A 56,524-nucleotide genomic window follows, 5' to 3' on the forward strand; every position below is an offset into this window, starting at 1 on the left:
CGTTAAGTCACTGATACCTGAAACCAGCGCGTCTACCAATTCCGCCACCTGGGCAAAGCTTTGCATCGTCTGGTGAAGGCGACTTTCGTCTGCTTTCACACAGTAGTAACAGATCCTTGGTCATCTGTTACTTGAAAATTTTTGGTGCCCAGGAGAAGACTCGAACTTCCACGACCGTTAAGTCACTGATACCTGAAACCAGCGCGTCTACCAATTCCGCCACCTGGGCACACATTCGAGATTAAAAGATGCTTTACAGCGTCGTTCATCTCTACTACAACTTCGGGGTTGTCCGTCGTTGTGGTGCGCACTATACGGACGCTCCTGATGGCTGTAAAGCCCCTGATCGAAAAAAAATTCAAAAAATTCAACCCGTTGATTCCACGCGCCTATTTCCGTTCGGCGGATACCGCGCCGGGGCTGTCCAAGGCTGACATTTCCGGTTTCAATACGCCTATGCCAGAATTCATATCTATATACCCCAAGGTGAACCCCTTCTGATGGCCGATTGGCAATCCCTCGATCCCGAGGCCGCTCGCGAAGCGGAAAAATACGACAACCCTATCCCCAGCCGTGAGCTGATCCTGCAGCGCCTCGCCGACCGTGGCGAGCCGGCTGCCCGCGAACAGCTGGCCGAAGAGTTCGGTCTTTACGAAGAAGACCAGATCGAAGCCCTGCGCCGCCGCCTGCGTGCCATGGAGCGCGACGGTCAGCTTATCTATACCCGGCGCGGCACCTATGCCCCGGTGGACAAGCTCGACCTTATCTGTGGCCGCGTGTCCGGCCACCGCGACGGTTTCGGCTTCCTGATTCCCGACGATGGTAGCGAAGACCTGTTCCTCAGCCCGTCGCAGATGCGCCTGGTGTTCGACGGCGACCGCGGCCTGGCCCGGGTTTCCGGGGTGGACCGCCGTGGCCGCCGCGAAGGTGTGCTGGTGGAAGTCATCTCCCGCGCCCACGAAAGCGTGGTCGGCCGTTACTTCGAAGAGGGCGGCATCGGCTATGTGACCCCCGACAACCCAAAGATCCAGCAGGAAGTGCTGGTCACCGCCGGGCGCAACGGCGGCGCCAAGATCGGCCAGTTCGTGTCGATCAAGATCACCCACTGGCCAACCCCGCGCTTCCAGCCGCAGGGTGATGTGGTCGAGGTGATCGGCAACTACATGGCGCCGGGCATGGAGATCGACATCGCCCTGCGCAGCTATGACATCCCGCATGTCTGGCCGCAGGACGTGATCAAGGAAGCGCGCAAGTTCCGCTCCGAAGTCGAGGAGAAAGATAAAGAGAAGCGCATCGACCTGCGCCATCTGCCTTTCGTCACCATCGACGGCGAAGACGCCCGCGACTTCGACGATGCGGTGTATTGCGAACCGTTGGGCAAGCTGCGCATGTTCTCCGGCGGCTGGCGCCTGTACGTGGCGATCGCCGACGTTTCCAGCTACGTGCGCCTGGGCTCGGCCCTGGATACCGAAGCGCAGCAACGGGGTAACTCGGTGTACTTCCCCGAGCGCGTCGTGCCGATGCTGCCCGAAGAGCTGTCCAACGGCCTGTGCTCGCTGAACCCGCACGTCGATCGCCTGGCCATGGTCTGCGAAATGACCATCAACAAGGCCGGCCAGATGGTCGACTACCAGTTCTACGAGGGTGTCATCCACTCCCACGCGCGCCTGACCTACAACAAGGTCAGCAGCATGCTCGAGCATTCCCGCACCCGCGAAGGCAAGGCCCTGCGCGAGGAATACAGCGCGGTGCTGCCGGACCTGAAGAGCCTGTACGCCCTGTACAAGGTGCTCCTGGCGGCCCGTCACACCCGCGGCGCGATTGACTTCGAAACCCAGGAAACCCGGATCATCTTCGGCGATGACCGCAAGATCGACGAAATTCGTCCGACCGTGCGCAACGACGCCCACAAGCTGATCGAAGAGTGCATGCTGGCGGCCAACGTCGCGACGGCCGAGTTCCTGCAGAAGCACAACGTGCCTGCGCTGTACCGCGTGCACGACGGCCCGCCGCCCGAGCGCCTGGAGAAGTTGCGCGCATTCCTCGGTGAGCTGGGCCTGAGCCTGCACAAGGGCAAGGACCCTTCGCCGAAGGACTACCAGGCACTGCTGGCGAGCATCGCCGGGCGCCCGGACTTCCACCTGATCCAGACCGTCATGCTGCGCTCGCTGAGCCAGGCGGTGTACAGCGTCGAGAACAACGGCCACTTCGGCCTGAACTACGAGGCCTACACCCACTTCACCTCGCCGATCCGTCGTTACCCGGACCTGCTGGTGCACCGCGCCATCCGCAGCGTGATCCGCTCCAAGGTCGACACCCCGCACGTCAAGCGTGCCGGTGCCATGAGTATTCCCAAGGCGCGCATCTACCCGTACGACGAGAACAGCCTCGAGCAGATGGGCGAGCAGTGCTCGATGACCGAGCGCCGCGCCGACGAAGCTACCCGCGACGTGGTCAACTGGCTCAAGTGCGAGTACATGCGTGATCGCGTCGGCGAGACCTTCCCGGGTGTGATCACCGCGGTGACCGGCTTTGGCCTGTTCATCGAGCTGACCGACATCTATGTCGAAGGCCTGGTGCATGTTAGCGCCCTGCCGGGTGACTACTACCACTTCGATCCTGTGCATCACCGCCTGTCCGGTGAGCGCAGCGGCCGCAGCTTCCGCCTGGGCGACACGGTCGAGGTGAAGGTCATGCGTGTCGACCTCGAACAGCGCAAGATCGACTTCGAAATGTCGGAGAAGACCGTCACCGCACCGGTCGGCCGCAAGCCACGCGCTGCCGCGCAACCGGTGGCCGAGCAGGCGCCTGCCGTCGAAGCGAAGATTTCGCCCAAGCCGCGCAGCCGCAAGAGCGAGGCCTCCGAGGCGTACTTCCCGAAAGACGCGGTGCAGCGCAATGCCGAGGTGCGCAAGAGCCGTGAAATGAAGAAGGCGCTGATGGGCGAGGCGCGTGCCAGCGGCCATGCCGGCGGCAAGTCGGAAAAAGGTGGCAAGTCATCCGGCAAGCCGACCAAGCATCGCAAGGGGCCGCCCAAGTCCGGCGCGCCACGCAAGGGCAAGAACAAGTCATGAGTCAGCTGGAAAAGATCTACGGCGTGCATGCCGTGCAGGCACTGCTGCAACACCACCCCAAGCGGGTAAAGCAGATCTGGCTGTCCGAAGGGCGCAGTGAGCCACGCATCCAGGCCTTGTTGGAACTGGCTGCGCAGAACCGCGTCCAGGTCGGCCAGGCCGAGCGCCGTGAACTCGACGCCTGGGTCGAAGGTGTGCACCAGGGGGTGGTCGCCGAGGTGAGCCCGAGCCAGGTTTGGGGCGAGGCGATGCTCGACGAGCTGCTCGAGCGCACCGAGACGCCGCCGTTGATCCTGGTGCTCGATGGCGTTACCGATCCGCACAACCTCGGCGCCTGCCTGCGCACCGCCGATGCGGCCGGGGCGACCGCCGTGGTGATCCCCAAGGACAAGTCGGCGACCCTGACCGGCGTGGTGCGCAAGGTGGCCTGCGGCGCCGCCGAGGTGATGCCGCTGGTGGCCGTGACCAACCTGGCGCGTACCCTGGAGAAACTCCAGCAGCGTGGACTGTGGGTGGTCGGTACCGCTGGCGAGGCCGAGCAGGAAATCTACCAGCAGGACCTGACCGGTCCGCTGGTGATGATCATGGGGGCCGAAGGCAAGGGCATGCGCCGCCTGACCCGTGAGCACTGTGATTTCCTGGTGAAGTTGCCGATGGGCGGCAGCGTCAGCAGCCTTAACGTTTCGGTGGCCACCGGGGTGTGCCTGTTCGAGGCCGTGAGGCAGCGTCAGGTCAAGCGCTGATCTGACCGTGTGTGGGAGCGGCGTATCGCCGCTCCCACGTTGTTTCTCAGGCTGCGGCCTGTTGGGCGAATATGTTTCCGGCTGTTCAAATATTCGCCAACCTCCTTGCTTGTCCTTCCCGGCTTCTCTACAATTGCGCCCCTTGCCGAGCTGGCAGGCGCGCATGTGCCTTCTCTCTAGGGCAAGACATACAGTGTCATTCACTCCTTGTCTGACCAGGTTGCTGGCAGACTACTAACCCGTAAGGAGCATTCATGCGTCATTACGAAATCATCTTCCTGGTTCACCCGGACCAGAGCGAGCAAGTCGGCGGCATGGTTGAGCGTTACACCAAGCTGATCGAAGAAGATGGTGGCAAGATCCACCGCCTGGAAGACTGGGGCCGTCGTCAACTGGCCTACGCAATCAACAATGTTCACAAGGCTCACTACGTGATGCTGAACGTTGAGTGCTCCGGCAAGGCCCTGGCCGAGCTGGAAGACAACTTCCGCTACAACGATGCCGTGATCCGTAACCTGGTCATCCGTCGCGACGAAGCCGTCACCGGCCCGTCCGAGATGCTCAAGGCAGAAGAGAACCGCAGCGAGCGCCGTGAGCGTCGCGAACGTCCTGAGCATGCTGATGGCGCCGAAGGCGACGACAGCAATGACAGCGACAACAGCGATAACGCTGACGAGTAATCCACGGACCTTTTGAGGAGCCTATTACATGGCACGTTTCTTCCGTCGTCGTAAATTCTGCCGCTTCACTGCTGAAGACGTGAAAGAGATCGACTTCAAAGATCTCAACACCCTGAAAGCTTACGTATCCGAAACCGGCAAGATCGTTCCAAGCCGCATCACCGGTACCAAAGCTCGTTATCAGCGTCAGCTGGCCACCGCTATCAAGCGCGCCCGCTTCCTGGCCCTGCTGCCCTACACCGACAGCCACGGCCGCTGAGACCGGGTCGTCGACTAAGTAGCAAGGGATAAGCATGCGAGCGTTGGCAAGTTTCATCATGCGCGGTCGTGTGCAGGCCACCCTCGTGGTGGTCATCAGCGCGGTACTGCCGCTGCTGTTCTGGTTGAGTGCCGCCGCCGGGAGCCTTGTGCTCCTGCGGCGCGGGTTCAAGGACGCTTCATCGGTCATCGCCTGGGGCCTTTTGCCAGCGTTGATCATGGGCTTCTTCGGCGAACCAAGCACCTTGCTGGTGCTTTTGGGAACGCTGGGTCTGGCCGCCTCGTTGCGCGCCGGGCACTCCTGGACCCGGGTACTGCTGTCCAGTGTCGCATTAGGCTTGCTGTACAGCCTGATCCTGGATGCGGTGATGCGCGAAACCTTCGAGGTGCTGGCCAAGGCGCTTGAAAAAGCCCTGCCGCAGTTCGAGGGCCAACCAGTACTACCTGGTGAGCTGATCGGCCCTTTGCTGGTCGCTTCCAGTGCGGTAATGCTGCAGCTGTTCAGCCTGCTGGCCTTGATGCTGGCGCGCTATTGGCAGGCTGCGTTGTACAACCCCGGTGGTTTCGGGCGCGAGTTTCGCGAACTGAGGCTGCCGCTGGTACCCATGCTGGTGCTGGTGTCATTGATGGTGTTGGGCCCGTTCATCGGGTCGCAGTTCATCGTCCTGGCCAGTGCGTCCAGCCTGGTGCTGCTGCTCGCTGGCATCGCCCTGATTCACGGGCTGGTGGCACAAGGGCGACTGGCCGGTTTCTGGCTGGTGGGGATGTACGTGACGTTGCCGCTGCTCATGCAGCTGATGTATCCGTTGCTCGTGGTTCTGGCCATTGTCGACAGCCTGATTGATTTTCGCGGTCGCAAGTCCCCTTCACAGGGTGACGACTCCGCGAACGGTGAAGGTTAAAAGTTAAGAGGTTTTACCAAATGGAACTGATCCTGCTGGAAAAAGTCGCCAACCTGGGCAACCTGGGCGACAAAGTAAACGTTAAGGCTGGTTACGGCCGTAACTTCCTGCTGCCATTCGGCAAGGCCACCGTTGCCAACGCCGCCAACCTGGCCGCGTTCGAAGAACGCCGCGCCGAGCTGGAAAAAGCCGCTGCAGAGAAAAAAGCTTCGGCTGAAAGCCGCGCTGCCCAACTGGCCGAGCTGGAAGTGACCATCACTGCCACCGCTGGCGACGAAGGCAAGCTGTTCGGTTCGATCGGCACCCACGACATCGCTGATGCCCTGACCGCCTCTGGCGTTGAAGTGGCCAAGGCTGAAGTTCGTCTGCCGAACGGCACCATCCGTCAGGTTGGCGAATACGACGTAGCCGTGCACCTGCACAGCGACGTTGAAGCCACCGTACGTGTGGTTGTCGTAGCTGCCTAAGCTGCGTAATCGGCTGGTCCCTCGCGGGCCAGGCGGTTAACATCGGGCACGGTCCTGTTTTGCGCAGGCCGTGCCCTTTGTCTTTTTCATCTTCCAGAATTCTTTCGTGGCCATGAACGAGATCACCACCCCCGAACAACTCGACCTGCAAACCGCTGCCCTGAAGGTGCCGCCGCATTCCATCGAGGCCGAACAGGCCGTGCTCGGTGGCCTGATGCTGGACAACAACGCTTGGGAACGGGTGCTGGATCAGGTGTCGGACGGCGATTTCTACCGGCATGATCACCGCCTGATCTTCCGCGCCATCCACAAGCTGGTGGATGCCAACCAGCCGTTCGACGTGGTCACCCTGCACGAGCAGCTGGACAAGGAGGGTGTGTCCACCCAGGTCGGTGGCCTGGCGTATCTGGCCGAGCTGGCCAAGAACACCCCGTCGGTGGCCAACATCAAGGCCTACGCCGCGATCATCCGTGAGCGGGCCACGCTGCGACAGCTGATCAGCATCAGTACCGATATCGCCGACAACGCCTTCAACCCGCAGGGGCGTAACGCCGAGGAGATCCTCGACGACGCCGAACGGCAGATCTTCCAGATCGCCGAGGCGCGGCCGAAGACCGGCGGGCCGGTGGGGGTCAACGAGCTGTTGACCATGGCCATCGACCGCATCGACACACTGTTCAACTCCGACAGCGATATCACGGGCGTGTCCACTGGTTTCACTGACCTGGATGAAAAAACCAGCGGCTTGCAGGCGGCCGACCTGATCATCGTCGCGGGCCGTCCGTCGATGGGCAAGACCACCTTCGCCATGAACCTGGTGGAAAACGCCGTGTTGCGCAGCGACAAGGTGGTGCTGGTGTTCTCCCTGGAGATGCCCGGTGAATCGCTGATCATGCGTATGCTGTCGTCGCTCGGGCGCATCGACCAGACCAAGGTGCGTTCCGGCCAGCTGGACGACGACGACTGGCCGCGGCTGACCTCGGCGGTCAACCTGCTCAACGACCGCAAGCTGTTCATCGACGATACCGCCGGCATCAGCCCATCGGAAATGCGTGCGCGCACCCGCCGCCTGGCCCGCGAGCACGGCGAGATCGCCATGATCATGGTCGACTACCTGCAGTTGATGCAGATCCCGGGCTCTGCCGGTGACAACCGGACCAACGAGATTTCCGAGATCTCCCGCTCGCTCAAGGCGCTGGCCAAGGAATTCAACTGCCCGGTAATCGCCCTGTCACAGCTCAACCGCTCCCTCGAGCAGCGCCCCAACAAGCGCCCGGTCAACTCCGACCTTCGTGAATCGGGTGCGATCGAGCAGGACGCCGACGTGATCATGTTCGTCTACCGTGACGAGGTGTATCACCCCGAGACCGAGCACAAGGGCGTGGCCGAGATCATCATCGGCAAGCAGCGTAACGGCCCCATCGGCTTTATTCGCCTGGCGTTCATCGGCAAGTACACCCGCTTCGAGAACCTCGCGCCGGGCATGTACAACTTCGACGACGACGAGTAATCACCGAGCCTATCCCCGGCAGCAGCGCTCCTGTGGGAGCCGGCTTGCCGGCGATAGGGCCAGTGGAAGCTACAGATGAATCCGACCACCACCGTCGGATTTGGTCAAAATTTGTGCTATATTCCGCGCCCGCGATTTTCCTGCACATTAGAACCGGTCACTGACATGCAAGCAGCCAAACCACTCTACGACTATCCCAAGTACTGGGCCGAATGCTTCGGGCCAGCGCCGTTCCTGCCGATGAGCAGGGAGGAGATGGATCAGCTCGGCTGGGATTCCTGCGACATCATCATCGTGACCGGTGACGCCTACGTCGACCACGCCTCGTTCGGCATGGCCATCATCGGCCGCCTGCTCGAGGCCCAGGGCTTCCGAGTTGGCATCATCGCCCAGCCGAACTGGCAGTCGAAGGACGACTTCATGAAGCTCGGCGAGCCGAACCTGTTCTTCGGGGTCGCGGCGGGCAACATGGACTCGATGATCAACCGCTACACCGCGGACAAGAAAATCCGTTCCGACGACGCCTACACGCCTGGCGGCATGGCCGGCAAGCGTCCGGACCGCGCCAGCCTGGTGTACAGCCAGCGCTGCAAGGAGGCCTACAAGCACGTGCCGATCGTGCTCGGCGGCATCGAGGCCTCGCTGCGCCGCATCGCCCATTACGACTACTGGCAGGACAAGGTCCGCCACTCGATCCTGGTCGACGCCAGCGCCGACATCCTGCTGTACGGCAACGCCGAACGCGCTATCGTCGAGGTTGCCCAGCGCCTGTCCCAGGGTGAAAGCATCGAGCACATCACCGATGTGCGCGGCACCGCGTTCATTCGTCGCGACACCCCGCAGGGCTGGTTCGAGATCGACTCCACCCGTATCGACCGCCCGGGCCGCGTCGACAAGATCATCAACCCGTACGTGAACACCCAGGACACCCAGGCCTGTGCCATCGAGCAGGCCAAGGGCGACCAGGAAGACCCGAACGAAGCCAAGGTCTTGCAGATCCTCGACAGCCCGAGCGTCACCCGCGAGAAGTCGGTGATCCGCCTGCCGTCGTTCGAGAAGGTGCGCAACGACCCGGTGCTCTATGCCCACGCCAACCGCGTGCTGCACCTGGAGACCAACCCGGGCAACGCCCGCGCCCTGGTGCAGAAGCACGGCGAGGTGGATGTGTGGTTCAACCCGCCACCCATTCCCATGACCACCGAAGAGATGGACTACGTGTTCGGCATGCCCTATGCGCGCATCCCGCACCCGGCGTATGGCAAGGAGCGCATCCCGGCCTACGAGATGATTCGCTTCTCGGTGAACATCATGCGTGGCTGCTTCGGTGGCTGCACCTTCTGCTCGATCACCGAGCACGAAGGCCGGATCATCCAGAACCGCTCGCACGAATCGATCCTGCACGAGATCGAAGAAATGCGCGACAAGGTACCGGGCTTCACTGGCGTGGTCTCCGACCTCGGCGGGCCGACTGCCAACATGTACCGCATCGCCTGCAAGAGCCATGACATCGAGAAGCACTGCCGCAAGCCGTCGTGCGTGTTCCCGGGCATCTGCGAGAACCTCAACACCGACCACAGCTCGCTGATCGAGCTGTATCGCAAGGCCCGTGCCCTGCCGGGGGTGAAGAAGATCCTGATCGCCTCGGGCCTGCGCTACGACCTGGCGGTGGAGTCGCCGGAGTACGTGCGTGAGCTGGTCACCCACCACGTCGGCGGTTACCTGAAGATTGCCCCGGAGCACACCGAGCGTGGCCCGCTGGACAAGATGATGAAGCCGGGCATCGGCACCTACGACCGCTTCAAGCGCATGTTCGAGAAGTTTTCGAAGGAAGCGGGCAAGGAGCAGTACCTGATTCCGTACTTCATCGCTGCCCACCCGGGCACCACCGACGAAGACATGATGAACCTGGCCCTGTGGCTCAAGGGCAACGGCTTCCGTGCCGACCAGGTGCAGGCGTTCTATCCGTCGCCGATGGCTTCGGCCACGGCCATGTACCATTCGGGCAAGAACCCGCTGCGCAAGGTCACCTACAAGAGCGAAGGGGTGGAGATCGTCAAGAGCGAGGAGCAGCGCCGCTTGCACAAGGCGTTCCTGCGTTATCACGATCCGAAGGGCTGGCCGATGCTGCGCGAAGCGCTGCAGCGCATGGGCCGCGCCGACCTGATCGGGCCGGGCAAGCACCAGCTGATCCCGCTGCACCAGCCGGCGACCGACACTTACCAGAGTGCGCGGCGCAAGAACTCGACCCCGGCCGGCAGCCACAAGGTGGGCAAGGACCAGAAGATCCTCACCCAGCACACCGGCCTGCCGCCGCGCGCCAGCGATGGCAGCAAGCCGTGGGACAAGCGCGAGAAGGCCAAGGCCGAAGCGTTCGCCCGCAACCAGCAGGCGGCCAAGGAGCGCAAGGAAGCGGCCAAGGGTGGTGGCGGCAAGGGTAAGAAGCCGCGCCAGCCGGTGCTTCCGCGCTGATCATCAAAGGGGCTGCAAAGCAGCCCCTTCCTGATCAATCAGGCTGCTTGTCGACCCACTTCGGCACCACGGGTGCAACGAAGCTGTCCATCCCGTCCAGCAACTCATCCGGCTGCTCCCCGAGCAACAGCATCGCCCGGTGCTGCTTCCGCACGAAGCCTTCCTCGACAATATGGTCGAGGAACCCGCCCAGCTTCGCGTAGAAACCATTCACATCCAGCAGCCCCAGCGGCTTGGCGTGATAGCCCAGCTGCCCCCAGGTCCATACCTCGAACAGCTCCTCCAGCGTGCCCAGGCCACCCGGCAGGGCGATGAAGGCGTCGCTGAGTTCGGCCATGCGCGCCTTGCGCGCATGCATGCCGTCCACCACTTCCAGGCGGGTCAGGCCCTTGTGGCCGATTTCGGCGTTCATCAGGCTTTGCGGGATGATGCCGACGACTTCACCTCCGGCAGCCATGGCGGCATCGGCCACGGTGCCCATCAGGCCGACCGCGCCGCCGCCATAGACCAGCGTCAGGCCACGGCGGGCGATGGCCTGGCCGAGGGCGACGGCGGCTTCACGGTAGGCAGGGTTGGCACCGATGCTGGCGCCACAGAAGACACAAACGGAACGTACAGGCATTGCTTATCTCCCTTTACATGCGCGCACAGGGTAAGGCGCATGCCTGTCGGTTCCAAGGGGATCATTCGGGACGGGCGAACTCGCATACCGCTGAACCGGCGGCGCCGCAGGCGTAGGCTGCCAGCAGGCTGCGCATCATGTTGCTCAATGTCATGACATTTGCTCCTAATTGAGAGGTTGTCTCATCGTCCATTAAGAGGGCATGATGTGCACTTTGATTGGTTGTATACAATCCATTGAACAAATCTACTGGCTGGCGACTTGACACCCCTTGACCCATATCAGGTACGGGCGTTCGGTTTTCAGGCAGTCTCGCAATTGATAAAACCCTGCCAAGGAGATTCATGATGTTTGCGAAAGCTGTAGCGGTATCCCTGCTGACCCTCGCCAGCGCCTCCGTCTTTGCTGTCGACTGCAAGGTGACTGTCGACTCGACTGACCAGATGTCGTTCAACACCAAGGAATTCACCATCGACAAGAGCTGCAAGACCGTCGAGATCGAACTGACCCACGGTGGCAGCCTGCCGAAGAACGTCATGGGCCACAATCTGGTCATCAGCAAGACCGCTGACATGCAGGCCATCGCGACCGAAGGCATGTCGCAAGGCCTGGACAAGGACTACATCAAGGCCGACAACGCCGCGATCATCGGCCACACCAAGATGATCGGCGCCGGTGAAAAAGACACCATCAAGCTCGACACCGCCAAGCTGGAAGCCGGCGGCGACTACAGCTTCTTCTGCACCTTCCCGGGCCACATCTCGATGATGAAGGGCAAGGTCGTCGTCAAGTAATCAAAACCTGACGCAACACCCTGTGGGAGCGGCCTTGCCCCGCGATGGTGATGGTGAATCCACCACGTCATCGCAGGGCAAGGCCGCTCCCACAGTTGTTTCCACGCCTGATCAAGGGGCGAACGGCAGCTCGCGCTTGTGCTGGGTCTTGCGGTAGGTGGCGACGATGATGTCGAACGCCTCCTGGCTCACCGGCTCACCGTGCAGGAAAGCGTCGATCTGCTGGTAGGTCACGCCGTGGGACGCTTCGTCCGGCTTGCCCGGTTCGAGGTCTTCCAGGTCCGCGGTCGGTACTTTCTCCACCAGCGATTCCGGTGCGCCAAAGCTGCGCGCAATAGCCCGCACCTGGTTTTTCACCAGCCCGCTCAGCGGCGCCAGGTCGCAGGCACCATCACCAAACTTGGTGAAGAAGCCCATTACCGCTTCGGCCGCATGGTCCGTGCCGATCACCAGGCCGGCACGGGCACCCGCGACAGTGTATTGGGCGACCATGCGCGTGCGCGCCTTGACGTTGCCGACGACGAAGTCGACCAGGGTCGGCGAGCCGTTTTTCAGTTCCTCGACCTCCGCCGCCAAGGCCTTTACGGCTGGGGCGATGTCGATGGTGTGCACCTCGTCGGCCTTGATCACGTCCAGGCAGGCCTGGGCGTCGTGCTCGTCGTGCTGCACGTGGTACGGCAGGCGCACGGCGATAAAGGTATAGGCCTTGTCGCCGGTTTCGGCGCGCAGTTCGTTGATGGCGCGCTGGGCGAGCAGGGCGGCGGTCAGCGAGTCGACACCGCCACTGATGCCCAGCACCAAGGTCTTGAGCCGGGCATTGGCCAGGCAGTCCTTGATGAACGCCACGCGCCGGGCCACTTCCTGCTCAAGGGCGGCGGCATCGGCGAACGGCGGCTGCACCTTGAGCGCCTGGGCAATCTCTTGCTGAACGGCTTGCATGGGTTACTCCTTGCTGGGGACTTTGAATACGTGGCGCATGTAGGCGACGAAGTTTTCGTCACGGCACTGGGTCTTGGCGGCTTCGTCGGAGATCTTCGCCACCGGCGAGCCGTTGCAGTCGGTCATTTTAAGCACGATGTTCATGGGCGCCACGCCGGGGATGTCACAGGTCAGGTTGGTGCCGATGCCAAAGCTGACATTGATGCGCCCACGCAGGGCCCGGAAGATTTCCAGCGAGCGGGTCAGGTTCAGGCCATCGGAGAACACCAGGGTCTTGGTCATCGGGTCGATACCGAGCTTCTGGTAATGGGCGATGGCCTTTTCCGCCCAGGCCACCGGCTCGCCCGAGTCATGGCGCAGGCCGTCGAACAGCTTGGCGAAGTACAGGTCGAAATCCTTCAGGAAGGCATCCATGGTGATGCAATCGGTCAGGGCGATGCCGAGCAGTCCCCGGTACTCGCGCACCCAGCAGTCCAGGGCGGCGATCTGGCTGTCGATCAGCCGTGGGCCGAGCTGCTGGTGGGCCATGATCCATTCATGGGCCATGGTGCCCAAGGGCTTGATATCCAGTTTCCATGCCAGGTCGACGTTGCTGGTGCCGACGAAGCGGCCCGGGAACTCATCGCGCAGCACCCGTACCACCTCTTCCTGCACGCGGCTGGAGAAGCGCCGGCGGGTGCCGAAGTCGGCTACCTGCAGTTCGGCCAGTTCGTCGTCGCTGGCGTGGGCGCGCAGCCAGTCGAACTTGCGATATAGCTGGTCGCGGGCTTCGGCCAGGCGCATGCGCGGGTGCAGGTGGCGGTTGCGCACTTCGCTGATGATGGCCAGCAGCGGCACTTCGAACAGGATCACATGCAGCCATGGGCCTTTCAGGCGCAGGAACAATTGGTCGTTCTCGATGCCGATGCGCACATAGCGCAGGTTGAAGCGGAACAGGCGCAGGAAACGCAGGAAGTCCGGCTTGAGGAAGCTGATGCGCTCGAGGAAGGCCAGTTGGCCGTCATCCAGGGTCAGCTCGCTGAGCAGCTCGAGCTGGTTGCGGATCTCGTCCAGGTAGGGGCGCAGGTCCTCGCCGTTGCGGCAGCGAAACTCCCATTCGACATCGGCGTCCGGGTAGTTGTGCAGGACGCCCTGCATCATCGTGAGCTTGTAGAAGTCGGTGTCGAGCAGGTTGTGCACGATGCGCTCGGCGAATGCGCTCTCGCTCATCAGGGGGAAGCTCCAAGGCGGGCAATGGCGACCATTGTGCCAGATCGCGGGGCAAGCCCGCTCCCACGCCGCCCGCGATATTGGCCTCTGCAGGTAATTTTCCGTGTGCCAGCTAGCCTTCAAACAGTGCTCCCTGTAGCAGTCGCGCACCAGTGGTGTGCAGTTCGGTGACGTCCGCTGTTACAGCGCGGTTGCACGTTAACACTTGCGAGGGTTGCAATGATGGCGGGCGCTGGTTGCTCCTTGTCTAGGCGTGTGGGTGTCACTTGCCGTGCGGCAGACGGTTGCACGCTCAATAAAGAAAAGGCCGCCGGTCGCCTCTGTTCACCCCTTGTCGTGTGTTTTCCCGGAAGACAAAACCACTGGCACGGCCCTTGCTCGGAGCACAGGGCTGAGAAGTTGTAGTGCCAACCAAAAAAAATATTCTAGGAGCACCACCTCATGTCGCAGACGTTTTACAAGAAAGGTTTCCTGGCACTGGCTGTAGCCACCGCACTGGGTGTTTCTTCGTATGTTCAGGCCGACATCAAGATCGGCGTCGCGGGCCCGATGACCGGAGCCAACGCAGCGTTTGGCGAGCAGTACATGAAAGGTGCGCAGGCCGCGGCCGACGTGATCAACAAGGCTGGCGGCGTCAACGGCGAGAAGATCGTCCTGGTCAAGGGCGATGACGCCTGCGAGCCGAAGCAGGCAGTATCCGTGGCCAACCGCCTGGTCGACCAGGACAAGGTGGCGGGCGTGGTCGGTCACTTCTGCTCCTCCAATACCATCCCCGCTTCCGAGGTTTACGACGAGGCCGGCGTGATCGCCATCACTCCCGGCTCCACCAACCCGCAGGTGACCGAGCGCGGCCTGTCCGCGATGTTCCGCATGTGCGGCCGTGACGACCAGCAGGGCATCGTCGCCGGCAACTACATTGTCGACGTGCTCAAGGGCAAGAAGGTGGTGGTGCTGCACGACAAGGACACCTATGGCCAGGGTCTGGCTGACGCCACCAAGGCCCAGCTGATCAAGCGCGGCGTCACCCCGGTGCTGTACGAGGGGCTGACCCGCGGCGAGAAAGACTTCAGCGCCGTGGTCACCAAGATCCGCGCCGCAGGTGCCGATGTCGTCTACTTCGGCGGCCTGCACCCGGAGGCCGGCCCGCTGGTGCGCCAACTGCGCGAGCAGGGCCTGAAGGACGTGGCATTCATGTCCGACGACGGCATCGTCACCGACGAACTGGTGGCCACCGCCGGCGGCGCCCAGTACACCAACGGCGTATACATGACCTTCGGCGCCGACCCGCGCCTGCTGCCCGACAGCAAGGCGGTGGTCGAGGAGTTCCGCAAGAACGGCACCGAGCCTGAAGGCTACACCCTGTATGCCTACGCCTCGGTCCAGGCCCTGGCCGCCGCGTTCAACGGCGCCAAGTCGAACAAGGGCGAGGACGCCGCCAAGTGGCTCAAGGCCAACCCGGTCAAGACCGTCATGGGCGAGAAGAAGTGGGACCAGAAGGGCGACCTCACCGTCTCCGACTACGTGGTCTACCAGTGGGATGCCAACGGCAAGTACCACCAGCTGGAAAAACAAAAATAACAATGGCATCCGGCCCGGGCGCGTGATGCCCCGGGCCATAGCCCCGCGGTACCTGTCTTTGTCAGTAGATGTGCACAGTTCTGCGCTGCGAGGGCCGCTGCATCCGGGCCCTGCGTGGTCGGCGCTCGTGCAATCTCAATCAGGTGAGATTGCGTTATGGATGGTATTTTCCTGCAGCAACTGGTCAATGGCCTGACCCTCGGGTCGGTCTACGGCCTGATCGCCATCGGCTACACAATGGTCTATGGCATCATCGGCATGATCAACTTCGCGCACGGCGAGGTGTACATGATCTCCGCGTACCTCGCGGCGATCAGCCTGGCATTGCTGGCCTACTTCGGTATCGAGTCGTTTCCGCTGCTGATGCTGGGCACCCTGTTGTTCACCATCGTCGTCACCGGCGTCTATGGCTTCACCATCGAACGCATCGCCTACAAACCCCTGCGCAACTCCACCCGCCTGGCGCCCTTGATCAGCGCCATTGGCATTTCGCTGATCTTGCAGAACTACGCGCAGATCAGCCAGGGCGCCCGCCAGCAAGGCGTGCCGACCCTGCTCGAAGGCGCCATGCGCGTCGAAGTGGGCAGCGGCTTCGTGCAGCTCACCTACACCAAGATCTTCATCCTGGTGGCCGCTTTCGTCGGCATGGGCCTGCTCACCTACGTGATCAAGTACACCAAGCTCGGGCGCATGTGCCGGGCCACGCAACAAGACCGCAAGATGGCCTCGATTCTGGGCATCAATACCGACCGGGTGATTTCCTACGTGTTCGTCATCGGTGCGGTGATGGCTGCGCTGGCGGGCGTGCTGATCACCATGAACTACGGCACCTTCGACTTCTATGCCGGCTTCATCATCGGCATCAAGGCCTTCACCGCCGCGGTGCTCGGCGGCATCGGCTCGCTGCCGGGGGCCATGCTCGGCGGGATCATCCTGGGGATTTCCGAGTCGTTGTTCTCCGGCCTGATCAACTCCGACTACAAGGACGTGTTCAGCTTCTCGCTGCTGGTGATGATCCTCATCTTCCGTCCCCAAGGCCTGCTGGGTCGCCCGCTCGTGGCTAAGGTGTGAAACATGTCCGTTGCCAATACTGCCTCTGCTTCGCAAACCAAGGGTTTCGACCTTAAACGCAGCCTGCTGGAGACCATCGTCGCCGGCTTGCTGGCCCTTATCGTCTTCGGCCCCGTCGTCGGCGTGGTGCTCGATGGCTACACGTTCAACGCCGAACCCGCCCGCGTCGCCTGGCTGGTCGGCGGCGTGATGATCGGGCGTTTCATCCTCAGCCTGTTCCTGCAGACGCCGACCGGCCAACGCATGCTCCAGGGCTTCGACAGCGGTGGCTCGGGCGTGCACGTGCTGGCGCCGAACTACAAGTCGCGCCTGCGCTACATCATCCCGGCGCTGATCGTCATCGCCATCGTGTTCCCGATCTTCGCCAACAAGTACCTGCTGACCGTGGTCATCCTCGGCCTGATCTACGTGCTGCTGGGGCTGGGCCTGAACATCGTGGTCGGTCTGGCCGGCCTGCTCGACCTGGGCTATGTGGCGTTCTACGCCATCGGTGCCTACGGCCTGGCGCTGGGCTATCAATACCTGGGCCTGGGCTTCTGGAGCGTGCTGCCACTGGCGGCCATTGCCGCGGCGCTGGCGGGGTGCATCCTCGGCTTCCCGGTGTTGCGCATGCATGGCGACTACCTGGCCATCGTCACCCTCGGCTTCGGTGAGATCATCCGCCTGGTGTTGAACAACTGGCTGTCGTTCACCGGCGGCCCCAACGGCATGCCGGCGCCGTCGCCGACCTTCCTGGGCCTGGAGTTCGGCCGTCGGGCCAAGGACGGCGGGGTGCCGATCCACGAGTTCTTCGGCTTTGAATACAACGCCAACCTCAAGTTCGTGTTCATCTACGCGGTGCTGTTCCTGGTGGTGCTGGCGGTGCTGTACATCAAGCACCGACTGACCCGCATGCCGGTGGGCCGCGCCTGGGAAGCCTTGCGCGAGGACGAGATCGCCTGCCGCTCGATGGGCCTGAACCACGTACTGGTCAAGCTTTCCGCGTTCACCCTCGGCGCGTCCACCGCAGGCCTTGCCGGGGTGTTCTTCGCCACCTACCAGGGCTTCGTCAACCCATCGTCGTTCACCTTCTTCGAGTCCGCGCTGATCCTGGCCATCGTCGTGCTCGGCGGCATGGGCTCGACCGTGGGCGTGGTGATCGCGGCGTTCGTGCTGACCGTGGCGCCCGAGCTGCTGCGCAGCTTCTCCGAGTACCGGGTGCTGCTGTTCGGCGTGCTGATGGTGCTGATGATGATCTGGCGACCGCGAGGGCTGATCCGCATCAGCCGTACCGGCGTGGTCCCGCGTAAAGGAGTGGCGCCATGAGCGACGAAGTCATTCTGTCTGTAGACAACCTGATGATGCAGTTCGGTGGGATCAAGGCGCTCAGCGATGTCAGCCTGCAGGTCAAACGCAATCAGATCTTCGCCCTGATCGGCCCCAATGGCGCCGGCAAGACCACGGTGTTCAACTGCCTCACGGGCTTCTACAAGGCCACCGGCGGGCGGATCGAGCTGAACGTGCGCGGCAGCCACACCAACGTCATCCAGCTGCTCGGCGAGCGCTTCCGGGCGGCGGACTTCGTTTCGCCGGCACGCTTCGCCAACCGCCTGTACTACAAGATGTTCGGTGGCACCCACCTGGTCAACCGCGCCGGGCTGGCGCGCACCTTCCAGAACATCCGCCTGTTCAAGGAAATGTCGGTGGTGGAGAACCTGCTGGTGGCCCAGCACATGTGGGTCAACCGCAACCTGCTGGCCGGGGTGCTCAATACCCCGGGCTACCGCAAGGCCGAGAGCGATGCCCTCGACCATGCTTTCTATTGGCTGGAGGTGGTCGACCTGGTGGACTGCGCCAACCGCCTGGCCGGCGAGCTGTCCTACGGCCAGCAGCGTCGCCTGGAGATTGCCCGGGCGATGTGCACGCGGCCGAAGATCATCTGCCTGGACGAACCGGCCGCCGGCCTCAACCCCCAGGAAACCGAAGCGCTGAGCCGCATGATCCGTGTGCTGCGCGACGAGCATGACATCACCGTGGTGCTGATCGAACACGACATGGGCATGGTCATGAGCATCTCCGACCATATCGTCGTGCTCGACCACGGCAACGTGATTGCCGAAGGATCACCGCAGGATATCCGCCACAACCCGACGGTGATTGCCGCCTACCTGGGTGCCGACGAAGAGGAACTGACATGAGCGCGCCCATTCTCGAGCTGAAGGACCTGGATGTGTTCTATGGGCCGATCCAGGCCCTGAAGAAGGTCTCGATGCACATCAACGAAGGCGAGACGGTCAGCCTGATCGGCGCCAACGGCGCGGGCAAGTCGACACTACTGATGTCGATCTTCGGCCAGCCGCGCGCGGCATCCGGGCAGATCGTCTATCGCGGCACCGACATCACCCGCAAGTCGTCGCACTACATCGCGTCCAATGGCATCGCCCAGTCCCCGGAAGGGCGTCGCGTGTTCCCCGACATGACCGTCGAGGAAAACCTGATGATGGGCACCATCCCGATCGGCGACAAGCATGCAGATCAGGACATGCAGCGCATGTACGAGCTGTTCCCGCGGCTCAAGGAACGGCGCAACCAGCGGGCCATGACCATGTCCGGGGGCGAGCAGCAGATGCTGGCGATTGCCCGCGCGCTGATGAGCCGGCCCAAGCTGTTGCTGCTCGATGAGCCGTCGCTGGGCCTGGCGCCGATCGTGGTCAAGCAGATCTTCTCGACCCTGCGCGAGCTGGCGCAGACCGGGATGACCATCTTCCTGGTCGAGCAGAATGCCAACCATGCGTTGAAGCTGTCCGACAGGGCCTATGTGATGGTCAACGGGCAGATCCGCATGACCGGGACGGGGCAGGAGCTGTTGGTCAACGAGGAGGTGCGTAACGCCTACCTGGGCGGGCACTGAAGTAAATCGCGGGGCAAGTCGGTGCGGCAACCGACTTGCCCCGCGATGCGTTTTATGCCTTCCGGCACATGTGGACAACTTGTCGCATATCTTTCCGGCAGCACACCACAATCCCCACGCAAGCCATTGTTTCCACAGCTGGAAAACTTTCCACGGATTATGTGGAACCGCCTGTGGAAAACATGGTGGCACCTTGCTCAAGCCCTTGTGTACCAACGCCTCCAAGGATCTGTTCGTTTTTTGATCAGGTCTTGCTTGTGCATGATTTATCGAGGGTTTTTAGCAGCAGCGCGGTTCATCCACAGTTGTCCGGATTCTGTGGATAAGTCTGTGAAAAAACTTTGGACAGACCGCCGCAGACGGCAGGTTGAAAGCGTTGCGCCATCACGGGCAGATGTCCACAGCAGGCAAAGGTTCCCTGGAGCCGACGAGTTGCCCCCAATCTGTGGGGAAAGCCTTGTGGATAAGATGCGCATAGCCTGACGAAAGCCCACAATCACGGGGCTTTTCAGCGTCTGTACGTTTTTTGACCAGTGGCTGAAACGGTTGTCGACAACGCTTGCGCCGGGCATGCTGCAAGGCCTGCCGAGCACACCCAAGGAGAAGAGCATGACATCCACCGTATTCATCACTGGCGCGACCTCCGGTTTCGGTGAAGCCACCGCCCGCCGTTTCGCCGATGCCGGCTGGAAGCTGGTGCTCACCGGTCGCCGCAAGGAGCGCCTGGATGCGCTGTGCCAAGAACTCTCGGCCAAGACCGAGGTGCACGGGCTGGTGGTCGATGTGCGTGATCGCCAGGCCATGGAGGCCGCCATCGCCAGCCTGCCGCCGAGCTTCGACAAGCTCCAGGGCCTGGTCAACAATGCCGGCCTGGCACTGGGTGTGGATGCGGCGCAGAACTGCAGCCTGGACGACTGGGAAACCATGGTCGACACCAACATCAAAGGCCTGATGTACACCACCCGCCTGTTGCTGCCGCGCCTGATCGCCCACGGGCGCGGCGCGTCGATCCTCAATGTCGGTTCGGTGGCGGGCAACTACCCGTACCCTGGCGCGAATGTGTATGGCGGCACCAAGGCCTTCGTCGGCCAGTTCTCGCTCAGCCTGCGCTGCGACCTGCGCGGCACTGGCGTGCGGGTCAGCAACATCGAGCCGGGGCTGTGCGAAAGCGAGTTCTCGCTGGTGCGTTTCGGCGGCGACCAGGCCAAGTACGACGCCACCTACGCTGGCGCCGAGCCGATCCAGCCGCAGGACATCGCCGAGACCATCTTCTGGATCCTCAACCAGCCGGCGCATATCAATATCAACAGCCTTGAGCTGATGCCGGTGAGCCAGGACTGGGCAGGGTTCTCGATCGACCGGTCGGCTAAAGGTTGATTCGCTGATGATCGCGGGGTAAGTCGCATCGGCGCACCGCCCCGCGATAGCGTCAGATCAGGCGCTGCAGACCTTCGAGGCAGGTCGCCAAATGATAGGGCGTGGTCGACGGCATGTCATGGCGGCTCACCGCCCCCTCGCCATCGCGGCACTCATGCCAGCCGCCTTCATGCAGGAAGCGTGACTCCAGCGCCGTGAGCTGCTCCAGCAGCCGCGCCTCGCTTCCCGGCCGCAGGGCCAGTGCCCGCAGGTACTCCGCCTGGGCCCAGATACGCTGTGTCGCGTCGATCACCTTGCCGTCCACATCCAGCGTCGCCAGCACCGCAGCATCCTTCACGCCGCACTGTTCGGCGAAGTCGAAGGCCCGCTCGATGGAGGCATGCAGCGCAGTACCGCGCAGCAACTCGGAAGTGTCGAGCAGGTAGAACCATTCGAACTGGTGGCCCGGCTCGAACCAGTTATCCACAGCCCCGCGCGGCTTCTCCAGCATCAGGCCATGGGCCGGTTCGACGAACTGCGCCTGCAGCGCTTCGCACAGCTGCAGCAGCGAATCGCGAACGTCGTCGTCCTCACGTACGGCCAGTACCTGCAGGAAGGCCTCGGCCAGGTGCATCTGCGGGTTCTGCAGCGGGCCGCTGCCCAGGTCTGACCAATCCTCACCCAGGCTGGCCTCGTACAGGCCATCGTCGCGGGCGAACTGCTCGTGGATCACCTCGAGGGCGCCATTGAGCGTGGCTTCCACCAGCCCTTCGCCGACCTTGCCCAGGTAATGGGCGCAGGCGAAGACAATGAAGGCATGGGTGTAGAGGTCCTTGCGCCGGTCCAGCGGCTTGCCCTGGGCGTCGATGCTGTAGAACCAGCCGCCATGTTCGGCGTCATGGAAGTGCTTCTGCAACGAACGGAACAATGCCGCGGCGCGTTCGGCCGCGCCAGGTTGTTCGATGCGGCTGCTGAACAGGTACAGCTGGCGGGCGCAGGCCATGGCCCGGTAGCGTTGCACCGGCAGGGGCCGGTGCTGGGTGTCCAGGGCTTCGTACGGCAGGGCCATGTCGGCGTTCCAGCCCGGGCCTTGCCACAGCGGCACGATGCGCTCGGCGAAGTGCTGTTGGAAACGGGTCAGTGCGGGGCGGGGGTCGGACATGGTGGCGCTCGTGGACGGTCGGGCAGGGCGCCATGGTAGCAGAAGTGACAAGGGGTTCGTGGGGCACCGCCGCTGCCACGATCCGGCTTGGGCGAAAATCTCAGCCTGGATTGCCCAGACCCTGCCAGTGCCGAGCGCCAACAAAAATGAAGCGCAACTGCTGGGTGATCTTTTCCTGTGCCGTCAGCGCCTGTGCATGGCCCGGTTCGGGGCTGTCGATCAGCTCGGGCAGGGTGGCGAACACGGTCTTGACCACCAGGTCGGCCATCACCGCCAGGGCGGCGCCGTCCAGGTGCCGCCAGCGCGGCATCCGCGCAAGGTCGGTGGCCAGGTCGCTGCTGATGTCCTGGCGCAGGCGGGCGATGGCCTGGCGCACCGGTTGCGAGCCGCCGTACTGCTCGCGGGCGAGGAACAGGAACTGCGCGCGGTGGGCGGCGACCACGTCGAGGAAGATGCGCACCGAGGCATCGGTGATACCACCCAGTTCGAATTCGTTATGGCGTACCAGGCGGATGGTCTGGCGGAAGGTGGTGTCCACCTCGGCGACCAGGGCCAGGCCCAGGGCGTCCATGTCGGGGAAGTGGCGGTAGAAGCCGGTGGGCACGATGCCGGCGGCCTTGGCCACCTCGCGCAGGCTGATGCTGCCGAAACCCCGGCCGCTCTCCATGAGCAGGCAGGCGGCATCCAGCAGGGCCTGGCGGGTTTGTAGCTTCTGTTCGGCGCGCGGCAGCATGGGGCAGGCTTCTATGACGGTACGGCTGGGCATTCTGGATAGAAAAACGAAGCCCGGTCAATGGACCGGGCTTGGAGGGGAGCAGCTACCGCACGGAGGGTTGTTGTTTTCAGCCATGGCGATCAGCTCACACGGCTGAGTTCGACCAGGCGATCCGAGCCACCCTCGGCTACACGGTTGTTGCGTTCGTTGAGGCGATCGGAACCACCTTCGGCGACGCGGTCGTTGCGTTCGATCAGGCGATCAGAGCCACCTTCGGCGACACGGTCGTTGCGTTCGATCAGGCGATCCGAACCACCCTCGGCGACACGGTCATTGCGTTCGATCAGGCGATCAGAGCCACCTTCGGCAACACGGTTGTTACGTTCAAGCAGGCGTTCGGCACCGCCTTCGGCCACACGGCCTGCACGTTCCTGCAGGCGCTCGGCGCCACCTTCTGCCAGGGTGTTCAGTGGTTGGCTGACGGTGATGGCGCTGGAGCGCGACTCGGCGCTCAGGTGCTGGTCTTCGGCTGGCAGGGCGAAGGCGTTGGCAGCAAGTACGGACAGGGTCAGGCTCAGCAGCAGATGGCGTTTCATGATTCGGTGCTCCTCTGGGGGGCTGGAAAGTGGGTACGGAGCCAATGCTACGCCCGGTAACTCCAGAGAAAAGTTCATCAGGATAATGGTAACAATCGACGGCATTGATACTGTGTGTGGAGCCCTCTGGCTCAATGTTTTCGGCGATGCGCCGAGCATTGAGGCACGTCGACTCCCCGGTAACACTGCCACGCTCCGTAGACCAAAAGCTGGGGAAATCGTCAGGAAAATCTTGGTTATCATGCTGCACGGATTAAACCCGGCGGGTTTTCATCAGTCCGACATAATGAGTGCCATCGTCGCGCCGCCTTCCATGCAGTCAGGAGAATCACGCAATGACGCGCCCTGCCAGAATCATCGTCTGGACCTTCGCCACCCTGGCCACCCTGTTGGCAATCCTGGTGGTGGTGATCGCCACCTTCGACTGGAACCGCGTCAAGCCGTTGCTCAACGAGAAAGTCTCCGAAGCCCTGCACCGGCCTTTCGCGATCAACGGCAACCTCGCGGTGCACTGGCGCACCGAACCCGAGGAGGGCGGCTGGCGTGCCTTCGTGCCCTGGCCACACTTCACCGCCGAAGACCTCACCCTGGGCAACCCCGAATGGCTCAAGGAGCCGCGCATGGTGGGCCTGGAGCGGGTGGATTTTCGCCTGGCGCCGTTGCCGCTGATCGTCCAGCGCATCAGCATCCCGCGCATCGACCTGGTCAAGCCCAGTGCCAGCCTCACCCGCCTGGCCGATGGCCGGGCCAACTGGGTGTTCGACTTCGGGCCCAAGGATGAGCACGAGGAGCCGTCGAAGTGGGTGCTGGACATCGGCGCGATCGGCTTCGACCAGGGCAATGTCAGCTTCGACGACCAGACCCTGAAAACCAGCATGAAGGTTCAGGTCGACCCGCTGGGCAAGCCGATCCCGTTCAGCGACATCGTCGGCAAGGCCCGCGCCGAGAAAGCCGGCAATGCCCAGGACTATGCCTTCGGCTTCAAGGCCCAGGGGCGCTACAAAGGCCAGGCGGTGGCCGGCACCGGCAAGATCGGCGGCCTGCTGGCGCTGCAGGATGCCAGCCAGCCATTCCCGCTGCAGGCCGACGTGCGCATCGGCGATACCCACGTCGCCCTTGCCGGCACCCTGACCGACCCCCGCAACCTGGGCGCCCTCGACCTGCGCCTGAAGCTCTCCGGCAGCAGCCTGGGCAACCTCTACCCGTTGACCGGCGTGACCCTGCCCGACACGCCACCCTACGCCACCGACGGCCACCTGAGCGCCAACCTGCATGCCGCCGAGGGCGCGCATTTCCGCTATGAAGGCTTCAACGGCAAGATCGGCGACAGTGATATCCATGGCGACCTGGCCTTCGTCGCCAGCCAGCCCCGGCCGAAACTGTCCGGCAACCTGGTCTCCAACCAATTGCTGTTCAAGGACCTGGCACCGCTGATCGGCGCCGATTCGAACGCCGAGCAGAAGGCCCGGGGCGGCGCCAGCAAGCAGCCGGCCAACAAGGTGTTGCCGGTAGAGGAGTTCCGCACCGAGCGCTGGCGGGCGATGGATGCCGACGTGACCTTCGCCGGCAAGCGCATCGTGCATAGCGAGAAACTGCCGTTCAATGACCTGTCTGCCCATGTGATTCTCGAGGACGGCCTGCTGCGCCTGGAACCGCTGCGCTTCGGCGTGGCCGGGGGCAACCTCGATTCCAACATCCGCCTGGACGGGCGCAGCACGCCGATGCAGGGGCGCGCCCAGCTAACCGCCCGGGGCTTCAAGCTCAAGCAGTTGTTCCCCAGCTTTGCGCCCATGCAGACCAGCTTCGGCGAGCTCAATGGCGACGCCGATATCAGTGGCCGGGGCAACTCGGTGGCGGCGCTGCTCGGCACTTCCAACGGCGACTTGCGCCTGTTGATCAACGATGGCGCCATCAGCCGCAGCCTGATGGAGATCGCCGGGCTCAACGTAGGCAACTACGTGATCGGAAAGTTGTTCGGTGACGAAGAGGTGAAGATCAACTGTGCCGCAGCCGATGTCGGCATCAAGGAGGGCCTGGCGACCACCCGCCTGTTCGTCTTCGATACCGAGAACGCGATCATCCACATCGACGGCACGGCCAATTTCGCCAGCGAGCAACTGGACCTGAAGATCACCCCGGAATCGAAAGGGTTACGGCTGTTCTCGCTGCGCTCGCCGTTGTATGTGCGTGGGCCTTTCGCCAAACCGAGTGCCGGTGTGCAGGCAGTGCCGCTGGCGCTGCGTGGCGCGGGGATGGTGGCGTTGGGTGTGGTGGCGGGGCCGGCGGCGGGGCTGCTGGCGCTGATCGCGCCGAGCAGCGGAGATGTGCCCAACCAGTGCACGCCGTTGTTGCAGCAGATGCGCGCCGGCAAGGCGCCGGCGGCGGTGAAGGCCAAGAAGTAGGGCCGCTTTGCGGCCCGATCGCCGGCAAGCCGGCTCCCACAGTTATCACCGATCGCCTGTGGGAGCCGGCTTGCCGGCGATTGGGGCGCGCAGCGCCCCCAACATTACAAGCCCTGCAACAGATCCGACATATCGTCGGCGTGCTCTTCTTCCTGGGCCAGGATGTCCTCGAAGATGCGCCGCGTGGTCGGGTCCTTGTCGCCGATGTACTGGATGATCTCGCGGTAGCTGTCGATGGCGATCCGTTCGGCCACCAGGTCCTCCAGCACCATCTCCTTCAATGAACTGCCCGCCACGTACTGGGCATGGGAATTCTTGGTCAGGTTGTCGGGGTTGAAGTCCGGCTCGCCGCCCAGTTGCACGATGCGCTCGGCCAGCTTGTCGGCATGCTCGGCTTCCTGGGTGGCGTGCTCGAGGAACTCCGCGGCGGCGACGCTGGCCTTGATACCGCTGGCCATGAAGTAGTGACGCTTGTAGCGCAGCACGCAGACCAGCTCGGTGGCCAGCGACTCGTTGAGCAGGCGCAGGATCTTCTCGCGATCGGCGTGGTAACCCTCGGTCACCGCGCCTTGCTCGACATGCTGGCGGGCACGTTCGCGCAGGGTTTTCACATCGGTCAGTTCAACGCTCATGTTCATCTCCGAAAGGATCAGGGTAGTCATGGGGTGTCATGCGCCGTGGACGGCGTCGCTGTCTTCCTGGCGTTGCTTGCAGGTCTTGAAGCCCTTGGCGTCGACATGCCCGGTGGCGTCGAAGCGCACGTAATAGGGCTGTTGCTGGCCATCACGGTTGAGGATGTAGTCGTTGCAGGTGCCGCCGTGGGGCAGGTCGCTGACATTCGATGGGCTGCCGCCGATGGCGATGACCTTCTGCATGGTCATGCCGTGCTCCACCTGCTTGACCAGCGGTTCGTCGCGGTAGGTGACGTAGTCCACCGGGTTTTCCGGGCGGCTGCCGCAGGCGGCGAGGGTGGCGCTTGCCAGAAGGATGGCCAGGGTCTGCTTGTACATGGTCCCGCTCCTTGCTCAGGGTCTGTTCTGCTTGGAACCGCGCGGCGCGCCGGGAGTTCGATTGCGAATGACACAGGGCGCGCTGTAGTGTGGGCCGGTCGTCCATGGAAGAGGGCAGGGTGATGAGTCAGGAACTGGCCACGCGTTATCCACTGGTGCTGGTGCCGGGCATGCTCGGTTTCGTGCGGGCGCTGCTGTATCCCTACTGGTTCGGCATTGTCCCGGCGTTGCGCCGGGGCGGCGCGCAGGTGTATCCGGTGCAGGTGTCGCCGCTGCATTCCAGCGAGGTGCGCGGCGAGCAGCTATTGATCATCATCGAGGACATCTGCCGGCGCACGGGGGCCGAGAAGGTCAACCTGATCGGCCACAGCCAGGGCGCGCTCAGTGCCCGCTATGCGGCGGCGAAGCGGCCAGGCCGGGTGGCCTCGGTGACCTCGGTGGCCGGCCCCAACCATGGCTCGGAGCTGGCCGACCACCTTGAACGCACGGCGCCGGGCGACTCCGCCAAGGGGCGCATCCTCAAGGCCGTGCTGCATGGTTTCGCCGTGCTGCTGGGTTGGCTGGAGACTGGCTGGCGCCGGGATCCGCTGCCGATCGACGTGCATGCCTCGCACCAGTCGCTGACCAGCGCCGGAGTGGCGCTGTTCAACCAGGCTTATCCACAGGGGCTGCCCGAGGTCTGGGGCGGCGAGGGGCCGGCCGAGGTGAACGGTGTGCGTTACTACTCCTGGTCAGGCACCTTGCAGCCGGGCCGCACCGACCAGGGGTTGAACCGCTTCGACGGCAGCAATCGCTTCTGCCGTCTGTTCGCCCGTAGCTTCGTGCGCGAGAAGGGCCACTGCGACGGCATGGTCGGGCGCTTCAGCTCGCACCTGGGCCAGGTGATCGGCGACGACTATCCGCTCGATCACCTGGACATCGTCAACCAGTCCCTCGGCGCCGTGGGCAAGGGCGCCGAGCCGGTGCGGCTGTTCACCGAACATGCCGCGCGGCTCAAGGCCGCGGGGTTGTGACCGTGCGCCGTACTGGCGTTGTCCAGCGCTCGGCCAGCAGCACGCCGACCAGTGTCAGCAAGCCGCCGACCAGGTGATAACTGGCCAGTTGCTCGTCCAGCACCACGGCGGCGATCACCGCCGTGACCACCGGCAGCAGGTTGAAGAACAGTGTTGTGCGGCTCGGGCCAAGGCGATGCACGGCCTGCATCCAAACCCGCGGCGCGACCATCGAGGCCAGCAGGCCGGCATACAGCACCAGGCCGAAGTTGTGGCCGTTCAGCCCGGTCTTCGGTGACAGCACGAACAGCGGCAGCAGCACCAGGATCGCCACCAGCACCTGCAGGTAGAGCAACTGCAGCGGCGGCAGGCGCAGTTGCCATTTCTTCAGCAGGAAGCTGTACAGCGCATAGGCGAGGGTGGCCACCAGCATCATCAGGTCGCCACTGTTCAGGCCCTGGTGCAGCAGCGTGCCAGGCTGTCCGGCCGAGACAACTTCGAGCACGCCGAAGAACGACACGATCGCGCCCAGCAGCGCGCCGTAGCTCAGGCGCTGGCCCAGCCAGGCGATGGACAGGGCCAGTGACATCAGCGGCATCAGCGAGAGGATGATGCCCATGTTGGTGGCGCTGGTGATGCTGGCGGCGAAGTACGCCAGGCTCTGGTAGATGGCCATGCCCAGCACGCCCAGCACGAACACCTTGCCCAGGTGCGGGCGGATCGCCGCGCGGTTGCGCCAGACCTGGGGCAGCAGGAAGGGCGTGAACAGCAGGCCGGCCAGCAGCCAGCGGTAGAAACCGATCTCGGCCGGGAAGATGGCCCCCGCGGACATCTTGGTGACCACGGTGTTGCCGGCCCAGATGAGGATGGCGATGAGGGGGAAGAGGTAGTTCATTGGGACTCTCAGGTAACGGGTGTCCCCTGCAGGAGCGGGCTCGCTCCTGCAGGGAGGGTATGACGGCGGGTATTATCGCTTGTCTGCTTGCATGCCTATACTTCCATCCAGACAACCTACCCCGCGAAGCAGACAGCATGGCCCGCAAGTACCTCGACATTCCGCGCTTCGACCAGCTCCCGGCCCCGGTGTACTTTCGCTACGACGAATTCGGTGCCGACACCCACAGCGCCCCGCACCGTCATCCCTGGGGCCAGCTCAACTACGCGTCCCATGGCCTGATGCACCTGGACGTCGAAGGCCAGCGCTTCATCTCGCCGCCGCACTACGCCGTGTGGGTGCCGCCGGACACCGAACATGGCTGCTACAACCCCCAGGCCATCGTCTACCGCTCGGTCTACCTTGACCGCAGCCTGTGTGCCGGGCTGCCGGCGCAACCCTGCAGCCTGGTGATCAGCGATATCCTCAAGGCGATCCTCGGCGACTTTGCCCGCCGCGACCTGCGCATCGCCCGGGACGAGCGTGACCAGCGCCTCGCACAGGTGCTGCTCGACCAGTTGCACCTGGCGCAGACCCAGACCTGCTACCTGCCCTTCGCCCGCAGCGACAGCCTGCGCCAGGTGCTTGAAGAATTGCATGGCGAACCCGGCGACAACCGCCCGCTGGCCCACTGGGCCGCACAGGTGCATGTCAGCGAGCGCACCCTGGCGCGGCAGTTCCTGCGTGAACTGGGGATGAGCTTCGGCGAATGGCGCCTGCGCCTGCGCTTTCTACGCGCCATCGAGGCGCTCGAGGCAGGCACCGCGATCCAGGCCATCGCCTTCGACCTCGGCTACAGCAGCGCCTCGGCCTTCATCGCCATGTTCCAGCGCCAGGCCCGGTGCACGCCGGAGCAGTACCGACGGCGGGCGCGGACTGAGATGTAAAATTTCTTGTCTACACTCAGCAGCGACGAGCGCGCATCCGGCGCGCAGGCAAGGAGACCACTCCATGAAGCTGCTGCACGTACCCCTGCTGGTGTTGGGCATGATGATCGCGGGGCAAGGATTTGCCGCCACCGCGCAACAGGAAAAGATGAAGACCTGCAACGCCGACGCCACCGCCAAGGCGCTCAAGGGCGACGAACGCAAGGCATTCATGAGCACCTGCCTCAAGGCCAAGCCTGCCGCCACCCAGCAGGAGAAGATGAAAACCTGCAACGCCGACGCCACCACCAAGGCGCTCAAGGGCGACGAGCGCAAGACCTTCATGAGCGACTGCCTGAAGAAGAAATGACCTGCGCCTATGCCTCTGCCGTGAAGGCTGGCAGACTGCGGGACTTTCCGCTGTCTGCCGTCGAGGCTGTATGACCTTCACCCCCCGCCAGGTCACCCTGGCCAGCTGGATCATCGTCATGGCCGGCCTGTTGCTGGCGCTGCCCCTGAAGCTGCTGCCGAGCCTGCTCGCCGGCTTGCTGGTGTTCGAGTTGGTCAACATGCTCACCCCCAGGTTGCAGCCGCTGATCGCCGGGCAGCGCGCGCGCTGGCTGGCGGTGGCGCTGCTCGGCACCCTGGTGGTGAGCACGCTCACCCTGCTGATTGCCGGCGCTTTCAGTTTCCTGCTGCATGAGGCCGAGAACCCCGGCGCCTCGCTGGACAAGTTCATGGGCCTGGTCGAGCGTGCCCGTGGCCAGTTGCCGCCGTTCATCGAAGCCTACCTGCCGGCCAGCGCCGCCGAGTTCAAGGTGGCCATCGGCGAATGGATCAAGAGCCACCTGAGCGACCTGCAACTGGTTGGCAAGGGCATGGCGCACATGTTCGTGACCCTGTTGATCGGCATGATCCTCGGCGCCATCGTCGCCCTGCAGCGCATCCCCGACATTTCCCGGCGCAAGCCCCTGGCCGCAGCCTTGTTCGAGCGCCTGAGCCTGCTGGTGCAGGCGTTTCGCAACATCGTCTTCGCGCAGATCAAGATCTCGCTGCTCAACACCTTCTTTACCGGCATCTTCCTCGCCGTGGTGTTGCCGCTGTTCGGCGTGCACCTGCCGCTGACCAAGACCCTGATCGTGCTGACCTTCCTGCTCGGGCTGCTGCCGGTGATCGGCAACCTGATGTCCAACACCCTGATCACCATCGTTGGCCTGTCGCTGTCGATCTGGGTGGCGATGGCGGCGCTGGGCTATCTGATCGTGATCCACAAGGTCGAGTATTTCCTCAACGCGCGGATCGTCGGCGGGCAGATCAGTGCCAAGGCCTGGGAGCTGTTGCTGGCGATGCTGGTGTTCGAGGCGGCGTTCGGCCTGCCGGGGGTGGTGGCGGGGCCGATTTATTACGCGTACCTGAAGAGTGAGTTGAAGCGGGCTGAGCTGGTCTGAGGATCACCGGGGCCGCAAAGCGGCCCCAAATCGATCAGATCACGCCGTAACGCTTGCGCGCCTCGATCGCCAGGCCGCTACCAATGCTGCCGAAGATATTGCCTTCCACATGCCGCGCATTGGGCAGCATTGCCGCCACGCTGTTGCGCAGCGCCGGAATGCCGCTGGAGCCGCCGGTGAAGAACACCGTGTCCACCTGGCTCTCGCTCACGCCGGCCTTGGCCAGCAGTTCGCTCACACTACCGCGCACGCGCTCGAGCAAACCGTCAATTGCATCTTCGAACAGTGCCCGGGTCAGCTCGGCCGACAGCTGCGGTTCGATCCGGCCAAAGTCGATGCTCCGGCTGTCGCGTTCGGTCAGCTCGATCTTGCTCGCCTCCACCTCCATCGCCAGCCAGTGCCCGGCGCGCTGCTCGATCAGCTTGAACAGGCGGTCGATACCGAGGGTGTCCTCGATGTCATAGCGCATGCTGCCCAGGGCCAGCTGCGACTTCTGCGCATACAAAGCATTGATGGTGTGCCAGGTGGCCAGGTTGAGGTGGTAGCTGGTGGGCATCAGCGCGCCGCTCTTCATCCGGCTGCCGTAGCCGAACAGTGGCATCACGCCCTGCAGGCTCAGCTGCTTGTCGAAGTCGGTACCGCCGATGTGCACGCCGCCGGTGGCGAGGATGTCGTCCTGGCGCTCGGCCACCAGGTGGCGCTCCGGCGACAGGCGGATCAGGGTAAAGTCCGAGGTACCACCGCCGATATCGACAATCAGTACCAGCTCTTCACGGCTGATGCCCGACTCGTAGTCGAAGGCCGCGGCGATCGGTTCGTACTGGAACGACACGTCCTTGAAGCCGATCTTGCGCGCAACTTCCGCCAAGGTATCCTCGGCTTCCTGGTCGGCGGCCGGGTCCTCGTCGACGAAGAATACCGGGCGGCCCAGCACCACCTGGTCGAATTCACGGCCGGCATCGGCTTCGGCGCGCTTTTTCAGTTCGCCGATGAACATGCCCAGCAGGTCCTTGAACGGCAGGGCGCTGCCCAGCACGCTGGTGTCGTGCTTGATCAGCTTGGAGCCCAGCAGGCTCTTGAGCGAGCGCATCAGGCGGCCTTCGTAGCCCTCCAGGTACTCGTGCAGGGCCAGGCGGCCATACACTGGGCGACGTTCCTCGATGTTGAAGAAGACCACCGACGGCAGGGTGATCTTGCCGTCTTCCAGGGCGATCAGCGATTCGGCGCCAGGGCGGTGCCAGCCGACCGTGGAGTTGGAGGTGCCGAAGTCGATGCCGAGGGCACGGGCCGGGGATACGTCAGACATGGAGAAAGCTTCCGGAGGCAAAACGGCCGCGCAGTTTATGCCGTTCTGCAGCTAAATCAAGACCGGTCGTCTGCGATAGCGCAACCCCGGATGAACCTTGAAAGGCTATGCTTGACCCCAATCTTCAGTAGCAATACGTACATTCACATCGGTGATCCATAGATGGACTTCAAAGACTATTACAAGATACTCGGCGTCGAGGCGAGCGCGGACGAGAAGGCGATCAAGGCCGCGTACCGCAAGCTCGCGCGCAAGTATCACCCCGACGTCAGCAAGGAGCGTGACGCCGAGGACAAGTTCAAGGAGGCCAACGAGGCCTACGAAGTGCTTGGCGACAAGGACAAGCGCGCCGAGTACGACGAGATCCGCAAGTACGGCGGCCAGCATGGCCGCCCGTTCCAGGCACCGCCTGGCTGGCAGTCCCGTGGCGGCAATGGCGGCGGCGGTGGCTTCGAGGGCGGCGATTTTTCCGATTTCTTCAGCTCGATCTTCGGCGCCCGGGGTGGCAACCCCTTCGGTGGCGGCGGTGGCCGGCAACAACGCAGTGCCGGCAGGCGAGGGCAGGACGTGGAACTGGAACTGGCGGTGTTCCTCGAGGAAACCCTGAACAAGGAATCCAAGCAGATCAGCTTCCAGGTGCCGCAGACCAACGCTGCCGGCCAGCGCACCGGGTTCACCACCAAGACCCTGAACGTGAAGATCCCTGCCGGGGTGACCGACGGCGAGCGCATCCGCCTCAAGGGCCAGGGCGCGCCGGGCGTGGGCGGTGGCGCCAATGGCGACCTGTTCCTGACCATCCGCATGGCACCGCACCCGCTGTTCGATGTCGAAGGTCATGACCTGATCATCACCGTGCCGTTGGCACCGTGGGAGGCGGCGCTCGGCGCCAAGGTGGCCGTGCCGACCCTGACCGGCAAGATCAACCTGACCATCCGCCCCGACAGCCAGAGCGGCCAGCGCCTGCGGGTCAAGGGCATGGGCCTGCTGAACAAGCAGGGCGAGCGCGGCGACCTGTACGCCCAGCTCAAGGTAGTAATGCCCGCCCAATCCGATGACGCAACGCGCGCACTGTGGACCCAGCTCTCCGAGAAAGCCGCGTTCAATCCGAGGACTCAATGGAGTAAGTGATCATGAGCAGCACCCTGATCGTTCAACTGGACATGCGTACCCTTTGCCAGGAAGCCGACCTCACGGCCGATTGCGTGATCGAGATCGTCGAGCACGGCATTGTTGAACCTTCGGGGCGAACGCCGGAGGAGTGGGTGTTCGACGACCGCGCGCCGGTCACCCTCAAACGCGCGGTGAAGCTGCATGATCAGCTGGAGCTCGAGTGGGAAGGGGTGGCGCTGGCGCTGGAATTGCTGGAGGAAGTGCAGCAGTTGCGCAGCGAGAACCATATGCTGCGCCAACGGTTGGGCCGGTTTACCCAGATGTGAACGTTGTGGGGCCGCACGGCGGCCCCTCGGGTTTCACGGCTGTGCCCCTGGATTGAGCATCAATTGCATGAAGGTCAGGTCCAGCCACCGGCCGAACTTCACGCCCACCTGCGGCATCTGCCCGGTCACCACGAACCCCAGCCGCTCATGCAGGCGCACCGATGCGGCATTGCCGCTTTCGATGGCGGCGACCATCACATGCTTGCCACAGTCCCTGGCCCGCTCGACCAGTGCTGCCATCAGCACCGGGCCCAGACCTTTGCCGCGCTGGTCGCCCCGGATGTACACCGAATGTTCGACCGTATGGCGAAAGCCCTCGAATGGCCGCCAGTCGCCGAACGAGGCGTAACCGAGCACGCCGCTGTCATCCACCGCCACCAGGATTGGATAGCCCTGCTGCGCGCGGGCCTCGAACCAGGCCAGGCGATTGGCCAGGTCCACCGGGGTTTCGTTCCAGATCGCCGTGGTGTTGGCCACGGCGTCGTTGTAGATGTCGAGGATGCCCGGCACGTCGTCGATCAGGGCGTCGCGGATCTGGTAACTCATGGCAGCGTCTCGCAAGGGAAGTGGTTGCAGATTAAATGGTAACCAGGCCGCGCACACCTTCGGCCTGCATGTTTTCGCCGCGGCCGCGCTGGACGATCTCGCCGCGGGCCATGACCAGGTACTGGTCGGCCAACTCTTCGGCGAAGTCGTAGAACTGCTCCACCAGCAGGATGGCCATGTCGCCCCGGTCGGCGAGTTTGCGGATCACCGCGCCGATCTCCTTGATGACTGACGGCTGGATGCCTTCGGTGGGTTCGTCGAGGATCAGCAGGCGCGGTCGGCTGGCCAGGGCGCGGCCGATGGCCAACTGTTGCTGCTGGCCGCCCGAGAGGTCGCCCCCTCGGCGTTGTTTCATCTGCTCGAGCACCGGGAACAGTTCGTAGATGAATGCCGGCACATCCCGTGCCTCGCGGGCGGGGAAGCGCGACAGGCCCATCAGCAGGTTTTCCTCCACGGTCAGGCGCGGGAAGATCTCGCGGCCCTGGGGTACGTAGGCGATGCCGGCCTGCACTCGTTGCTGGGGCTTGAGCGTGGTGATCGGCTTGCCTTCCCATTCCACGCGGCCTTCGCGGGCCGGCAGCAGGCCCATCAGGCAGCGCAGCAGAGTGGTCTTGCCCACGCCGTTGCGGCCGAGCAGGCAGGTGACCTCGCCGACCTTGGCCTCGAAGGACAGGCCGCGCAGGATGTGGCTGCCGCCATAGTACTGGTGCAGGGTGTCGATTTTCAGCATGTCTTGCCCTTGTGTGATTTGTACGTGGGAGCGGGCTTCATAGGCCTATCTACCGAGGTACACCTCGACCACCCGCTCATCCTCCTGCACCTGCGCCAGCGACCCTTCCGCCAGCACGCTGCCTTGGTGCAGCACCGTCACATGGTCGGCAATGCTGCCGACGAAGCCCATGTCATGCTCCACCACCATCAGCGAATGCCTGCCCGCCAGCGAGCGGAACAGCTCGGCGGTGAACTCGGTCTCGGCATCGGTCATCCCCGCCACCGGCTCGTCGAGCAGCAGCAGCTTCGGCTCCTGCACCAGCAGCATGCCGATCTCCAGGAACTGCTTCTGCCCGTGGGACAACAACCCCGCCTGACGCTGGGCCAGGGGCAGAAGTCGCAAGGTGGTCAGCACCTCCTCGATGCGCTGGCGCTGCTCGCCGTTCAAGCGTGCCAGCAGGCTGGCCCACACCGACTTGTCGGCCTTGAGCGCCAGCTCCAGGTTCTCGAACACCGTCAACGCCTCGAACACCGTGGGCTTCTGGAACTTGCGGCCGATGCCGGCCTGGGCGATCTGGCATTCGCTCATGCGGGTCAGGTCGAGGGTGTCGCCGAAAAACGCGGTACCCGAATCGGGGCGGGTCTTGCCGGTGATCACGTCCATCATCGTGGTCTTGCCGGCGCCGTTGGGGCCAATGATGCAGCGCAGCTCGCCGACGCCGATGTACAGGTTCAAGTCGTTGAGCGCCTTGAAGCCATCGAAGCTGACGCTGATGCCTTCCAGGCTCAGCACCGTGCCGTGGCGGGTGTCGAGCCCGGCCTCGCGACGCCGGCCCAGGCCGATGGCCTCGCGACCGCTGCCGACCTGGTCGAAGATCGGTTCGAGCATGAATTCCGGATGCGCCGGGGGCACGCTTCTCATGGCTGGCTCCTTTTCTTCACAAGGCCGACCACGCCCTTGGGCAGGTACAGGGTGACGAGGATGAACAGCGCGCCGAGGAAGAACAGCCAGAACTCGGGAAACGCCACGGTGAACCAGCTCTTCATGCCATTGACCAGGCCGGCGCCGAGCAGTGGCCCGATCAGCGTGCCGCGCCCGCCCAGGGCCACCCACACGGCGGCCTCGATGGAGTTGGTCGGCGACATCTCGCTGGGGTTGATGATGCCCACCTGCGGCACGTACAGCGCCCCGGCCAGGCCGCACAGCACGGCGCTGAGCACCCACACCAGCAGTTTGAAGCCGCGTGGGTCGTAGCCGCAGAACATCAGGCGGTTCTCGGCGTCGCGCACGGCGGTGAGTAGGCGCCCGAACTTGCTCTGGGTCAGGCGCCAGCACAGGAACAGGCTGCCCAGCAGCAGGCTCACCGTGAGCAGGAACAGCACGGCCCGGGTGCCCTGGGCGGTGATGTCGAAACCGAGGATGGTGCGGAAATTGGTGAAGCCGTTGTTGCCGCCAAAGCCCGTTTCGTTGCGGAAGAACAGCAGCATCCCGGCAAAGGTCAGGGCTTGGGTCATGATCGAGAAGTACACGCCCTTGATCCGCGAGCGGAAGGCGAAGAAACCGAACACCAGCGCCAGCAGCCCCGGCGCCAGCACTACCAGGCACAGCGCCCAGGCGAAGTGCTGGGTGCCGGCCCAGTACCAGGGCAGCTCGCTCCACGACAGGAAGGTCATGAAGCCCGGCAGGCCATCACCGGCCGCCTGGCGCATCAGGTACATGCCCATGGCATAGCCGCCCAGGGCGAAGAACAGGCCGTGGCCCAGCGACAGCAACCCGGCGTAGCCCCACACCAGGTCCAGGGCCAGGGCGACGATGGCGTAGCAAAGAATTTTGCCGACCAGGGTCAGGGTATAGGCCGAGACCTGTAGCCTGTGCCCGTCGGGCAGCAGCGACAGCAGCGGCAGGGCCAGCAGCACCAGGACGACAACGGCGCCGATGGCCAGCGACACCCGGGTGCCGGCCTTGCGCGTGGCAGTGACAATCAATGGCTGGTTCATCAGTCGATTACCCGTCCCTTGAGGGCGAACAGGCCTTGCGGGCGCTTCTGGATGAACAGAATGATCAGCGCAAGGATAAGGATCTTGCCCAGCACCGCACCGATCTGCGGTTCCAGCAGTTTGTTGGCGATGCCCAGCCCGAAGGCCGCCCACAGGCTGCCGGCCAGCTGCCCGACGCCGCCGAGCACCACCACCAGGAACGAGTCGATGATGTAGCTCTGGCCCAGGTCCGGGCCGACGTTGCCGACCTGGCTCAAGGCCACGCCACCGAGCCCGGCAATGCCCGAGCCGAGGCCGAAGGCGAGCATGTCGACGCGCCCGGTGGACACCCCGCAGCAGGCCGCCATGTTGCGGTTCTGGGTGACCGCGCGCACGTTCAGGCCCAGCCGCGTGCGGTTGAGCAGCAGCCAGGTGAGCAGCACCACGGCGAGGGCGAAGCCGATGATCACCAGGCGGTTGTACGGCAGCACCAGGTTGGGCAGCACCTGGATGCCACCGGACAGCCAGGCCGGGTTGCTTACCTCGACGTTCTGCGCGCCGAAGATCAGCCGCACGGCCTGGATCAGGATCAGGCTGATGCCCCAGGTGGCCAGCAGGGTTTCCAGCGGGCGGCCATACAAGTGGCGGATCACCGTGCGCTCCAAGGCCATGCCGACCCCGGCGCTGACGGCGAAGGCCACCGGCAGGGCGATCAACGGGTAGAACTCGATGGCACCGGGGGCATAGCGCTGCAGCAGCACCTGGACCATGTAGGTGCTGTAGGCGCCGAGCATCAGCATCTCGCCGTGGGCCATGTTGATCACCCCGAGCAGGCCGAAGGTGATCGCCAGTCCCAGTGCCGCCAGCAGCAGGATCGAGCCCAGCGACAGGCCGCTGAAGGCCTGGCCGAGCAGTTCGCCCACCAGCAGTTTGCGTTGCACCTGGGCCAGGCTGGTTTCGGCGGCGGTGCGCACGGCGGCGTCGGTTTCGGCGTCAGGTTGTAGTAGCGCTTCAAGCCGGGTGCGGGCCAGCGGGTCGCCGGTTTCGCCGAGCAGGCGTACGGCGGCCAGACGCACTGCCGGGTCGCTGGCGCCCAGTTGCAGGTTGGCCAGGGCCAGGCCGAGGGCGGCGTGCACGGCGGCGTCGGGTTCGGCGGCAAAGCGTCGGTCGAGGAAGGCCATCTGTGCCGGCTGGGCGCTTTTCTGCAACTGCTGGGCGGCGGCCAGGCGGGTTGCGCTGTTGTCGCTGAGCAGCTGGTGGCTGGCCAGGGCGTTGTCGATCAGGCCGCGCAGGCGGTTGTTCAGGCGTAGTTTGCGCGTGTCGTTTTCGGCGATGTGGCCCTGGCGCAGGTTGTCCAGCAGCGGCAGGCGTGCGGCGTCGGGTTGCGCGGCCCAGGTTTCGAGCAGGCGCGCCTGTTCGGCGGGCTTGGCGCTGAGGAAGAATTCCCCTTCGCTGGCTTGGGTGGCCAGGGGCAGTAGCAGTAGAAAGGTGAGCAGGAGTCTGAGCATGCGGGCCATCCTGTAAATCGGCGGTGGATTCATCGCGGATGAATCCGCTCCTACACGGACCTGTAGGAGCGGATTTATCCGCGATAGGGCTGCGCAGCAGCCCCAGTGCACTCAGTTACCCTTCACCGCATAATCCGGCCGCTTGTCATTCCCCGGAATGAACGGGCTCCAAGGCTGCGCCCGCAGCGGCTCTTCTGTCTGCCACACCACACTGAACTGCCCGTCATCCTGAATCTCGCCGATCATCACCGGCTTGTGCAGGTGGTGGTTGCTCTTGTCCATGGTCAGGGTGAAGCCCGACGGTGCCTTGAAGCTCTGCCCGGCTAATGCTTCACGCACTTTGTCGACGTCTGTGGACTTGGCTTTCTCGGCGGCCTGCGCCCACATGTGAATGCCCACGTAGGTGGCCTCCATCGGGTCGTTGGTCACCGCCTTGTCTGCCCCTGGCAGGCCCTTGGCCTTGGCGTAGGCCTTCCAGTCGGCGACGAACTTCTGGTTCACTGGGTTATCCACCGACTCGAAGTAGTTCCACGCCGCCAGGTGCCCCACCAGCGGCTTGGTATCGATGCCGCGCAGTTCTTCCTCACCCACCGAGAACGCCACCACCGGCACGTCGGTGGCCTTCAGGCCCTGGTTGGCCAGCTCCTTGTAGAACGGCACGTTGGAGTCGCCGTTGACCGTGGAGATCACTGCCGTCTTGCCGCCTGCCGAGAACTTCTTGATGTTGGCGACGATGGTCTGGTAATCGCTGTGGCCGAACGGCGTGTAGACCTCTTCGATGTCCTTGTCAGCCACGCCCTTGCTGTGCAGGAAGGCGCGCAGGATCTTGTTGGTGGTGCGCGGGTAGACGTAGTCGGTGCCCAGCAGGAAGAAGCGCTTGGCGCCGCCACCGTCCTCGCTCATCAGGTACTCGACGGCCGGGATGGCTTGCTGGTTGGGTGCCGCACCGGTGTAGAACACGTTCGGCGACATCTCTTCACCCTCGTACTGCACCGGGTAGAACAGCAGGCCGTTGAGCTCCTCGAACACCGGCAGCACCGACTTGCGTGACACCGAGGTCCAGCAGCCGAACACCACCGCTACCTTGTCCTGGGTCAGCAGCTGGCGGCTCTTCTCGGCGAACAGCGGCCAGTTGGACGCCGGGTCCACCACCACCGCCTCGAGCTGCTTGCCGTTGACCCCGCCCTTGGCGTTGATCTCGTCGATGGTCATCAGCGCCATGTCCTTGAGCGAGGTCTCGGAAATGGCCATGGTGCCCGACAGCGAATGCAGAATGCCGACCTTGATGGTCTCGGCGGCCTGGATGCTCCAGCTCAGGCCCATTGCGGCAATCGATGCGCTGAGGGTGAAGGCCTTGATCAGACTGCGTCGCTTCATGTGCTCACTCCGATGTGATGGTGGGTGTTGGCCATATCGGAGATTGCAAGGGCTGTGCCGAGCGATGGAATGTGCGTGATAGAGCGGTTGTGCGACGAATCGGGGCGCGGGGTGGGGCCAGGATGGTGCTTGCTGCACGGGCCTGCACAGGATTGGGGCCGGGGGCAGTGAACACTTTTGACACATAAGCGGTACTTGAGTACCGTGCCGCACCGCAGTAGTTTCTGCGGTTCGGGATTGGCGTCCCGGATACAGAGAGCGGGCACTTTTAGCAGTGTCCTGCATGGCTGCACCCGTTATGGGCGGAGCCGTGTGTGGGAGCCTTCGGGCTCACCGGCTCTCTCTGTCCGGCACGCCAACCCGCACGGCTCCGTCCACCCATATTGGCGTGTGGGTGCGGAGCGTCATTACGGAGAGCCGCAAGGAGATGCACCATGCTCAAGAAGATCGTTCCAGATCCACCGTTCGCATTTATCGAGATCGCCACCTTTCATCGAGAGGTGCAGCCATGAACCAGGAATCGCTGGTCAACCTCACCCTTCGCAAATCACGTCCGGTCACCGCCAGTTCCCACTTTGGCACCTGCAATCACGCCCACGCGCCGATGCTCTCGGTGCAGGCCGGGGTCGATAGCGAGGATGCGCTGGTGTGCGCCGTGGCGGCGTTGAAGGCAGCCTATGAGACCAATGCCGCGGCATTGGAGAAGGCCGGGGAGCCGTTGCGCAGTTTGCTGACAGCAACGGAAAACTCGCTGGAGAAAGGCCTGGCACTGGCCGAGGCGGTGCTCGAAGGGTTGGAGCAGGGCTGAACCGCTGAGGCCGCTGTGCGACCCTTCGTGGCATAAGCCGGCGAAGGGTCGCAAGGGCTGCTACAGGATAGACGGTGTCTGCCTACTTTTTACTCTCGCTGGCTTGGGCTGCCTTCTCTTTGGCTTCGCTTCTGGCCTTGCCAAGCGCCTTCATGAAGGTTTCATCTCCGGCCTTGGCGGTGTAGACCATGTTGAACTTTATGTCCTCGATGACAGAGAGGTCCTTGAGCAGGCCCTCATCGCCCAGCAGCTCGAGTGTCCATTGCGAGATGGCGCCGGTACCCTCGAATGGCAAGTATCGGCCATCGTGGAACATCAGCTCGTAGACCCAGGTGCCTGCATCGTACCCAAGCCCGTCCTCGGCCACCGTCGATGACAACGCGATCTGCTGGTTTTCGCGGGGATTGCGCAGCACCAGCTTGGGGTTTTCGCGAGCCGCTTTTGCCTTGGCGTCGTCCTTGCTCTCGGGGTAGAGCGAGAATGCTGCGGTCGAGTCGGGCTCAAGCAGCGTTGTACTGCCGGTCTGCTTGAGCAGTGCGCACAGTTCTTCCACCGGCTTATCTGCTTTGAGCACGAGCGTGACGGACACATACTTGATTTGGCGCAGGTATTGGCCCGGGTAACTCTTGTCGAAGTCTTCTGCCGTGAACGCGAATGTGTGGGTCAGCGGCTCGGTGCGCTCGTCCGCCTTTTTGAAAATGTCGGCCCACTTGTTTCCCTTGGTTGCGATGCTGTCCAGCTTTTTCATGAGGCTGAACGATTTTTTGATCGTCAACCGCCGTTCGTTCCTGGCGAGGTACTCATTCTCCATCTGCTGCAAGTTCACCAACAGCGACTCGCCCACCAGCATGCCTTTGTAGTGGTCGCGCCAGGCGGTGGTATCAATGAAACTGTCACGCCGGTAATCACCGATTTCGTAGCGCCAGGCGGCCTCTGCACTCATGCACAGCGAGAGTACAGCGTCGTAGGCGGCGGCGTAGATCTGTTCCTGGCGTGCCACCAGCCAGTTATAGATGGGGATGATGGTGAAGCCGGTAGTCATGGACACGTAGGCTTCCTTGAGATTGACTAAGTCCTGTTGGCACTGGGCGAGGGCGATGGTACTGGCGTTGAGTTCTATGTTGGTTTCGACGAGCTGCTGGTCGATGATCTTTAAATCCCATTCAACCTGGCTCTTGTCAAACGCCCATTCAGCGGCGCGGCGGTTGTAAACCGCTTGGACTTCGAGTTCATCGGCAATCAATTTCGATATGTCTGATGACAGGTAGAACACTTGTGCTGTTGTGCGCGGGGGGGCTGAAGGGTCGTTGCCACCTATAGCCATCCCGTAGATCGTGGGGGTTACTCCCTTAACTATACCTGCCCCCAATTCGAAAGCGGCGCCAATTGTTTTGCTAGTCTTCGCTATCCATTTAAATGCCGTCGCAGACTCTTCTTCAGGTGAGCGACCGGCATCGATAAGCTGGCTCAAACGATCCTTGTGCGCGGATGCTTTTTCGCGGGTTAGTTGCAGTGTTCTCTTCTTGGCAGTTATTCCGCTCACTGCTTCTTTCTGAAGGCGAATTGCAAAGTCGGCCATCTTGATATCCTGCGCTTTCAGCTGCACCGACAAGCTGGTGTTGAACTCGTCCTCCATCAACTTCATATAGTGCCGTCCGAAGTCTGCCAGTTGTTGTGCGGCCGCTTTGGCCATCGGCAGCATTTGGCGGAAGCGGTAGTGGGGAATATCCACCTGGCCACTGCGATAGGGGATCGGCAGGTTGCTCACGCCACCTCGTCCGTTGTCGAAGGCGTCCAGGCTTTCGCTGTTCCAGTCCAGCGGGGGCAGCTGTTTGCCATCGAGGGTAAGCCCGTGGCGCAAGTTGTACAGGCGGCTTTGCAGGGTCTGCTGCAGGGCGAGCACGCGGGCGTTGAGTGGCCGGCGGAACCCGGCCTCGTCTACCGAGGCCAAGGTCACGGCCTTCCAGCGCGAGGCATTGCTGCCCTCGGGCAGCGGGCCGAGCAATTGCTGCGCCTGCTGGTAGCACAGCCAGGCCTGGTTCAGCGCGCTGAGGGTAAGCTGGCGGTAGAAGTGGTCGCCCTGCGATTGCCAGTTCTCCACCAGCGCCAGGTAGATTGCCTGCTGGTAGTGGCGCGACAGGGTGAACACTCGGCTGGTGGGGTCGACTTCCTTGTTCAGGGTCGAACTCAAGGTTCCCACCTGGGCCAGCGGGCGGGTACCCCAAGGGGCAGGCCGCCCGTGGTCGTCGGCTTCGTTGCGGTAAGGGTTGAACAGATAACGCAGGTACCAGTCTTCGGCCTCCTCGAACTGCTGTTGCTCGGTCAGGCGCATGGCAATCATGGCTGGCACATGCAGGAACAGTTCACGGAAGTACAAGGCATTGGCGCCGTGAAAGTCCATGGGGACCGTGGTGCCTGTTTCATCAAGTGCCGGCTCTTGAAGGTTCTGTGTGTTCCAGGCCAGTACCGTCTCGAGCCCTTGGCTGGCACGTGCTACCAGGTTTTTACCAAACAGCGTGTTCAGTCGAATCTTGTGAGAAGGCAGTGAGGGGGCCAATTCAATTGCGTTGGTTAGGTCAAGATATTGAGCTTGACTATTGCTAGAGTTTATTGAAATTGTCCAGGGTTCGTCAGCTTTGTTTTTGATATCGCGATGTAGGGAGAATTTTAATGACTTATAAAGATCCTGACTTGGTTCGCTGCTTTCTGAAGACCTAACTCCATGCCTGAAAAGCGCTGCGGTTACTTCAAATTCATTGATGTTGGTGCAGTCGAACTCAAATTTTTGGACTGTGTTGTTTAGGTTTAGCACTTCAGCAAGTGCGGTGTTCTGGTTGTTGTTTTTGTCGGTTGTTATGATTGTGAGGCCTGTGTCAAGTTTTGGGTCGTCGCAGCCTGATAACGATAGTCTAAAAAATATTTCGATGGCGATTTTTGTACTTGATGAGCTGGAAGGTTTTGCGGTAATCGATGTGTTCTCAAGTAGTGTTTTTTGGAACTGTGCTATTACATGCTCGTCTGACTTGGTGATATCGTAAAGCTTTGCGAGGGGTACGGAACGTCCTAATGTGAGATTTTCAGCATGGATAGGCTGCAATTCTTTGTTTATTTCGGTCTCTTGCAGCTTGACGAAAATCGGTGCTCCGTCATGCGGGTGTTGAATTGTGTTGCTATCTTTGTATGAAATTATTAGCGATTCTTTAAACTTCTCAAGCTCTGTGTCTTCTATGTCCTTGTTTTCCAATAGCAGAAGATCCTTAGCCTGAATAAAGTAATCTTTGTCTCGTGCGTCTATATTGCTAGCGCCTTCCTCATTGCTAGCCTTTGGAGTGCTGTCATATATCAATGCCACAAGCCGAGGATCATCTGGCGTTTCCTTGGGTTCGTGGACAACTACAATCAATCCGGGCTGGAAAGTGAAATCCTTCGCGTAATTTAGATTCCATTGCCCATCCTTGTAGCCGTTTAGACATAAAAACTCATTACCTGTACTCCACGTTCCATCACTCTGCTGAAAAGCAAAGTTTAGTGAAAACTTACGTTTATTTTTATAGGTCTTAGTGCTGTCTTCGTGGTCAGGTAGGTCGGTAGTGGCGCGCTCCATCCAAAAAACATAGCGTCGTCCGGCAATAACCACAGGGCGTATGGTATCTCTCAGCTGGTTTCCTGACATGTGCTGGGTAATTTCGCCGGTCGCCGCCAGGTCGATTTTCTCCCACTCGCTCCAGGCCAACGGGCTGAGCCGTTCCTGCTCGTCACGCATACGCATGTCGAGTGTTCGCCAGTAATATTCATGGGGTGTGGTATTGGTTTTGGCGATCAGGTGATAGGTGTCCTGTTTGGGATCGTGCCCATCCAGGTAGCCGCTGATCACTTGCAAATTACTGATGCGTTCAAACTTTGTGAGGTAGTTACACACGGCCGTGTGTAGCAAGGCAGTGTCCATCTTGCCCTGGTTGATTTCGACCTCTAGCTCCCGGAAGGCCACGCTCTTGTTCGGCCGGTTGGCATAGTAAATAAGGTTGGCGGGGTGGTTGTTCCGCTCCCTGGTCCGCTTCCACGTACCATACTGCCCCAGGCCATTTTGCCACTCGGCTTGAGCCTGGCCGGATGGGCCGCTGTCGCCGTACCCCGGCTCAAGCCGCGCAAACAGCCGTGAGAGGTAGTGTTGCAGGCTGCCGATGGCCTGGTCGAGCCGCGTGGTGGTGACCTCGCTGCTGAAGCGGATGTCGCTCAGGCAGTAGCTCGACAGGTCATCGAAGCTGGCCACGCTGGCCTGTTTATCAGGTTCGGGCGGAGCCCACTGCGCGATCAGGTAGCCGGCCAGTGCGTCGCGCCAGTGTTCGCGCATCTGTTTGTCTACTATTTCCCGCAGTGCGTCATCGGCGCTGGCCATGAGCAACTGGCTGGCACTTTCGAATTCGCGGTACGGCGAGGTCTCGGTGAGCTCGCTGAGACTCAGCAACGAGTTGCAGGCCAGGCCGGTTCTATCGCTTAGCCGTTTAAGCCTCAGGATGTAGTCGATATCGCTGATCGTGCAGGGCACACGGGGCGTGCCGACCTGGCGGCTGACCGTTCCGGGCCGGTCAGCCAGTGCTTCCATGGCAATCGGGAAATAGCCAAAAGCTGGGTCTGTTTTGGATGTTTCCCACGACTTTTCCCATAAATCAGGTTTATATCCTTTGTTGTACTGTTCCTGCGTAAGTAACAGCGATCCCGGGTTTTGCTTGAGAAATTCAATAAGTTTGTCCACAAAACCTTGGAATTTACTAACGTAAACGTTGTAACCCGTTCGGCGAACAACAAACTCCCTCAAGGCGTTCCTGATTCCTCTTTCGTCATAGTAAGCCCGTTCTTCCACGGAGAGCGTTTTCAGCAAGTCGTCAAAAGTCGGCCTTGTTTCCTCTACCGTCTCTAGTGCCATGCTGCTTGGGCAGGCCACTTCCACTTCGCTCGCGCTCCAACCCAACAGCGCGCTTAACGCGCTCGCAGCCTGGGCAACTTCTACTGGCCCGATCTCCGGAGTCGCCGTATGGTGCCGGGTCAAATAATTCATGGCGTCTTGCTCATCGGCGCCATTGGTCCTGCACACCTCGACCCAATCCCGGAAGCGACTGAGCTGATAGCACAGGTCCAGGTCAGGGGCCTCGCCTGATGTTTTTTCCAGGTCGAACCATTCCGGCTTGCCGTTCAGCGCCCGCAGCACGCCAGGGCTCAAGCGCAGAAGGGTAATGAGCGCGCAGCGGCGCTCAAGTTTGAACCACAACTGGCCTGCTGCCGATATTTTCGCGGCCTTGTCCTTGTCCTTAGTCTCGGCTTTGGCTTCGCCGGCCTGGCCGATGAGCGTGATTGCTGCCTCCAGCACCTCTTTGGCTGTCGTATCGGACCAACCCAGCAGCGGTGGGACATGCGGCAGGCTGAGGCCGGGTTGAGCCCGCTGGTTGCCAAAAACGATCACCAGCAAGTTGGCGACACGATCTTGCTGTTGGCTTTCAGTCGCCTCGGGTCGCAGCATTTCCTCGATAAACGCCTGCTGCCCTTTAAGGGTATCCAGCAGCGTGCTGCCCAGCATCACCTGGGTAGTGGGCACTGGGGTCAATGCCTCCAGCAATACGCTGGGCAGGATCTGCTGTTGACGCAGCCATTGGTCAAGGTTGCTCAGCGCAACGAGCGTGTCGAGTACATCGCTACCGATGCCATCCTTGATCCGCGGCGTGCCCGCCAATTGGGCAAGCACATCGGTACCCGTCGTCGCCAGCAGCGCAGCCAGTGCGCTTGCCTCGCGGGCGGAGCGCTGGAACAGGCGATGCAAACGGCTCAGGCGATACAGGGAAGAGAGCAACGACAGCGAGACAGTGAGCGTCTTCAACTTTTGCGCCTGCTTGACCTGCGCCAGATACACCTGTGTTGCCTGTTCATCTACGCCCAAAGCCCTTGCCAGTGCGGGCACGACCTTGAACTCGCCGTCTTCACCATCGGCTGGGTCGAATGCGCGGTCGTCGATAATCAGAGGGTTTAACGGGTCGAGCTGCCCGGCACCTGGGCCATCGAGTACCCGGTCGAGCATGGGCACCTGCTCGCCAACCGCAAAGGGATTGACCTCGCACACCAGGGCGGCGAATTGCTCGGCGCTGATGCCATAGGCTTCGTTCAGGTAGCGGAAAACCCCGAAGGCACGGAGGGTGGCCGGCGAGAGGTGCCAGTTGCCGGTCTGCTCTTCGGCACGCAGGATCGACGTCAACAGCAGGTCGACGTCGTTGAAGGGCAGCGCCAGCGCCCGTTGCAGGTGGATCATCTGGTACATGCGCGGCAGGCAGTCGTAATCGAGCGAGTCGAACTGAGGTTTGATACCCGCCCCTGGCAAGGCATCCTTGATCGTAAGTGGCGTGCTTCGACGTGCATTGATGTATGCCGCGCCGTAATGGAACTTGTCCAGCACAGGCTTACCGCTGGGGCGGTAGGCATTGGAACTTCGCACCAGGCTGTAGCTGGCGTCAGCATTGTCATCGATCCCGGCCACGGCCAGCATTTCCAGTATTTGCTCAAAACTCAGCCCGGTTCGGCGGCCGAATGTCTCGACATCGAGCAACGAAGCAGTGGCCTTTTTGGCATCGATATCGGCCATGCCGTACCACTTGCGCTAATCGTCGCCGGTCTTACGCAGGGGTTTTTCTTCCAGCAATAACGCTTGCAGGGCCGGGCTGAAGCCGCTGGCGTTACGCATGACCTGGCGCAGATCCTCGCTGCGCAACCCTTCATAGCAGAAGCTGGGGTAGTTGTATCCGGTCTGCTGCAGCAGTTCGAAAAGCGGGATCTTCTTGTACGAGAGCACCGCCTTGGCCTGCTCGAGCGCATAGTTGAACGGCAGGTGGGCGTGCTGGCCTGCGTTCGCCAGTACCTCGGGCAAATAAGCGGCTTTGCCGGCACAGCCCTGGGCATGATGGGTGAGGGCGCGAATAGCCAGGGCCAGTGCGCTGACGGGCTGTTCAAGTGTGCGAGGGTCTAGCAGCAGTTCGCCGATATCCGGGCGCCGCTTGGCGAGTGTCAGGCGCGTGCTGTCCTTGCTGGCGCCCTCCAACTCCAGGGCCTTCTGGTAAAGGGCATGCAGGTAAGCGATGGGCCCGGTGTTCGATTCCGGTGCATCCGGGCTGCAAGGGTTGGCCAATTGTTCCGGGAACAGGTTGGCGTAGGTGTTGGCGGTGGCAGATTGTTCGGTCATGCAAGCGTGCTCCCTGTCGAATGCGGATCGTCACTGCGATACGTCACGGTCTGGGAACATTAAGGGGGGAGGCGAGAGAGGGGACAACTGGCAAAAATGTCAGGTCGATGCCTGATCGGAAGCTAGGCGCCTGGTGTGGCGGGGGCACGTTGGAGCGCTGCGAAGGGCCGCAAAGCGGCCCCTTTTGGATCTGTCAGTCCGGTAAGTTGCCTAGGGTTGCGCGTGGCTGGCGCCTGCTACGCACGAACTGGTAGGTCACTGCCAGGATCACAAACCAGATCGGCGTTACCACCAGCGCCGAACGGGTGTCGGCCTCCAGGCTCAACAGCACCAGGATGCCGGCGAAGAACACCAGGCACACATAGCACATGAAGCGCCCGCCGGGCATCTTGTAGGTGGATTGCTCATGCAGCGCCGCACGTTGCTTGCGGTAGCTCAGGTACGACAGCAGGATCAGCGTCCACACGAACATGAACAGCACCGCCGACACCGTCGTCACCAGGGTGAAGGCTTCGATCACATTGGGTACCAGGTAGATCAGCACCGCGCCCAGCAGCAGGCAGGTGCAGGAGAAGTACAGGCCGTTGGCCGGCACCGCACGGCGCGAGAGTTTCTCGAACGCCTTGGGCGCATCGCCCTCCTGGGCCAGGCCGAACAGCATGCGGCTGGTGGAGAACACGCCGCTGTTGGCCGACGAGGCCGCCGAGGTCAGCACCACGAAGTTGATGATGCTCGCCGCCGCCGGCAGGCCGGCCAGCACGAACAGCTCGACGAACGGGCTCTTGCCCGGCACCACGTCGCGCCATGGGGTCACCGCCATGATGGCGATCAGCGCCAGCACGTAGAACACGATGATGCGGATCGGGATCGAGTTGATCGCCCGCGGCAGGGTGCGCTCGGGGTTCTTCGCTTCGGCGGCGGTAGTGCCTACCAGCTCGATGCCGACGAAGGCGAACACGGCGATCTGGAAGCCGGCGAAGAAGCCCAGCAGGCCGTTGGGGAACATGCCGCCGTCATTCCACAGGTTGGTCAGGGTGGCGGTGTGCCCGCTCGGCGACTGGAAGCCGGTGATGACCATGTACAGGCCGGTGGCGACCAGGCCCATGATGGCGATGATCTTGATCAGGGCGAACCAGAATTCCATTTCGCCGAACATCTTCACCGTGACCAGGTTCAGCGACAGCAACAGCGCCACGCAGCTCAGCGCCGGTATCCACTGCGGAAGGTCCGGGAACCAGAATTGTGTGTAGGCGGCAATCGCCACCACGTCGGCGATGCCGGTGACCACCCAGCAGAACCAGTAGGTCCAGCCGGTGAAGTAGCCGGCCCAGGGGCCGAGCAGGTCGGCGGAGAAATCGATGAACGACTTGTAGTTGAGGTTCGACAGCAGCAGCTCGCCCATGGCGCGCATGACGAAGAACAGCATGAAGCCGATGATCATGTAGACGAAGATGATCGACGGGCCGGCCAGGCTGATGGTCTTGCCCGAGCCCATGAACAGGCCGGTGCCGATGGCGCCGCCAATGGCGATGAGCTGGATGTGACGGTTGGTCAGGTTGCGTTGCAGGTGCTGCTCTTCGGAGGGTGTCTGGGAGGTCCGGGTCATAGGCTGCATTCCATTGAGGGTCAGTCTTTTTGTGAGCGAAAGCCGAGTAGGCTATCACGTCGCGTTCCAATCGCGGGTGTGGCAGATCGGCACGATCTTGGCGGTACAGCGCGATGCTCGACATGACTGGAGTCAATGGTTGCATGGGCTGGCATCATCGCTGGCAAGCCGGCTCCCACAGGGATCGCATCCACCTTTGTGGGAGCCGGCTTGCCGGCGATCAGGCCGGAACAGCCAAGCAAGGTCTCAGGCCCGGGCCAAGGCCCGCTGCCTCACCACCAGGCTATCCACCACCCACATCACCACCATGGACAACCCCACCAGCGGGAAGGCGAGGCCCAGCACCAGCATCACCCCCACCGCCGTCTTCCAGCGCGGCAGGTCATGGCGCAGCGGCGGCACGCCGAGCCCACCAGCCGGCTTGCGCTTCCACCACATCACCAGCCCGCTTACCGAACCCAGCAGGATCATCAGGCATACCAGCAGGATGACGAGCTGGTTCAACGCCCCGAACATCTTGCCCTCGTGCAGCATCACCCCCAGCTCCGTGGCGCGGGCTACCGGGCTGTAGTCCTGCCAGCGCACGTCGGCCAGCACCTGCCCGGTGTACTGGTCGACATGCAGGGTGGCGTCGTTGCGCGGATCGTCGGCGAACACCGCGATGGTGAACACGCCGTCGGCACTGGTCGGCAGGGTGATGCTGTAGCCCGGCTCGACCTTGCGCAGGGTGGCGACATCCTCGACCTGTTGCAGGCTGACCTGCGGCGCCGCTGGTGCGTGATCCATCATGTGATGCCCGGCATGTTCGGCATGGGCGCCGGACACTGGCATTGGCGTGTTCTCCATGGCCCAGGGCACGGTCTGGCGATGGGCGCTGTTGAGGTCGCGCGCTTCTTTATCGGACTTGGGCACATCGTTCCACATGGCCGCCGGGAAGCGGTTCCACAGGTCGGCGTACTGCTTGCCCCACAGCCCGGTCCAGGTCATGCCGCTGAGCAGCATCAGCAGCAGCAGGGCCGAGCCCCAGAAACCGGTGACGGCATGCAGGTCGCGCCACAGCAAGCGGCCGCGCGCGCTGAAACGTGGCCACAGCACGCCCGCGCTGCTGCGCCCGCGTGGCCACCAGAGATAGAGGCCGGACACCACCAGGACAATGCCCCAGCCCGCCGCCAGTTCCACCAGCCGGTCACCGACCGTGCCGACCATCAGTTCGCCATGCAGGGCGCGGGCGATGGCCTGCAGGTTCTGCTTGCCATCCTGCTCGCCCAGCACCTTGCCGCTGTACGGGTCGACGAAGACATTCAGCTCGCGACCGCCGTCATGCACCACGAACTGCGCGCTGCGCTCGGCGCTGATCGCTGGCAGGTACTGGCCCACCTGCCCCTGTGGATAAGCCTGGCGCACGTTGGCCAGCAGGGTGTCGGCGCTTTGCCGGTGATGGCCGGCCTCGACCACCATCAGTTCGCGGTACATCAACGGGTCGAGCTGCGGCTTGAACAGGTAGACGATCCCGGTAAGCGCCAGCAGGATCATGAACGGCGCCACGAACAGCCCGGCATAGAAATGCCAGCGCCACGCCAGGTTGTAGAAGGAAACGTTTGGTTTGCTCATGGGAGCCTCCCGTAGACCTTAAGTGGGCGCGGTCAGGCCCCGCGCCCGTTTGTTGTTGTCAGAAGCTGAAGTCGACCTTGGTCCAGAAGGTCCTGCCTGGCTCGTTCACCGGCTGGGTACTGTTGGCCGGGTAGCCGAACCCGGCGTTCCCGGCCAGGTTCAGGTGCTCGGCGTAGGCCTTGTCGAACAGGTTGTCGACGCCCGCGCTGAGCTTGAGGTTGTTGTTCACCTTGTAGGCGCCGTTGAGCGAGAACACACCGAAGCCGGCACTTTTGTCGTAGTCCTTGCCCACCACGTTGCCCTGGTTCTGGGCGATGCGGTTCTGCTCGGCCACCAGGCGCCATAGGGCACCGACGCTCCAGGTGTCGCGGCTGTAGGTCAGGCCCAGGCGGCTTTCCAGTGGTGGCATTTGCGGTAGCGCCTTGCCATCACTGCTGTTCTTGCCCCAAGCGTAGGCGAGCGTGGCGTCGGCCTTCCAGTTCTCGGTCAGCTTGTAGGCCGCGCCCAGTTCGCCGCCCATGATGCGGGCGTCGATGTTCTGCGCCTGGGAGGTGAGGTTGCCCATCATGTTGCGTTGGTAGTCGAACAGGATGTAGTCGCGGATCTGGCCGACATAGCCCGATGCCCAGGCTTCCAGACGTTCGTCGCGATACTGGATGCCGAAGTCGAGCTGGGTGGTCTTCTCCGGCTTGATGCCGTCGAAGGCGTTCACCGAGCCGGCCGGGGCGCGCTTGGGCGAGAACAGCTCCCAGTAGTCGGGGAAACGCTGGGTGTGGCCGAGGCCGATGTAGGTGGTGGCGGGGATCGCCGCCAGGTCGTGCTCGTAGCGCACGAAGCCGCTGGGCAGCGTGTCGGCGCGGGTGTCGCCTTCGGTAGCGCTGCCCTTGCGGAAGTCGCGGGCCGAGGCGCGGTCCAGGCGGGCGCCGGTGATCAGGCGGTCCTCGCCGGTCGCATACCAGGTGAGCTCGCCGAAGGCGCCGTAGTTGTGGAAGTCGGCATCCTTGGTCCAGGGCTGGCCCTTGTGCGCGTTGACCCCCATGCCGCCACGCTGGCGGTGCTCGTTGGTCTGCGCATCGATGCCGCTGATCAGTTGCACGTCAGCCCAGCGCCAGGTGGCCTTGATCCGAGCACCCATGGTGCGGCGGTCGACGTTGCTGACCATGGGCATGCCCATCATGCCGCTGCCCGACGGGGTGCGCAGGGTGTAGTTGTCCATCACGTGGTCGGCGTAGTTGTAGTAGACCTGCGCTTCGACCTTGTCGAGCACCTCGCCGAGGTTGGACTTTTCGAAGCGCAGCCCCAGGCTTTCGCGCTTGAACTGCGAGCCGTCCATGCCACGCCCGGCGGAACGCGCCTCGCCATCGCCCTTGCCGGCGGTCAGTTCGAGCAGGGTGTCGGCGTCCGGGGTCCAGCCGAGGCTGACATCGCCGTTCCACTTGTCCCAGCGCGACGGCACGGTGTCACCGTTGCCGTCTTCGAAGTCGTCCGAGTGCGACTGGTTGCCGACGAAGCGCACATAGCCGAGCTGGTTGCCGGCGGCAGCGTCGAGCACCTTGTCGAAGCGGCCGTTGGAGCCGGCCAGCACGCTGCCGTTGACCCGGCTGCCGAGCTCGCCGAACTTCTCCGGGTCACGCTCGAAGAGGATGGTGCCAGCGGAGCCGCCCGGGCCCCAGATCACGCTTTGCGGGCCCTTGATCACGGTGAGGCGGTCGTAGGTTTCCGGGGAGATGTACGAGGTCGGGGCGTCCATGCGGCCCGGGCAGGCGCCGAGCATCATGCCGCCGTTGGTGAGGATGTTCAGCCGCGAGCCGAACATGCCGCGCAGCACCGGGTCGCCGTTGGTGCCGCCAGCACGGATCACCGAGAACCCAGGGATGGTCTTGAGGTAGTCGCCGCCGTCGCTGGCTGGCACGGGCTGGCGCGGGTCCTTGGGGTTGGTGACCACGGTCAGCGGCGAGCTCGGGGCGATGGCGGTGATCACCGTCGGGCTCAGCTCGGCAGTGTCGTGGATGTGGCCTTCGTGGCCGGTTTCGGCGGCAAAGGCCAGTGGCGCGAGCAGCGAGCCGCACAGTACGGCGATGGTCCCACGCAGGGAAAGGGCAAAAACAGGGGTGCAGCCGGACATAATGATTCCAGTCGATCAGTCATGAGTCAGCGCGAAGCCTCCTGGCTTCGGGCGTTTATCGCGTTGTGTTCAGGCGACGATCGAACCGGGCGGCGCGCGGCTGCGGGCGCCGGGGAATACAGCCTGCCGGGCATGGCCCTGGCGCGTGGCATTGGCGAGGTGGACAGGGGGGAGTTGGCTGCCCGCAGTCAGCGGGCTGAGGGTCTGGGGCAGGGCGGGGCAGTTGAACAGCAGGCTGCAGTAGCCGCACTTCTCCCACATGACATGCAGCTGGCCATCGTTGCCGTGGCCATGGTGCTCGTCGTGAGCGTGGGCCATGGGCATGCTCATCGACATGTCCATGGGCATGGCCATGCCGGCGTGGTGCTCCATCGGCATCGACTGGGAGACCAGCGGGCCGATGAAGATCATCCACATGGCGAACAGGCTCAGCCAGCCGCCACCGACGCGCCTGCGATCAGGGCGGGTGCTGCGGGCGGAGCTGTAGCGCGGCAGGCTCATGGCGAGCGCCTGTCAGTCGGTCAGTGCGTGTGTTCGTGCGCTGCGGCTTGCTCGGCCGGCGGCTGCTTCTGCACCGCGACGTCGACGGTGACGTCACCGGCTGTCTCGAAGTGCAGGGTCAGCGGGAAGCGCTTGCCGTCGGTGAGCAGGCTGCGGTCCTTGGGCTGCATGATCATCACGTGGTAGGCGCTGGGGGCGAATACCACATCCTTGCCGGCCGGGACCAACACGCTAGGTACATGTTGCATCTTCATGGCGCCGGCGGCGCTCATCACATGCTCGTGCAACTGGGCGTCGTCGGTGATGGGGCTTTTCACCGAGAGCAGGCGGTCATCGGCCTTGCCGTTGTTGTGCACGACAAAGTAGGCCGCGACGTTAGGCGCGTTCGGCGGCAGCTCCAGCGACCAGGGGTGGGCGATGTGCAGGTCGCCGACGCTGTACTCGTGGGCGTTGGCGTAGGCGCCGGGCAGCAGCAGGGCGGCCAGGACGAGGGCTTGCTTGAGCATGGGTGAGTCTCCGGTCTGTTCAGGTTCTGAAGGACAGCGTAGTGAACTCAGACCAGCGGAGAGGCACGGGGATTGAGCGCGGGCCAGAGCTGGCGCGGCGTGGGCTGGTAGTCGGCGAGGAGCGGCAGGTGCCCGGCGATCAGAAGCGGCGGGTTGTGCAACTGTGGCGGGTAGCTGGGCAAGGCCAGCAGTGGCGCTGCACCCAGGCAGCACCAGCAGTTCATCATGCTGGCGCTGTCGTCGCTTTGCTGCCCCAGGTCGATCTTGGCCAGGGCCTGGACATCGACCTTGGCCTTGTTGGCCATGCTGGAGCAGAAAGCCCCCCACAGCAGCTGCTCGGCCGGGCCCTTGGGCGCGGCAGAAGACAGCGGCATGGCCAGCAGGTTGAACAGCACTGCAAGGCAGGCTATCCAGGCAATGTGCCGACGTGGGGGCATGGAGAGATCCGGTCAGGAATCGTGAGGGCTATTGTACGGCGGAGTATAGGTAAAAAAGCCGGGGTGCGGTGAAGTGCCGCACCTGGGGCTGCACAGCAGCCCCAGGTGATATCAGGCCTTGCCGCGCCCCATCAGTCCGCGCACGGTTTCCTGCAGGTCCGCCGGCAGCACCACGACTTTCGAGTTGTCGCTGGCTGCCAGGTTCTCCATCGCGCCAATGTAACGCTCACCCAGCAGGTACATGGCCGGTACGGTCTCGCTGCCCACCGCTTCCTTGACCAGGGTGATCGCCCGCGCCGACGCCTCGGCCAGGTTCACCTGGGCCTCGGCATCCAGCTTGGCTGCCTGCAGGCGCGCTTCGGCTTCGAGAATCGCCGCCTGCTTGTTGCCCTCGGCGCGGGTCACGTCGGCTTTACGTTCACGCTCGGCAGCGGCCTGACGCTCCATGGCAGTCTGCATGCTCGGCGACGGCTTGATGTCCTGGATCTCCACCGAGCGCACGGTCACGCCCCAGTCTTCGGTCTGCTCGGACATCGCCTCGCGCAGGCGCGCCTTGATCTGCTCGCGGCTGGACAGCGCCTCGTCCAGGTCCATGGCGCCGACGATGGCGCGCAGCGAGGTCATGGTCAGGCTGGTGACGGCGAACGAGAAGTTCTGCACGCCGTAAGAGGCTTTCTGTGGGTCGACCACCTTGGCGAAGCACAGGGCGTTGGCGACGATCACCGCATTGTCCTTGGTGATGATTTCCTGCTGCTGCACGTCGAGGATGATGTCCTTGGTCGGCAGGCGGTAGGCGACCACGTCCATGTACGGAATGACGATGTTCAGGCCCGGCTTGAGGGTGCTGTGGTAGCGGCCCAGGCGCTCGACGATCCATTCCTCGCCCTGGGGCACGATGCGCACGCCCTTGAACACGGTGATGAGGACGAATACAGCGAGGGTGGCGACGACGATGAGGCTGGTCATGCTTGCGAACTTCCTTTTAGTGCGGATTCAGGCCCGGGTAACCCGGGCGGTGTTGCCTTCGATGGCGGCCAGGCGTACACGCTCGCCGGCGGGGATGTCGCTGTCGGCGACGCAGGTCCATTCCTCGTTGCCAAGGATCGGCTTCTGGAAGCGCACGCGGCCTTTCTGGAACTGCGACACGGCGCTGGTCAGCAGGCCGACCTCGCCGATCACGCTGTCGGCGGTCCAGCGCACGTCCGGCTTCTTGCGCCGGAACACCTTGAACCAGAGGGCGGTGGTGATCGATGAGAGCACCACCCACAGCAGGCCCTGCATATCGAGTTGCAGGCTGGGAGCAAGCAGCGAAATGAACGACACCAGCACGGCACCGATGCCGAACCAGAGGATGAAGAAGGTGGGGAGCACCAGTTCCAGCAGGATCAGGGCAACGCCGAAGACGAGCCAGATCCACCATTGCATTTCCATATGAGCAGGGCCTTCCAGGGGGAGGGGTCAGAGTTTACGGCAGTGGAGAGGCAAATGGCCATTTGCTGAGAAGGTTGAAGCGTCTGAGACTCCGGTCAGGCCAAGGGGACCATCGAAGTCAGCGCGTAAGTGCCGATACCAGTTCTGTCACAGAGCTGAACAACCGATCGACCTCGGGAAGCTCGGGGCGTTTGAGAATCAACACCGGAGTACCTCGCTCCCTTGCCACTTCCAGCTTCGGCTCGGTGGCCGTGCTGCCACTGTTCTTGCTCACCAGCACGTCGATCCGTCGACGTTCGAACAGGGCACGCTCATCGTCAATGAGGAATGGTCCGCGTGCACCGATCACCTCACAGCGTTCATTGCCGGGACACGCTTCGAGGGCACGCAGGGTCCAGAACTGGTGTGGGGGGATTTCGTCCAGATGTTGCAGGGGTTCGCGGCCAAGGGTGAACAAGGGGCGCTGGAATGGGGTCAGGGCCTCGATCAGCCCGGCCCAGTCCTCGACTTCGCGCCAGTCATCGCCAGGCTGCGCCTGCCATGCCGGGCGGCGCAGGGCCCAGCAGGGAATGCCAGCGCTGCGTGCGGCGAGGGCGGCGTTGCGGCTGATCTGCGCGGCATAGGGATGGGTGGCGTCGATCAGCAGGTCGATGCCTTCGACGCGCAGGTACTCGGCCAGGCCTTCGGCGCCGCCATAGCCGCCGACCCGCACCTGGCAGGCCAGGTCCTGGG

51 protein-coding genes and 1 tRNA gene (1 of these 52 cut by a window edge) are annotated in these 56,524 nt (G+C 63.0%); 24 read left to right on the forward strand and 28 right to left on the reverse strand.

Annotated elements, in window-relative coordinates:
* Window positions 1-142 precede the first annotated feature (142 nt).
* Window positions 143-229, reverse strand: a tRNA-Leu gene (locus ACODS9_RS10845).
* 98 nt (window positions 230-327) lie between these two features.
* Here ACODS9_RS10845 and ACODS9_RS10850 point away from each other — a divergent pair.
* The 9 genes from ACODS9_RS10850 (at window position 328) to ACODS9_RS10890 (ending at window position 10,103) form a co-directional block, all read left to right on the forward strand.
* Window positions 328-501 carry a hypothetical protein gene (locus ACODS9_RS10850; protein WP_156177503.1) on the forward strand — a complete coding sequence of 58 codons (174 nt, stop codon included), beginning with the start codon at window positions 328-330 and terminating at the stop codon, window positions 499-501.
* Window positions 501-3,074 carry a ribonuclease R gene (rnr, locus tag ACODS9_RS10855; RefSeq protein ID WP_489093887.1) on the forward strand — a complete coding sequence of 858 codons (2,574 nt, stop codon included), beginning with the start codon at window positions 501-503 and terminating at the stop codon, window positions 3,072-3,074. The genes ACODS9_RS10850 and rnr overlap by 1 nt, the downstream gene beginning before the upstream one ends.
* A complete protein-coding gene (rlmB, locus tag ACODS9_RS10860) occupies window positions 3,071-3,817 on the forward strand; it encodes a 23S rRNA (guanosine(2251)-2'-O)-methyltransferase RlmB (RefSeq protein WP_104444841.1) in 747 nt (248 codons plus the stop codon). The genes rnr and rlmB overlap by 4 nt, the downstream gene beginning before the upstream one ends.
* A gap of 254 nt (window positions 3,818-4,071) precedes the next feature.
* Window positions 4,072-4,497 carry a 30S ribosomal protein S6 gene (rpsF, locus tag ACODS9_RS10865; RefSeq protein WP_023629370.1) on the forward strand — a complete coding sequence of 142 codons (426 nt, stop codon included), beginning with the start codon at window positions 4,072-4,074 and terminating at the stop codon, window positions 4,495-4,497.
* 28 nt (window positions 4,498-4,525) lie between these two features.
* A complete protein-coding gene (gene rpsR, locus ACODS9_RS10870; protein WP_003249563.1) occupies window positions 4,526-4,756 on the forward strand; it encodes a 30S ribosomal protein S18 in 231 nt (76 codons plus the stop codon).
* Window positions 4,757-4,790: 34 nt separating this feature from the next.
* Window positions 4,791-5,657: a hypothetical protein gene (locus ACODS9_RS10875; protein ID WP_046854005.1), complete on the forward strand. Its 867-nt coding sequence runs from the start codon at window positions 4,791-4,793 to the stop codon at window positions 5,655-5,657.
* 20 nt (window positions 5,658-5,677) lie between these two features.
* The gene (rplI, locus tag ACODS9_RS10880; protein ID WP_046854006.1) at window positions 5,678-6,124 is read left to right on the forward strand and encodes a 50S ribosomal protein L9; all 447 of its coding nucleotides are present in this window, start codon (window positions 5,678-5,680) and stop codon (window positions 6,122-6,124) included.
* Window positions 6,125-6,236: 112 nt separating this feature from the next.
* Window positions 6,237-7,634, forward strand: a complete 1,398-nt coding sequence (dnaB, locus tag ACODS9_RS10885; protein ID WP_046854007.1) for a replicative DNA helicase — start codon at window positions 6,237-6,239, stop codon at window positions 7,632-7,634.
* 165 nt (window positions 7,635-7,799) lie between these two features.
* The gene (locus tag ACODS9_RS10890; protein WP_489093888.1) at window positions 7,800-10,103 is read left to right on the forward strand and encodes a YgiQ family radical SAM protein; all 2,304 of its coding nucleotides are present in this window, start codon (window positions 7,800-7,802) and stop codon (window positions 10,101-10,103) included.
* A 34-nt stretch (window positions 10,104-10,137) separates the two neighbouring features.
* On the opposite strand, the gene ACODS9_RS10895 is transcribed toward ACODS9_RS10890, so the two are convergent.
* Window positions 10,138-10,725, reverse strand: a complete 588-nt coding sequence (locus tag ACODS9_RS10895) for a cytokinin riboside 5'-monophosphate phosphoribohydrolase (protein ID WP_401109081.1) — start codon at window positions 10,723-10,725, stop codon at window positions 10,138-10,140.
* Window positions 10,726-11,072: 347 nt separating this feature from the next.
* Between ACODS9_RS10895 and azu the strand changes: the two genes are divergently transcribed.
* A complete protein-coding gene (gene azu / locus ACODS9_RS10900; protein ID WP_489093889.1) occupies window positions 11,073-11,519 on the forward strand; it encodes an azurin in 447 nt (148 codons plus the stop codon).
* Window positions 11,520-11,630: 111 nt separating this feature from the next.
* Here azu and nadE read toward each other — a convergent pair whose 3' ends face one another.
* Window positions 11,631-12,458: an NAD(+) synthase gene (nadE, locus tag ACODS9_RS10905; protein WP_046854011.1), complete on the reverse strand. Its 828-nt coding sequence runs from the start codon at window positions 12,456-12,458 to the stop codon at window positions 11,631-11,633.
* Between the two features lie 3 nt (window positions 12,459-12,461).
* A complete protein-coding gene (gene pncB, locus ACODS9_RS10910) occupies window positions 12,462-13,667 on the reverse strand; it encodes a nicotinate phosphoribosyltransferase (protein WP_489093890.1) in 1,206 nt (401 codons plus the stop codon).
* A gap of 441 nt (window positions 13,668-14,108) precedes the next feature.
* Between pncB and ACODS9_RS10915 the strand changes: the two genes are divergently transcribed.
* From ACODS9_RS10915 to ACODS9_RS10940, 6 genes are all read left to right on the forward strand, one after another.
* Window positions 14,109-15,245, forward strand: a complete 1,137-nt coding sequence (locus ACODS9_RS10915; protein ID WP_046854013.1) for a branched-chain amino acid ABC transporter substrate-binding protein — start codon at window positions 14,109-14,111, stop codon at window positions 15,243-15,245.
* Between the two features lie 156 nt (window positions 15,246-15,401).
* Window positions 15,402-16,316, forward strand: coding sequence for an ABC transporter permease subunit (locus ACODS9_RS10920; protein ID WP_046854014.1), 915 nt, complete (start codon window positions 15,402-15,404; stop codon window positions 16,314-16,316).
* A 3-nt stretch (window positions 16,317-16,319) separates the two neighbouring features.
* Window positions 16,320-17,621, forward strand: a complete 1,302-nt coding sequence (gene livM, locus ACODS9_RS10925; RefSeq protein ID WP_046854015.1) for a high-affinity branched-chain amino acid ABC transporter permease LivM — start codon at window positions 16,320-16,322, stop codon at window positions 17,619-17,621.
* Window positions 17,618-18,493 carry an ABC transporter ATP-binding protein gene (locus ACODS9_RS10930; protein ID WP_031314650.1) on the forward strand — a complete coding sequence of 292 codons (876 nt, stop codon included), beginning with the start codon at window positions 17,618-17,620 and terminating at the stop codon, window positions 18,491-18,493. The genes livM and ACODS9_RS10930 overlap by 4 nt, the downstream gene beginning before the upstream one ends.
* Window positions 18,490-19,206, forward strand: coding sequence for an ABC transporter ATP-binding protein (locus tag ACODS9_RS10935; RefSeq protein WP_023629375.1), 717 nt, complete (start codon window positions 18,490-18,492; stop codon window positions 19,204-19,206). Before ACODS9_RS10930 ends, ACODS9_RS10935 begins: the two co-directional genes overlap by 4 nt.
* A 609-nt stretch (window positions 19,207-19,815) precedes the next feature.
* A complete protein-coding gene (locus ACODS9_RS10940) occupies window positions 19,816-20,583 on the forward strand; it encodes an SDR family oxidoreductase (RefSeq protein WP_023629361.1) in 768 nt (255 codons plus the stop codon).
* A gap of 52 nt (window positions 20,584-20,635) precedes the next feature.
* Here the strand turns inward: ACODS9_RS10940 and ACODS9_RS10945 are convergent, their stop codons facing one another.
* The 3 genes from ACODS9_RS10945 to ACODS9_RS10955 all read right to left on the reverse strand — a co-directional run bounded on the left by ACODS9_RS10945 (window position 20,636) and on the right by ACODS9_RS10955 (window position 23,035).
* Window positions 20,636-21,724, reverse strand: coding sequence for an AGE family epimerase/isomerase (locus ACODS9_RS10945; protein WP_489093891.1), 1,089 nt, complete (start codon window positions 21,722-21,724; stop codon window positions 20,636-20,638).
* Window positions 21,725-21,824: 100 nt separating this feature from the next.
* A complete protein-coding gene (locus tag ACODS9_RS10950; protein ID WP_102683958.1) occupies window positions 21,825-22,457 on the reverse strand; it encodes a TetR family transcriptional regulator in 633 nt (210 codons plus the stop codon).
* Window positions 22,458-22,579: 122 nt separating this feature from the next.
* Window positions 22,580-23,035: a phage infection protein gene (locus ACODS9_RS10955; protein ID WP_102683959.1), complete on the reverse strand. Its 456-nt coding sequence runs from the start codon at window positions 23,033-23,035 to the stop codon at window positions 22,580-22,582.
* Between the two features lie 335 nt (window positions 23,036-23,370).
* On the opposite strand from ACODS9_RS10955, the gene ACODS9_RS10960 reads away from it, so the two are divergent.
* Window positions 23,371-25,437: an AsmA family protein gene (locus tag ACODS9_RS10960; protein ID WP_489093892.1), complete on the forward strand. Its 2,067-nt coding sequence runs from the start codon at window positions 23,371-23,373 to the stop codon at window positions 25,435-25,437.
* A gap of 104 nt (window positions 25,438-25,541) precedes the next feature.
* Here ACODS9_RS10960 and ACODS9_RS10965 read toward each other — a convergent pair whose 3' ends face one another.
* Both ACODS9_RS10965 and osmE read right to left on the reverse strand, forming a co-directional pair.
* Entirely contained in the window at window positions 25,542-26,099 is a 558-nt protein-coding gene (locus tag ACODS9_RS10965; RefSeq protein WP_023631202.1) for a ferritin-like domain-containing protein, read from the reverse strand.
* 6 nt (window positions 26,100-26,105) lie between these two features.
* Window positions 26,106-26,447, reverse strand: coding sequence for an osmotically-inducible lipoprotein OsmE (gene osmE, locus ACODS9_RS10970; RefSeq protein WP_023631201.1), 342 nt, complete (start codon window positions 26,445-26,447; stop codon window positions 26,106-26,108).
* 122 nt (window positions 26,448-26,569) lie between these two features.
* On the opposite strand from osmE, the gene ACODS9_RS10975 reads away from it, so the two are divergent.
* The gene (locus ACODS9_RS10975; protein ID WP_367857832.1) at window positions 26,570-27,460 is read left to right on the forward strand and encodes a lipase family alpha/beta hydrolase; all 891 of its coding nucleotides are present in this window, start codon (window positions 26,570-26,572) and stop codon (window positions 27,458-27,460) included.
* Here the strand turns inward: ACODS9_RS10975 and ACODS9_RS10980 are convergent.
* Window positions 27,441-28,334: a DMT family transporter gene (locus ACODS9_RS10980; protein ID WP_023632532.1), complete on the reverse strand. Its 894-nt coding sequence runs from the start codon at window positions 28,332-28,334 to the stop codon at window positions 27,441-27,443. The genes ACODS9_RS10975 and ACODS9_RS10980 overlap by 20 nt on opposite strands.
* A gap of 137 nt (window positions 28,335-28,471) precedes the next feature.
* On the opposite strand from ACODS9_RS10980, the gene ACODS9_RS10985 reads away from it, so the two are divergent.
* From ACODS9_RS10985 to ACODS9_RS10995, 3 genes are all read left to right on the forward strand, one after another.
* Complete coding sequence (locus ACODS9_RS10985; RefSeq protein ID WP_367857834.1) at window positions 28,472-29,260, forward strand: AraC family transcriptional regulator; 789 nt, start codon at window positions 28,472-28,474, stop codon at window positions 29,258-29,260.
* 64 nt (window positions 29,261-29,324) lie between these two features.
* Window positions 29,325-29,609, forward strand: coding sequence for a PsiF family protein (locus tag ACODS9_RS10990; protein ID WP_023630090.1), 285 nt, complete (start codon window positions 29,325-29,327; stop codon window positions 29,607-29,609).
* A gap of 70 nt (window positions 29,610-29,679) precedes the next feature.
* Window positions 29,680-30,687 carry an AI-2E family transporter gene (locus ACODS9_RS10995; protein WP_046854025.1) on the forward strand — a complete coding sequence of 336 codons (1,008 nt, stop codon included), beginning with the start codon at window positions 29,680-29,682 and terminating at the stop codon, window positions 30,685-30,687.
* A 34-nt stretch (window positions 30,688-30,721) separates the two neighbouring features.
* On the opposite strand, the gene ACODS9_RS11000 is transcribed toward ACODS9_RS10995, so the two are convergent.
* On the reverse strand, window positions 30,722-31,993 hold the full coding sequence (locus tag ACODS9_RS11000) for an Hsp70 family protein (protein WP_489093893.1): 1,272 nt from the start codon (window positions 31,991-31,993) through the stop codon (window positions 30,722-30,724).
* A gap of 162 nt (window positions 31,994-32,155) precedes the next feature.
* Between ACODS9_RS11000 and cbpA the strand changes: the two genes are divergently transcribed.
* Window positions 32,156-33,121 (forward strand): curved DNA-binding protein, encoded by a 966-nt coding sequence (gene cbpA / locus ACODS9_RS11005; protein WP_046854027.1) that lies wholly within the window; start codon window positions 32,156-32,158, stop codon window positions 33,119-33,121.
* A gap of 2 nt (window positions 33,122-33,123) precedes the next feature.
* A complete protein-coding gene (locus ACODS9_RS11010; RefSeq protein ID WP_023630087.1) occupies window positions 33,124-33,429 on the forward strand; it encodes a chaperone modulator CbpM in 306 nt (101 codons plus the stop codon).
* Between the two features lie 33 nt (window positions 33,430-33,462).
* On the opposite strand, the gene ACODS9_RS11015 is transcribed toward ACODS9_RS11010, so the two are convergent.
* From ACODS9_RS11015 to urtA, 6 genes are all read right to left on the reverse strand, one after another.
* Window positions 33,463-33,975, reverse strand: a complete 513-nt coding sequence (locus tag ACODS9_RS11015; RefSeq protein WP_489093894.1) for a GNAT family N-acetyltransferase — start codon at window positions 33,973-33,975, stop codon at window positions 33,463-33,465.
* Between the two features lie 31 nt (window positions 33,976-34,006).
* Window positions 34,007-34,705, reverse strand: coding sequence for an urea ABC transporter ATP-binding subunit UrtE (urtE, locus tag ACODS9_RS11020; RefSeq protein WP_401109114.1), 699 nt, complete (start codon window positions 34,703-34,705; stop codon window positions 34,007-34,009).
* A 45-nt stretch (window positions 34,706-34,750) separates the two neighbouring features.
* Window positions 34,751-35,608 (reverse strand): urea ABC transporter ATP-binding protein UrtD, encoded by an 858-nt coding sequence (gene urtD / locus ACODS9_RS11025; protein ID WP_489093895.1) that lies wholly within the window; start codon window positions 35,606-35,608, stop codon window positions 34,751-34,753.
* Window positions 35,605-36,684 (reverse strand): urea ABC transporter permease subunit UrtC, encoded by a 1,080-nt coding sequence (urtC, locus tag ACODS9_RS11030; RefSeq protein ID WP_489093896.1) that lies wholly within the window; start codon window positions 36,682-36,684, stop codon window positions 35,605-35,607. Before urtC ends, urtD begins: the two co-directional genes overlap by 4 nt.
* A complete protein-coding gene (gene urtB / locus ACODS9_RS11035) occupies window positions 36,684-38,171 on the reverse strand; it encodes an urea ABC transporter permease subunit UrtB (protein WP_489093897.1) in 1,488 nt (495 codons plus the stop codon). Before urtB ends, urtC begins: the two co-directional genes overlap by 1 nt.
* 111 nt (window positions 38,172-38,282) lie before the next feature.
* The gene (gene urtA / locus ACODS9_RS11040) at window positions 38,283-39,548 is read right to left on the reverse strand and encodes an urea ABC transporter substrate-binding protein (RefSeq protein ID WP_094012233.1); all 1,266 of its coding nucleotides are present in this window, start codon (window positions 39,546-39,548) and stop codon (window positions 38,283-38,285) included.
* A 508-nt stretch (window positions 39,549-40,056) separates the two neighbouring features.
* On the opposite strand from urtA, the gene ACODS9_RS11045 reads away from it, so the two are divergent.
* Window positions 40,057-40,356, forward strand: a complete 300-nt coding sequence (locus tag ACODS9_RS11045; RefSeq protein WP_489093898.1) for a hypothetical protein — start codon at window positions 40,057-40,059, stop codon at window positions 40,354-40,356.
* 82 nt (window positions 40,357-40,438) lie between these two features.
* Here ACODS9_RS11045 and ACODS9_RS11050 read toward each other — a convergent pair whose 3' ends face one another.
* The 11 genes from ACODS9_RS11050 to ACODS9_RS11100 form a co-directional block, all read right to left on the reverse strand.
* On the reverse strand, window positions 40,439-46,981 hold the full coding sequence (locus tag ACODS9_RS11050; RefSeq protein ID WP_489093899.1) for a Tc toxin subunit A-related protein: 6,543 nt from the start codon (window positions 46,979-46,981) through the stop codon (window positions 40,439-40,441).
* Between the two features lie 15 nt (window positions 46,982-46,996).
* Window positions 46,997-47,575, reverse strand: a complete 579-nt coding sequence (locus ACODS9_RS11055) for a Tc toxin subunit A (protein WP_489093900.1) — start codon at window positions 47,573-47,575, stop codon at window positions 46,997-46,999.
* A gap of 193 nt (window positions 47,576-47,768) precedes the next feature.
* The gene (gene cycA / locus ACODS9_RS11060) at window positions 47,769-49,181 is read right to left on the reverse strand and encodes a D-serine/D-alanine/glycine transporter (RefSeq protein WP_489093901.1); all 1,413 of its coding nucleotides are present in this window, start codon (window positions 49,179-49,181) and stop codon (window positions 47,769-47,771) included.
* Between the two features lie 246 nt (window positions 49,182-49,427).
* Window positions 49,428-50,792, reverse strand: a complete 1,365-nt coding sequence (locus tag ACODS9_RS11065; RefSeq protein ID WP_489093902.1) for a PepSY-associated TM helix domain-containing protein — start codon at window positions 50,790-50,792, stop codon at window positions 49,428-49,430.
* A gap of 58 nt (window positions 50,793-50,850) precedes the next feature.
* On the reverse strand, window positions 50,851-52,917 hold the full coding sequence (locus tag ACODS9_RS11070) for a TonB-dependent copper receptor (protein WP_489093903.1): 2,067 nt from the start codon (window positions 52,915-52,917) through the stop codon (window positions 50,851-50,853).
* A gap of 69 nt (window positions 52,918-52,986) precedes the next feature.
* Complete coding sequence (locus ACODS9_RS11075) at window positions 52,987-53,418, reverse strand: DUF2946 domain-containing protein (RefSeq protein ID WP_489093904.1); 432 nt, start codon at window positions 53,416-53,418, stop codon at window positions 52,987-52,989.
* 20 nt (window positions 53,419-53,438) lie between these two features.
* The gene (locus tag ACODS9_RS11080) at window positions 53,439-53,924 is read right to left on the reverse strand and encodes a copper chaperone PCu(A)C (protein ID WP_489093905.1); all 486 of its coding nucleotides are present in this window, start codon (window positions 53,922-53,924) and stop codon (window positions 53,439-53,441) included.
* A gap of 47 nt (window positions 53,925-53,971) precedes the next feature.
* On the reverse strand, window positions 53,972-54,361 hold the full coding sequence (locus tag ACODS9_RS11085; protein ID WP_489093906.1) for a DUF2946 domain-containing protein: 390 nt from the start codon (window positions 54,359-54,361) through the stop codon (window positions 53,972-53,974).
* Window positions 54,362-54,472: 111 nt separating this feature from the next.
* On the reverse strand, window positions 54,473-55,327 hold the full coding sequence (locus ACODS9_RS11090) for an SPFH domain-containing protein (RefSeq protein WP_023631114.1): 855 nt from the start codon (window positions 55,325-55,327) through the stop codon (window positions 54,473-54,475).
* Between the two features lie 27 nt (window positions 55,328-55,354).
* The gene (locus ACODS9_RS11095) at window positions 55,355-55,792 is read right to left on the reverse strand and encodes an NfeD family protein (RefSeq protein ID WP_023631113.1); all 438 of its coding nucleotides are present in this window, start codon (window positions 55,790-55,792) and stop codon (window positions 55,355-55,357) included.
* A gap of 118 nt (window positions 55,793-55,910) precedes the next feature.
* Window positions 55,911-56,524, reverse strand: the 3' portion of a protein-coding gene (locus ACODS9_RS11100) for a cobalt-precorrin-6A reductase (protein ID WP_489093907.1). 106 nt of this gene lie beyond the right edge of the window; the window shows 614 of its 720 coding nt (coding positions 107-720); its start codon lies beyond the right edge, outside the window — the gene reads right to left on this strand; its stop codon occupies window positions 55,911-55,913.

The sequence above is a fragment of the Pseudomonas sp. FG36 genome (genome assembly GCF_057809275.1).

Bases quoted from the DNA above. Each gene is read 5' to 3' on its own strand.
- rplI (WP_046854006.1), top strand. From the start codon at position 5,678: ATGGAACTGATCCTGCTGGAAAAAGTCGCCAACCTGGGCAACCTGGGC.
- ACODS9_RS10975 (WP_367857832.1), top strand. From the start codon at position 26,570: ATGAGTCAGGAACTGGCCACGCGTTATCCACTGGTGCTGGTGCCGGGC.
- rpsR (WP_003249563.1), top strand. From the start codon at position 4,526: ATGGCACGTTTCTTCCGTCGTCGTAAATTCTGCCGCTTCACTGCTGAA.
- rnr (WP_489093887.1), top strand. From the start codon at position 501: ATGGCCGATTGGCAATCCCTCGATCCCGAGGCCGCTCGCGAAGCGGAA.
- ACODS9_RS10960 (WP_489093892.1), top strand. From the start codon at position 23,371: ATGACGCGCCCTGCCAGAATCATCGTCTGGACCTTCGCCACCCTGGCC.
- ACODS9_RS10945 (WP_489093891.1), bottom strand. From the start codon at position 21,724: ATGTCCGACCCCCGCCCCGCACTGACCCGTTTCCAACAGCACTTCGCC.
- ACODS9_RS10950 (WP_102683958.1), bottom strand. From the start codon at position 22,457: ATGCTGCCGCGCGCCGAACAGAAGCTACAAACCCGCCAGGCCCTGCTG.
- dnaB (WP_046854007.1), top strand. From the start codon at position 6,237: ATGAACGAGATCACCACCCCCGAACAACTCGACCTGCAAACCGCTGCC.
- ACODS9_RS11055 (WP_489093900.1), bottom strand. From the start codon at position 47,575: ATGACCGAACAATCTGCCACCGCCAACACCTACGCCAACCTGTTCCCG.
- ACODS9_RS11080 (WP_489093905.1), bottom strand. From the start codon at position 53,924: ATGCTCAAGCAAGCCCTCGTCCTGGCCGCCCTGCTGCTGCCCGGCGCC.
- rlmB (WP_104444841.1), top strand. From the start codon at position 3,071: ATGAGTCAGCTGGAAAAGATCTACGGCGTGCATGCCGTGCAGGCACTG.
- cycA (WP_489093901.1), bottom strand. From the start codon at position 49,181: ATGACCCGGACCTCCCAGACACCCTCCGAAGAGCAGCACCTGCAACGC.
- ACODS9_RS10985 (WP_367857834.1), top strand. From the start codon at position 28,472: ATGGCCCGCAAGTACCTCGACATTCCGCGCTTCGACCAGCTCCCGGCC.
- ACODS9_RS10930 (WP_031314650.1), top strand. From the start codon at position 17,618: ATGAGCGACGAAGTCATTCTGTCTGTAGACAACCTGATGATGCAGTTC.
- ACODS9_RS11070 (WP_489093903.1), bottom strand. From the start codon at position 52,917: ATGTCCGGCTGCACCCCTGTTTTTGCCCTTTCCCTGCGTGGGACCATC.
- ACODS9_RS10940 (WP_023629361.1), top strand. From the start codon at position 19,816: ATGACATCCACCGTATTCATCACTGGCGCGACCTCCGGTTTCGGTGAA.
- ACODS9_RS11045 (WP_489093898.1), top strand. From the start codon at position 40,057: ATGAACCAGGAATCGCTGGTCAACCTCACCCTTCGCAAATCACGTCCG.
- pncB (WP_489093890.1), bottom strand. From the start codon at position 13,667: ATGAGCGAGAGCGCATTCGCCGAGCGCATCGTGCACAACCTGCTCGAC.
- ACODS9_RS10935 (WP_023629375.1), top strand. From the start codon at position 18,490: ATGAGCGCGCCCATTCTCGAGCTGAAGGACCTGGATGTGTTCTATGGG.
- ACODS9_RS11090 (WP_023631114.1), bottom strand. From the start codon at position 55,327: ATGACCAGCCTCATCGTCGTCGCCACCCTCGCTGTATTCGTCCTCATC.
- ACODS9_RS11085 (WP_489093906.1), bottom strand. From the start codon at position 54,361: ATGCCCCCACGTCGGCACATTGCCTGGATAGCCTGCCTTGCAGTGCTG.
- urtA (WP_094012233.1), bottom strand. From the start codon at position 39,548: ATGAAGCGACGCAGTCTGATCAAGGCCTTCACCCTCAGCGCATCGATT.
- nadE (WP_046854011.1), bottom strand. From the start codon at position 12,458: ATGCAAGCCGTTCAGCAAGAGATTGCCCAGGCGCTCAAGGTGCAGCCG.
- ACODS9_RS10980 (WP_023632532.1), bottom strand. From the start codon at position 28,334: ATGAACTACCTCTTCCCCCTCATCGCCATCCTCATCTGGGCCGGCAAC.
- urtD (WP_489093895.1), bottom strand. From the start codon at position 35,608: ATGAGAAGCGTGCCCCCGGCGCATCCGGAATTCATGCTCGAACCGATC.
- urtC (WP_489093896.1), bottom strand. From the start codon at position 36,684: ATGAACCAGCCATTGATTGTCACTGCCACGCGCAAGGCCGGCACCCGG.
- ACODS9_RS10955 (WP_102683959.1), bottom strand. From the start codon at position 23,035: ATGAAACGCCATCTGCTGCTGAGCCTGACCCTGTCCGTACTTGCTGCC.
- ACODS9_RS11050 (WP_489093899.1), bottom strand. From the start codon at position 46,981: ATGGCCGATATCGATGCCAAAAAGGCCACTGCTTCGTTGCTCGATGTC.
- ACODS9_RS10895 (WP_401109081.1), bottom strand. From the start codon at position 10,725: ATGCCTGTACGTTCCGTTTGTGTCTTCTGTGGCGCCAGCATCGGTGCC.
- urtE (WP_401109114.1), bottom strand. From the start codon at position 34,705: ATGCTGAAAATCGACACCCTGCACCAGTACTATGGCGGCAGCCACATC.
- ACODS9_RS11000 (WP_489093893.1), bottom strand. From the start codon at position 31,993: ATGTCTGACGTATCCCCGGCCCGTGCCCTCGGCATCGACTTCGGCACC.
- rpsF (WP_023629370.1), top strand. From the start codon at position 4,072: ATGCGTCATTACGAAATCATCTTCCTGGTTCACCCGGACCAGAGCGAG.
- osmE (WP_023631201.1), bottom strand. From the start codon at position 26,447: ATGTACAAGCAGACCCTGGCCATCCTTCTGGCAAGCGCCACCCTCGCC.
- ACODS9_RS11075 (WP_489093904.1), bottom strand. From the start codon at position 53,418: ATGAGCCTGCCGCGCTACAGCTCCGCCCGCAGCACCCGCCCTGATCGC.
- ACODS9_RS10875 (WP_046854005.1), top strand. From the start codon at position 4,791: ATGCGAGCGTTGGCAAGTTTCATCATGCGCGGTCGTGTGCAGGCCACC.
- ACODS9_RS10990 (WP_023630090.1), top strand. From the start codon at position 29,325: ATGAAGCTGCTGCACGTACCCCTGCTGGTGTTGGGCATGATGATCGCG.
- ACODS9_RS11010 (WP_023630087.1), top strand. From the start codon at position 33,124: ATGAGCAGCACCCTGATCGTTCAACTGGACATGCGTACCCTTTGCCAG.
- ACODS9_RS10920 (WP_046854014.1), top strand. From the start codon at position 15,402: ATGGATGGTATTTTCCTGCAGCAACTGGTCAATGGCCTGACCCTCGGG.
- ACODS9_RS10995 (WP_046854025.1), top strand. From the start codon at position 29,680: ATGACCTTCACCCCCCGCCAGGTCACCCTGGCCAGCTGGATCATCGTC.
- urtB (WP_489093897.1), bottom strand. From the start codon at position 38,171: ATGCTCAGACTCCTGCTCACCTTTCTACTGCTACTGCCCCTGGCCACC.
- cbpA (WP_046854027.1), top strand. From the start codon at position 32,156: ATGGACTTCAAAGACTATTACAAGATACTCGGCGTCGAGGCGAGCGCG.
- ACODS9_RS10850 (WP_156177503.1), top strand. From the start codon at position 328: ATGGCTGTAAAGCCCCTGATCGAAAAAAAATTCAAAAAATTCAACCCG.
- ACODS9_RS10890 (WP_489093888.1), top strand. From the start codon at position 7,800: ATGCAAGCAGCCAAACCACTCTACGACTATCCCAAGTACTGGGCCGAA.
- livM (WP_046854015.1), top strand. From the start codon at position 16,320: ATGTCCGTTGCCAATACTGCCTCTGCTTCGCAAACCAAGGGTTTCGAC.
- ACODS9_RS10965 (WP_023631202.1), bottom strand. From the start codon at position 26,099: ATGACTACCCTGATCCTTTCGGAGATGAACATGAGCGTTGAACTGACC.
- ACODS9_RS11065 (WP_489093902.1), bottom strand. From the start codon at position 50,792: ATGAGCAAACCAAACGTTTCCTTCTACAACCTGGCGTGGCGCTGGCAT.
- ACODS9_RS11095 (WP_023631113.1), bottom strand. From the start codon at position 55,792: ATGGAAATGCAATGGTGGATCTGGCTCGTCTTCGGCGTTGCCCTGATC.
- azu (WP_489093889.1), top strand. From the start codon at position 11,073: ATGTTTGCGAAAGCTGTAGCGGTATCCCTGCTGACCCTCGCCAGCGCC.
- ACODS9_RS10915 (WP_046854013.1), top strand. From the start codon at position 14,109: ATGTCGCAGACGTTTTACAAGAAAGGTTTCCTGGCACTGGCTGTAGCC.
- ACODS9_RS11015 (WP_489093894.1), bottom strand. From the start codon at position 33,975: ATGAGTTACCAGATCCGCGACGCCCTGATCGACGACGTGCCGGGCATC.